This is a genomic window from Haliea atlantica (assembly GCF_054779855.1).
This window is the reverse complement of record NZ_BAAGXL010000005.1, coordinates 57,672-113,691: the sequence shown is the minus strand read 5'-3', so window position 1 is coordinate 113,691 and position 56,020 is coordinate 57,672. Positions and strand designations below refer to the sequence as shown.

The window sequence follows — 56,020 nt, the reverse complement described above, 5'->3', positions numbered from 1 at the left end:
GCTTTCCTGCAGCCGTTGCTGGTAGCGATTGCGACGATAGTACGCCACCAGGCGGGGAAAGCGCTCGGCTTCCAGTTCACCGGCAATCAGCGCCTCGATGAAGGCGATATCAATGCCCACCCGGTAGGCAATGCGGCTGGGGCGTATACGATGGGCGTGAAATTCCGCCACGATGTGCAGCTGTTGCTCGCGGCTGAAATGGCACTCCCGGGAGTATCCCCAGGGCGGTGAGGGTGTACGTGTATCAACAGCTTCGCTCATGCGGGCTTTTTAGCAGGTGCCGACCCGGCTGCCAAGCCCCGCTGGCCGGAATCGACCCCCACAGGGTAGTTAATCCCCGCATGCCTGAGGACTATACTCTACAGCCAGCCCAGACATAACAATACACGGGAGACCCGCGATGAATGCACCCGAAGCCCGGATCCGACAGGAAGACCTGCAACAGCGGCTGCAGGCCACACTCCATGCACAACGCGAGGACTTTCTCCGCGAGGGGGAGGTCAGCGCCGCCACCCGGCAGGACCGGATTGACCGCGGAATCGCCGCCCTGGTGCGACATCAGGAGCGCTTTGTCGAGGCTCTCGACAGTGACTTCAGCTGTCGCCCAAGGGAAGTCACCCTGCTTACCGATGTGGCCGCGGCGATCACTCCCCTGCGCCACGCCCGCAAGCACCTCGACCGCTGGATGCGCCCCGAGCGCCGCCCCACGATGTTTCCCCTGAACCTCCTGGGCGGCCGTTCGCGGATTGAGTACCAACCCCTGGGCGTGGTCGGGGTAATTTCCCCCTGGAACTTCCCGGTGTACCTGACCTTCGGCCCTCTCGCCGGCGTTCTGGCCGCCGGCAACCGGGCCATGATCAAGCCCTCGGAATATACCCCGGCCACCGCCGAGGTCATGGCGGAGCTGGTCGCAGAAGCCTGGGACGAGACCGAAGTCGCCATCTTCAGCGGCGGCCCGGAGGTGGGCCAGGCCTTTTCCGGCCTGCCCTTTGACCACCTGCTGTTCACCGGCGCGACCTCGGTGGGTCGCCATATCATGGCAGCCGCGGCACAGAACCTGGTGCCGGTGACCCTCGAGCTGGGCGGAAAGTCGCCGGTCATCATCTCCCGCAGTGCCGATATCGAGCAGAGCCTGGAGCGCATCATGCTCGGCAAGACGCTGAATGCCGGGCAGATTTGCCTGGCCCCGGACTACCTGATGGTCCCCGAAGAAAAGCTCGACGAGGTCATCGCCGCCGCGACCCGGTCGGTGAACGCGATGTACCCGCGCCTGCTGGACAACCCGGAGTACAGCTCCATCATCAACCAGCGGCACTTCGAGCGCCTGCAGGGCTATCTGCAGGAGGCGGCGGAGCGTGGCGTCACGACTATCCCGATCAACCCCGCCGGGGAGGACTTCGCTCAGCAGCAGGGAACCTGGAAGATCCCCCCGACACTGATTCCCCATCCACCGGAAGACCTGCAGCTGATGCAGGACGAGCTGTTCGGGCCACTGCTGCCGATTCGCACCTATCGCGACTTCGAGGAAACCCTGCGCTACGTGAATGCCCACGCTCGCCCACTGGCCGCCTATTATTTCGGCGAGGACCGGAACGAGGAGGCGGCGGTCCTCCGGCGCACCACCTCTGGCGGCGTCTGCATCAACGATGTCATCATGCACATCATGCAGGAGGAACTGCCCTTCGGCGGTGTGGGCGCCAGTGGCATGGGCGTCTACCACGGCGAAGCGGGCTTTCGTACCTTCAGCCACGCCAAGTCCATTTATCGCCAGGTGAAACTCAATGTCGGCAAACTCGGCGGCATGCTGCCGCCCTACGGCGACAAGACCGAGAAGACCATCCGCATGCAGATCGGAAAATAGCGCCGGTGGCCGCCGCCGACTGCTCGCGGCGGCCCTGCTTGCGCTATCATGGCTGACCATGAACAGCCTTGCGCAGACACCCATCGTGATCGCCCATCGGGGCGCCAGCGGCTACCTGCCGGAACATACCCTGGCAGCCAAGGCGCTGGCCCACGCCATGGGCGCCGACTATCTGGAACAGGATATCGTCCTGACCCGGGACGGCGTACCCATTGTCCTGCACGACATTCACCTGCAGACCACCACGGATGTCGCGGAACGCTTCCTCGAGCGAGCGCGGAAGGATGGTCAGTACTACGCGATTGATTTCAGCCTGGCGGAAATCCGGCAGCTGCGCGTCTTTGAGCGTCGCCAGCCCGATGGCGAGGCAACGGTATTTCCCGCTCGCTTTCCCCTGACGCCGGGGCTGTTCACGGTGCCCACGCTGGCAGAGGAAATCAGCCTGATCGCCGGCCTGGACCGCAGCCGCGGCAAGCAGACCGGTCTCTATATCGAGCTCAAGGCGCCGCGCTTTCACGCGGCCGAGGGACAGGATATCGCGCGGGCAGTGCTCGAGGTCCTCCAGGAAACCGGCTATGCCAAGCGTGCGTCACAGGTATTCCTGCAGTGCTTTGACGATGCCACCCTGCGCTACCTCAGGCACGAGCTGCACACGCCCCTGCCACTCATACAGCTGATCGCCGACAGCAGCTGGGGTGAGGACAGCGCGGTCGACTATGACTTCCTGCTCACACCGGAAGGGCTGGACGCGATTGCCCGCTACGCGGACGGTATCGGCCCCTGGCTGCGACAGATCTACCTGGGCAGCGATCCGCAGGGAGCGCCGCTGTTTTCGCCACTGGTTGGCGAAGCCCGCGCCAGGGGACTGCTGGTACACCCCTACACCTTTCGTCGCGACGACCTGCCCGAAGGCATCGACAGCTTTGAACAGCTGCTTGACCTCTTCGTCGGGCAGCAGCAGGTCGATGGCCTGTTTACCGACTTTCCCGATCTGGTGGTCGACTACCTGCGTCACCACCCACCCGCAAGGACGCCCCAATGAGTGTTACCGTCAACCGACGCACCAAGATCGTCGCCACCATCGGTCCCGGCACCGAAGCCGAGGACATGCTGGGCAAGCTGATGAGCGCAGGCGTGAATGTGTTTCGCCTCAACTTCAGCCACGGCTCTGCCAGCCACCACGCGGAAGTGGCCGATCGCATACGCCGGCAGGCTGCGGCCACCGGTTGCCAGGTGGGCATCCTCGCCGACCTGCAGGGTCCCAAGATACGTATCTCCAGCTTTCGCGACGGCGCGGTGGAATTGCGCGCCGGGCAACACTTTCGCCTCGACCTGGAGCTGGGAGACGACCAGGGCGATGCACAGGCCGTGGGCCTGGACTACCGCGAGCTTCCAGGCAGTGTGAAGCCCGGCGACACCCTGCTGCTGGACGACGGTCGCCTGCGCCTCGAGGTGGTCGAGGCCTCCACCACCGCCGTCACCTGCACGGTGACCCAGGGCGGCCGGCTGGGCTCGCGCAAGGGCATCAATCGCCTGGGAGGCGGCCTTGCCGCGCCGGCGCTGACGACCAAGGACAAGGCGGATATTGACCGGCTGGTAGAGGTACAGCCGGATTTTGTCGCCGTCTCTTTCGTTTCCACGGCGGAAGACATCCACCTGACCCGGGAGCTGCTCGGGCGTCACGGGCTGCAGCCCGCCATTATCGCCAAGATCGAACGGGCCGAGGTGGTGGCCCACCTGGACACCCTGAACGGCATCATGAAGGCCTCCTTCGGCATCATGGTCGCCCGAGGTGACCTGGGTGTCGAAGTCGGCGACGCCGAACTGATCGGCCTGCAGAAAGACCTGATATCCCGGGCGCGCAAGATGGACCGCGTGGTCATTACCGCCACCCAGATGATGGAGTCCATGATCAGCAATCCCATGCCCACGCGGGCCGAGGTCTTCGACGTGGCCAATGCGGTGCTCGACGGTACGGACGCCGTCATGCTGTCCGCGGAGACCGCGGTCGGCGAGTATCCGGTCGAGGTGGTGCGCGCCATGGCAGAGGCCGCCCTCGGAGCGGAACGGCACCCGGTGGCGCGAACGTCCCGCTACCGCGTCGATCGCCAGTTCGAATCGGCGCAGGAAGTGATTGCGATGTCCGCCATCTACGCCGCCAACCACTACCCGCGGGTGCGCGGTATCGCCTGCCTCACGGAATCCGGCACCACTCCCCTGCTGATGTCGCGACTGAGCTCGGGCCTGCCAATCTTCGCCCTCAGTCACAATCGCCACACGTTGCAGCGACTGAGCCTGTGCCGCGGCGTGGTTCCCCTCTTCTTTGACTGCCGACACACCGACGCGGAGGGCGCCGAACAGGAAGCCATTCAATTCCTGCTGGAACGCCAGCAACTGGCGAAGGGCGATGCCGTGTTGCTGACCCGGGGCTCGGTCATGGGGCAGCCGGGTTCCACCGACATCATGAAGATTCTGGCGGTCGCGTGAGCCCGCTGGCCACCGCGACACGGCGGGTCGCTGCCGACCTCGGTGGCACACACACGCGTCTGGCGATCCACGATGCCGCGCGCAACGAGTTTCGATACCAGCAGACCTTCCTTAACCGGGACTTCGCGGATTTCGAAGCGGTGCTCCAGCACTGGTTGCAGGATATCGACGAACCGACACCGGAAACCGCCTGTTTTGCCGTGGCCGCCCTGATACGCGGCGACCAGGTGCGCATGACCAATCGCGACTGGTCTTTTTCCTGCCGCGCGCTGGCTTCGCGCTTCGGTTTCCGCGCCCTCGCCGTATTGAATGATTTCGAGGCCCACGCCTACGCGCTGCCCTGGCTGGCGGCGTCCGAGGTCGTGACCCTGCAGGCTGGGGCAGGTGAAGTCACGCAGGGTCGCCTGGCGGTCCTGGGCCCGGGGACCGGTCTGGGCGGGGCCCTGCTGGAAGGTCGCGGTGCCACTGCGCGGGCCATCGCCTGCGAGCCCGGCCACATGAACCTGGCACCGGGCACCCCGGAACTGCTGGCACTCTGGCCCCAGCTGGTTGCCCGCTACGGCCGTGTGTATGTCGAGTTGCTGCTCTCCGGAAGCGGCCTGGCGCGATTGCACGAGGCGCGCAGTCAGCACGAGCATGGTGCGGCGGTACCTCTCGAGCCCGCCGACATCACCCGCCTGGCGCTGACGGGTGAAGACGCCGAGTGCGCTCGCACCGTGGCCGTCTTCTGCGCTCTACTGGGTGATCTCTGCGCGGACTTCATCCTCGCAACCGGAGCCTGGGGTGGACTCTACCTGGCTGGTGGCATACTTCCCCGCATCACGCCCCTGTTACAGGAAAGCCCCTTCCTCGAACGCTTGCGGGACCGCGGGCCACTGGCCGGCGCCCTGGGCGCCGTGCCGGTCAGGCTGATTCAACACTCCAGCCCCGGACTGCTCGGTGCCGCTCATGCGCCCCTGACCGGCATCGTCCCGAAGCCGTAAAATTCCCGAAATTAGTCCTTTGCAGCCTCATCTCCCTGTCGCGCAGCGGTGCTACACTCGAAAAAGCTGTGAAAACAGCCTGGTTATGCGCGTTGTCGAAGTTCCCCAAAGTTCCTCGGTACGTTGACCATAAATACAGTGAAACCCGGTGCCCCATGGGCATCAAACGATACATAGTGAGCAGGAAAGAGATATGTCGACAGAGACTGGCACCGTCAAGTGGTTCAACGAGACCAAGGGCTACGGCTTTATCGAGCGCGAAAACGGACCCGACGTCTTCGTGCACTTCAGCGCCATCAAGGGGGAGGGCTTCAAGACGCTGGCCGATGGCCAGAAAGTCGAGTTCACCGTCACCGACGGCCAGAAAGGCCCGCAGGCGGAGAACGTCACCCCGCTCTGAACCTTTCCGGGTACAAAAAAAGGAGCACCTGAGTGCTCCTTTTTTTGTCGTCGCTGAACCCGCCGGGCGCAACCGCCGGGTTCACACCACTGCCGGGTCAGCTTTCCTGCAGTTTTTTCTGCCGGTCGAGTTCGGAATCCATGTACTGGATCCACTGCCTGGCGTACTGCGCGGAACGCTTATCGCGACCGGCGGCCTGGAAGGCCTGTCGCGCATTGTCGTACTGCCCCACGTTGAAGTAGGCCATACCCAGGACCAGCCGCGCCGTGTCGGGACGCTTGATACCCCCGCGCTGCAGGCCCTTGTTGATCGCATCGATGGCCTTGTTGTACTGCTCGCCATCCAGGTAAATGTTGCCCAGACGCGCGTACAACTCACCGTCCTCGGACTTGGCCGCGGCCTTCTCCATGGCGGGGATGGCCCGATCGATCTCCTGCGCCTGGCGCCAGGCATTACCGAGCACTTCCCAGTTCTTCGAGGTATCCTCGATATCACCGGCGTCGAGCCCCTTGTCCATCACCTTGGCTGCCTTGTAGGGCACTTCACTGTTGAGGTAAAGGTAGGCCATGGTGACCTGCTCGGTCCCCTTGTCCAGCATGTCCTGCACGTAGGCGGTTTCCATGGCTGACAGCTGCAGGGAATCCCGCTTCTGTTCGCCATAGAGGTGGGACAGCTGCACCCAGTATTGCTTGTCCGGGTAGAAGGTCAACAGCTCTTCAAGCACCGCGACGGCCTTATCCACCTCGTTCTTCTCGAAGTAGAGGAAGCGCGCCAGGTTCAGCCACTGCTCCTTGGGGATCCGGTCCTTCTCGCGATACATCGAGATGGCCTTTTCCACGTTGCTCAGGGCCTTGTTGTAGTCGTTGAGCTGGTAGTAACCCTGGGCCAGCAGCACGTGTGCCGCGGCATTCGGGTTCTGGGTCATGTCGAACCAGCGCAGCAGCGCATCAACGCCCCGTTGCCATTGCTCCTGCACGAAGTAGAGCTGGGCAATGGTATAGCGCGTGTTGATCTCCATCGCCAGGGGAATGTCCGGCTGGCTGACCACGTTTTCGTAGGCCTCCAGCGCCTTCCTGTAGTCCTCGCGGGAGTAGTGGATGAACGCATACAGGTTGTAGACGTTCGCCAGCTCGTAGCTGTTCAGCTCGTTGCGACCACCCGAGGCGAGCATGTCGTCAAGGATACGCGAGGCGGTAGCGAGATCCTTCTCTTCCGCAGCGGTCTGGGCCTCCGCCAGCTTTTCATAAACCTGGTTACGCAGCGCAGGGGTACGCCGTGTCTCGCGCTGGTCACCCTGCTGTTCCTGGGCGACCGCCGCGGCCATGGGGCGCAGCCCGGCGTCAGTCTGGGCCTGGGAGACCACAACCTGCACGGCCACAACCGGCAGCGCCAGAAAGGCGGCACGCAACCAGACTGAGGGCTTGGACATCTTCATAGGATTACCCGCTTAGTCTTCCAGTTCGTAGGTAAACTTGTTCTGCACACCTGCCACTTCGATGGCGGTGCCATCCACGACCCGGGGCTTGTACTTGAATTTCTCCGCGGCCTTGACCGAGGCGGACTCAAACACGCCCGAGGGCTGGCAATCCACCGGACGGATATCCTTGGTGGAACCGCTGGTGGTCACCGTGTACTCCACGATGCAATAGCCGGTGATGCCACGGGTCTGGGCCCGGCGGGGGTAGATCGGCGCCACCTTGACGATGGGCAGGTATTCGCCGTCACCGGAGGACATGCCTGAGGAGCTGATCGAGACATTCACGTTGGCACGCGGGGCCACGTTGGCGATATCCATGTCCATGTCCATGTCCATGTCCATCGGCTCCATCTCCGGCGGCGGCTCCTCGGGATCCTCCACCTTCTCGGGCTTCTGTTCGCGGACATTGACTTCGATTTCCCGCTCGGGGACGACGATGTCGGCAATCTTGCGGGACTCGACATCCTCCTGCTCATACTCCCGATCAATCAGGCTCTGCATGATGTAGAACAGACCGACCGCGACCGGGATGGCGACCAGGGCGGCAATCAAAACCCTTAAAAAACGGTTGCCCATCTCGATTACACCTCGTCATCCGTTGATATACAGGGGGGAGCAGTCAGCAGCGGACGCACCTCGTCCACCAGCTGCTCGACCACATAGGCCGGGGTATCCCGATCCACCTGTACAACCAGGTTGGCCTGGGGCGATTCGTTCTTGGCCGCTTCGGTCAGACGATTGACCCGCTCCAGGGGCACCTTCTCCTTGTTGTAGTAAATGTCTCCCCGGGAGTCGACCGCAAAGATGATCGTGCCCCGCTCGCAGGCCTCGGTCATGGTCGCCTGGGGCTTCATCAGCTCCACGCCGGGTTCCTTCACAAAGGAAGACGTCACGATGAAGAAGATAAGCATGATGAACACGACGTCCAGCATGGGGGTCAGGTCAATCTGTCCCGCTTCATCGCCCTCGGCAGGCCGGGGTGCATTGTCTCGCATGCTCATGTTTACCGCCCCCCCGCACTGGCCCAGTTGACAGCACCGGCGCCGGCTTCGCGCGCGGCATCCGCCACGTCAACCACCGCATTGGCCCTGGCGCCCTTCTCAACCTTGATGGTTACTGCCTGGTCCGGATCGCTGGCCAGCAGGCGCTGGATATTGGCGCGCACCGCACGCGCATCCACCCGCCGATTCTCCATCCAGATCTGGTTGTCGGCATGGATATTGACAAGAATACTGGTGGCGTCGCTCGGATCGGACTTGGAGTCATCCGGACGGTTGACTTCAAGCCCCGCCTCCTTGAGGAACGACGCTACCACGATGAAGAAGATAAGCATGATAAAGACGACGTCCAGCATGGGCGTCAGGTCGATGTCTGCTCCACCTTCTTCCTTATGTTTAGCGAGTCTACGCATTGGCTGGGTACCTGTGGACGCCCGATCAATGATCGGACGTCAGTTGATCCTGAAGAAATTCCTGTTCCCGATTCGCGATTCGCGTGAGGTAGGTGTTGGCGAACAGCCCGGAGAGGGCCGCCACCATGCCAGCCATGGTGGGGATGGTGGCTCGTTCCACACCACCCGCCATGGACTTGGCGTCACCGCCCCCGGTAACCGCCATCACGTTGAACACCTCGATCATCCCGGTCACCGTTCCCAGCAGCCCCAGCAGGGGACACAGGGCCACCAAGGTGGTGATGACCGGCAGGTTGTTGTTGATAAGCTCGCGGCTCTCCGACAACAGCTTCGAACGGATCTGCTTGGCATTCCATGACTTGCGCTCCGAACGCTCTTCCCAGGTGTTAATGATCCGGAAGGCATCCTTGCGCCATGCAAGCTTGAAATACCACAAGCGCTCGAAGATCAGGGTCCACATCACGAAGACCAGGATGGCGATTAGCCAGAGCACATCCCCGCCTTTATCCATAAAGGCGAGAATGGTTTCTACAATACCTCCTGACATGGTCTAACCCCTGCTTACTTTTCGGAGTGCTCAGCAACGATGCCAGTGGCCTGCTCGTTGAGCACGTGAATGATGCGCTGGGCGCGGCCATTCACGACCGTGTGCAGCAGTACTGTCGGGATGGCAACCAGCAGACCCAGTACAGTGGTCACCAGAGCGCTGGAGATACCGCCCGCCATGGCCTTGGGATCACCCGCACCAAAGATGGTGATGGCCTGGAAGGTGATGATCATACCGGTCACCGTACCCAGAAGACCCATCAGCGGCGCGACGGCAGCGATGATCTTCAGCAGGGTAAGACCGGATTCCAGCTTGGGAGTTTCCCGCATAACGCCTTCGGCCATCTTCAGCTCGAGGGTCTCGGCGTCCATGTTCGGGTTGTCCTCGTGGATCTTGAGCACGCGACCCAGCGGGTTGTTGGTGCTGGCACTGGAGCTCTTCAGCTGCTTGCTGACCTTGGCGCCAACCGCAGAGAGAACGATCAGGCGGTAGATCGCGAGCAGGAAGGCGAACACACCAACCGCGGTGATCGCGTAGCCCACGTAGCCACCCTGGTGCCAGCGCTCTTCCAGGGTCGGGCTGTCAATGATAGCCGCCAGGAAAGAACCACCGGTGGGGCCGGTCGGGTCGATACCGAACTGGTGCATGCCTTCAGAGGCATTGGCCAGCTCTTCGGCCCAGGCCGTGTAGTTGCCCGCGGGCTGACGCGGCAGCACACTCAGGGTGTCATTGTTGTAGGCCAGGTAGTTGCCATCGGTGTCGATCACGTTGAAGGCGCCGACACGGACGACCTCACGGTTCTCGCGCTCGCCGGAGGCGGTGGCAACTTCGGTGTCAAACCTGACCACCTTGCCGGTCTCGGTGATCTCGCGCAGCATCTCGTACCAGACGCGCTCGATTTCCTCGATCTTGGGCAGCTTGTCCGAGGTGCTCATCTTGTCGATCAGCTCCCGCAGGAACTCACCGCGGTTCGGGTACTGGGCGGAGACCAGGGAGACTTCCAGGTTCTGGGAAAGGTCGCCGGCTGCCGCGGTCAGGTGGCCGAACAGTTCGGTCAGGGCACCCAGACGCTCTTTCAGCTGCTGCTGTTTCGCATCCACTTCCAGCTCGTTCTCCTCGAACTCGCTTTCGAGGCGTGCAGAACGGGCTTCCTGGCGGTCGCGCTCCTGGCGGGCCTGCTGCAGCATGTTCTGCTGTTCAGCCTTGGCAGCCTGGAAGCGGCGCTCACGCTCGCGGTTTTCCTGGGCTTCGCGGGCCTGGCCCTGCTTCACGAACTGCAGCAGCTCGTTCAGGGTAGCCGCGGCTTCCGCGCGCACATCCGCCTGTGAATCCTCGGCGGCGGCAGCTGCGTCGTCGGCTGCCTGGTCCTGCGCCTGGGCAGCACCCGTCACCGCCAGCGCGCCGCCCAGCATGAGGGCGGAGATAAACTTGTTAAGCACGTTCATTATTCAGCCTCCGGTGCAGCAACGGGCATGTTGAGGAGTTCGATGGTGGCCTGCTTCTTGGCGATGCGGACACCCTTGCGAATGGCATTGGCGTAGTCGCCGGCCGACAGGGGCTCCCAGCTGCGGGTTTCGTTGTTCCAGACACCGCTCTCTTCACCGTCGGTGGTCTGATAGACCAACGCGACGCGACCAATGCGCAGGAAGTCCACATCCCGGGTCACCCCGTTGACTTCGATGGTGTCACTGTAGGTTTCCATGCCGCGACCGTACTGGAGCTCGATATTGTAGGCTTCCAGCACCTGGCGGAACTTCTCCGCCACGGTCAGATCGGAGCGGTCGACGTTGGAACGCAGGAACTCAATACGCTCCATGCGCTCGTCCAGGTTGAAGGGAACGTCGAGCTGCACGAACTGCTCCAGCCCGTCGATCATGCGAATGACCAGCGGGGTCATCTGCCGCTGGATCACGGTGACATCGTTGATCGACTCCTCGATGTCCGCGATGCGGCGCTCCTGGTTGGCAATCTGCTTCTCCAGGCGGTTGTTGTACACCTTCAGGCCGTCCACCTGCTTCATGACCGCCTTGTAGTCGGCCAGCAGGTCGCGGGCTTCGTCCGCCAGGCGGTCAATCCGCTGCTGGGACTCCCGCGCTGCCTGGTTCTTTTCCTGCCCAACCTCCAGGATGGAGTCCAGGCTATTGGCCTGCACGGTCGCCGCAGCACCCAACAGGGTGCCGGAGGCTACCAGTGCAGCGATCAATACATTTTTCAATCGATGCGTAGTCATGGGAATTGCGCTTCCTATTTCTTCCATCAGGGATGATTCAGGGCTGAGACAGCGTGGCTCGGTACAACGTAGTTAGTGTGAACATCTCAGATCGGTAAACCGAGGTGAGGAATTTAATCTGAATACTGTGACATTTTCAATCAATCCACCAAGGAGGGTCTTGTATTTTTTTTAAGTGTGTAGTTACGTTACGTTTGCTGGTCATATACGGCCATAAAGTAACATAATCACCCAATGTCACCCCCCTGACACCGGTCGTGCTGAACGAAGGCAAAGCCCGGGCGGCCTTCGGCCGGCGGGTGCTCTTCGCGCATGGTCTCTTGCCAGGCGGGCCCCTCGAAGGCCGGAAACCAGGTATCGCCGGGAACCTCCGCGTGCACTTCGGTGACATAGAGCCGCGCCACCCGCGGCAGGGCTTCGGCGTAGATCTGGGCACCGCCGATGACCATGACCTCGTCGACGCCGGCCCGGGCCGCCAGAACGTCTGCCCGCTCGAGTGCCGCATCGAGGCTGGTAAACACGTCGGCACCCTCCGCCGCGAAGGTCGGGTCGCGACTCACCACCAGGCTGGGACGCCCCGGCAGCGGGCGACCGATCGACTGCCAGGTTCGCCGCCCCATTACCAGCGGCTTGCCCATGGTCAGCTGGCGGAAATGGCGCAGGTCTTCAGGCAAATGCCAGGGCAGGTCGTTGTCGCGTCCGATAACCCGGTTGCGGGACATGGCGACTATCAGCGCGAGGCGTGTCATACCGCCACCGGTGCCGGAATATTCGGCCAGGGGTCGTAGTCCACCAGGCGGAAGTCCTCGAAGCAGTAGTCGTAAATGCTATCCGGCCGGCGCAGGATCTCCAGCCGCGGCAGGCGCCGCGGGGCGCGGGACAGCTGCTCGCGAACCTGGCTCATGTGATTGCTGTAGATGTGCGAGTCACCCGTATTGATGATGATCTCACCGGGCTCCAGGTCACACTGCTGGGCCAGCATCAAGGTCAGGACCGCCAGGCTGGCGGTGTTGTAGGGCAAGCCCAGGAAGCTGTCGCTGGAGCGGATATAGAGCAGTGCCGACAGGCGCCCCTGCGCCACCCAGAACTGGTAGAGAAGATGGCAGGGAGGCAAGGCCATGCGCCCGGCCCGCGCATTCTCACGCGGGCTGACCGACTCGTCCGGCAGGTACTCCACATTCCAGCCGTGAAAGAGGATGCGCCGGCTGTCCGGATTGTTGCGCAGGCAGTCGACGACATAGTCGATCTGGTTGATGCTGCCGCCGTCGCGCGTGGGCCAGGCCGTCCACTGGGCGCCATATACCGGCCCCAGGTCGCCGCTCTCGGTGGCCCACTCATTCCAGATGCTGACCCCGCGTTCCTGTAGCCAGCGCACATTGGTGTTGCCACTCAGGAACCACAGCAGCTCGTTGATGATGCTTTTCAGATGCAGCTTTTTGGTGGTGAGCAGGGGAAAACCGTCGGCCAGGTCGTGGCGGAACTGGCGCCCGAAGACCGACAACGTGCCGGTGCCGGTGCGGTCCCCCTTGGCGACGCCGTGGTCGAGAATATCCTGCAACAGGTCGAGATACTGGCGCACGTCATGCCCCCCGGTGGCGAACGGAATAGTGGTAGGCGTAATAGAGCAGCCACGCGCCCAGCGCCACCATCGGCAGGCACAGCAGCTGGCCGCGGGTCAGCCAGCCGAAGGCCTGGTAGCCGATGTGCGCATCGGGCTCGCGGAAAAACTCGGCGACAAAACGCAGCACGCCGTAGCCCAGGCAGAACAGCCCCGCGACAGCCCAGCGCGGGCGCGGCTTGCGGGCAAACCACAACAAGATGAAGAACAGCAGCATGCCCTCGAGGGCAAACTGGTAAAGCTGCGAGGGGTGGCGCGGCAACTGCAGCGGGTCGGCGGGAAACAGCATCCCCCAGGGCATGTCCGTAGGCCGCCCCCAGAGCTCCTGACCGATAAAATTTCCCAGGCGCCCCAGGGCCAGGCCGACCGGAGTCAACAGCGCGGCCAGGTCGAGGACACCGCCGACCGGCAGGTCGCGACTGCGGGAAAACCACCAGACCGCAACAATCACGCCGATCAGGCCGCCGTGGAAGGACATGCCGCCCTCCCAGACCCGCAGCAGCCAGGTCGGATCCTGCAGCAGGCGCTCGCCGCCATAGAACAGCGTGTAGCCAATGCGCCCACCCAGCACCACACCCAGGGCGCTGAAGAAGATCAGGTCATCGACCTGCTCGCGGGAGACAGGAACGTCCGGGCGCGCCGCGCGGCGGCGCCCGAGCCACCAGGCAAAGGCGAGCCCGGCGACATAGGTCAGCCCGTACCAGTGGACCTGCGCGGGGCCGAGGGCAAAGGCCACCGGATCGATATCGGGGTAACGCAACATGGGCAAGGATTCACAAAATCAGCGCGGCGTGACAGGATGCCAGCCATGTGTCTGATTATCCTTGCCTGGCGCCCCCGGGACAACCTGCCCCTGGTCGTTGCTGCCAACCGCGACGAGTTTCATGCGCGCCCCAGTGTCCCTGCGCACTTCTGGCCGGATCAGCCATCGCTACTGGCCGGACGCGACCTCAGTGCCGGTGGCACCTGGATGGGCGTGACACGGGAAGGGCGCTTCGCCGCCCTGACCAATTTCCGCGACCCGGCGCGCAGCCAGCCGCGGGAGCGCAGCCGCGGGGAACTCGCGGTGGAGTTCCTCTGCAGTGACCTGGCCCCCAGTGAGTATCTGCGCCGACTGGGCCCCCGGGCCGATGCGTACGCGGGCTTCAACCTGCTGGCGGGCACCCCGGGTGAGCTGGCCTGTTACAGCAACTGTGCGGCACCGGAAAATGCACTGCAAATCCTGTCACCCGGCATTTACGGCTTGAGCAACGCACTGCTGGACACGCCCTGGCCCAAGGTGGTCGAGGGGCGCCGCGCACTGGGGCAGGTGCTCGCGGACGGCGCGCCACCCGACCACGCAAGCCTGCGGGCCGTTGTCAGTGACCGGCGACCGGCACCGGCATCCGCCCTGCACCCCCTAGGGCAGACCGAAACCATGGATCGCACCCTGTCCGCCCAGTTCATTCTCACACCGACCTACGGTACCCGCGCCACCACCACCCTGTGGTTGAGCGGGACGGATGATGGGGCCCTGACAGGCGACTGGTGCGAAGTAAGCTTCGATGCGGAGGGCCGCGAGAGCGGCCGCTGTGAATGGCGCTTTGCCGCCGCGGGCGGCACAGTCAGCTGACAGCCCCGTGCAGGAATTGCTGCAGGCCGTGCTCGCGCATCACCCGCTCGAGGTACTGGTACACGGCGGTCGCGTGGTCGAGGGTCATGACATCCTCCAGCACTTCACGGGCACGCTGGTAGCCAATATTGCGCACGGCTTTCTTGACCCGTGTCAGGCTGGTGGCGTTCATTGACAGGACATCGTAGCCCATGGCCAGCAACAGAATGGCCGCCAGGGGGTCGCCCGCCAGCTCCCCGCAGATGCTCACAGGCTTGCCCGCCTCCCGGCCGGCACTGGCAACGTCCTGCAGGGCCCTGAGTACGGCCGGGTGGAACGAATGGTAGAGGTCGGCGACACGGGCATTGTTGCGATCGACCGCCAGCAGATACTGAGTCAGGTCATTGCTGCCCACTGAGAGGAAGTCGGCGCGGCGGGCCAGCGCCCGGGCCTGATAGACCGCCGCCGGCACCTCGACCATCACACCGACCGGCGGCAGGGCCACCTCGACCCCCTCCTGCACGACCTCGCGATGACTGCGCCGAATCAGCTGGATGGCCTCATCCAGTTCCGCCACATGACTGATCATCGGTAGCATGATGCGCAGGTTGTTCAGGCCTTCATTGGCCTTGAGCATGGCCCGCACCTGGGCCAGGAAGATCTCGGGGTGATCCAGGGTAACCCGGATACCCCGCCAGCCGAGGAAGGGGTTGTCCTCCTGGATGGGAAAATACGGCAGTGCCTTGTCGCCACCGATATCGAGGGTGCGCATGGTCACCGGACGCGGCGCGAAGGCCTCGAGCTGCTCCCGATAGATCTGCCGCTGCTCCTCTTCACTGGGAAAGCGCTCGCGCAGCAGGAAGGGGACTTCCGTGCGATAGAGGCCAACTCCCTCCGCGCCCTGCTCCAGGGAGCGTGTCACATCGGCCATCAGGCCGGTATTCACCCACAGGGGAATACGGTGACCATCCGGCGTTTCGCAGGGCAGGTCGCGCAGGGATTCCAGGTCGCGCGACAGCGCCTGGTCCTGATCCACCAGCGCCTGGTAGCGGGCGCGCACTTCGGACAGCGGATTCAGGTGCACCGTGCCGTTGTAGCCGTCGACTATCAGTTCACGATCCTGGAGGCGGGTATAGGGAAGGTCCACCGCGCCCATGACCGTGGGCACGCCCATGGCGCGCGCCAGGATCGCCACGTGGGAATTGCCCGAACCGCGCACGGAAATCAGGCCGACCAGACGCTCCCGGGGCACTTCCCCCAGGGCCGATGCGGTCAGCTCCTCCCCGACCAGAACCGTGTGTTCGGGGTAGTCGCGGCCCTGCACGCGATCGGCGTCCTGCAGATAGCCCAGGACGCGGGTCCCGAGATCCTTGACGTCGACAGCGCGCTCGCGCAGGTAACTGTGCTCCATACGCTCGAAATGGCGAATATGGCGAATCATCACCGCCGCCAGCGCCCCCTGGGCCCAGTGCCCCGCCTTGATCATCGCGGCCACCTCGCCGCCAATCGCCGAGTCGTCCAGGATGCCCAGGTAAACATCAAACAAGGCGTGATCCTCGGGGCTCATTTCGCCCCGCAGGTTGTCAGACACCGCCTGGATGTCCGCGCGCACGGCATCAAGCGCGTTGCGGAACGCGCGCAGCTCGCGCCGGCGATCGTCCACCAGCCGGCGTGGCACGGTGAACAGGTCGGCCACCGGTGACACCACCACCGCCGTGCCAATGGCCACCCCCGGGGCACCGGGAATACCGCTGACGCGTGCCGGGGCGGCGGCGACGCCGGGAAGCTGCTCGGCGACCGAACCGGTCACTCGCGCGTGCGCGATCACACCCGCCAGCTGGGCGGACATGGTGACCAGGAAGGCCTCCTCCGATTCGTCGAAACGACGCCGTTCCCGCTGCTGTACCACCAACACGCCGAGAACTTCCCGCTGGTGGATGATGGGGACACCGAGGAAGGCGTGGAAGGATTCCTCCCCCAGATCCTGAAGCAGCTGGAAACGGGGATGACTCTCGGCATTTTCGAGGTTCACCGGCTCCTCGCGCTCCGCCACCAGACCCACCAGACCCTCACCGGGAGCGAGGCTGGCGAGCCCCACCTGGCCGGCATTGAGGCCCTCGGTCGCCCGAAAAACCAGGCGACCGGTAGTCTCGTCGATCAGATAGACACTGCAGACCTCGGTACCCATCGCATCGCGCACCCGGCGCACGATGATGCCAAGGGCATCGGCCAGCCCTTCGGCGGTGTTGACCTCCTGCACCACATTGCGCAGGGTTTCCAGCATCATGGTTACCAAGTATCGGCCTCCCGCAGCACCCGCCCGAGGGGCGGGGCGAGTTCTTTCAGAGCGCGGCGATAGACCTCGCGCTTGAAGGCCACGACCTGGTTGAGCGGGTACCAATAGCTGACCCACTCCCAGTGGTCGAATTCGGGCTTGTGATTGGCATCCAGGCACACGGCCTTGTCATCGGCCAGCATCTGCAGCAGGAACCACTTCTGCTTCTGGCCGATGCACAGGGGGTTCTGCCCCTTGCGAATAAAGCGACGCGGCAGGCGATAGCGCAGCCAGCCCCGGGTAACCGAGACAACGCGCACGGCGTCCGGGGTAAGGCCCACCTCCTCCTCCAGTTCCCGGTAAAGCGCCTGCTCCGGGGACTCCCCGCGGTTGATGCCACCCTGGGGGAATTGCCAGGCGTCCCGGCCCCCTACCCGGCGCGCCCACAACAGCTGGCCAGCATCATTCGCCAGAATGATGCCGACGTTGGGCCGAAATCCGTCGGGGTCGATCACCTGAGACTACCTTCTTTATTGGGCCGGCTATTGTTCCACACTTTAGGCTGCCTGAAAAATTGTCAGCACACCAGTTGCGGGCTATGCTGGCGCCGCGCACAAGGAGCCCCGCATGACCCTCGCCATCTTCGACCTCGACAACACCCTGATCGCCGGGGACAGCGACTACCTGTGGGGCTGCTTCGTGTGCGAACAGGGCCTGGTGGACAGCGCCTGGTTCGCCGCCGAAAACGAACGCTTCTACCGGGACTACCAGGCCGGGAATCTGGACATCCAGGCCTACCTGCGGTTTGCCCTGTCGCCGCTGAAAGGCCGCCCCGCGGATGAACTGGCGGCCCTGCACCGCCGCTTCATGGCAGAGAAGATCGAACCCATTCTGCTGCCACGCGCCCGGCAGCTGGTGGAGAGCCACCGCGAGCTGGGCCATCGCCTGCTGATCATTACGGCCACCAATGCCTTCATTACCCGCCCGATCGCCGCGGCTTTCGATATCCCCGACCTGCTGGCCTGCGAGGGTGAAATTGTCGACGGGCTGTATACCGGAGAGCCCGCGGGCATTCCCTCCTTCCACGAGGGCAAGGTGCTGCGCCTGAAAGCCTGGCTGGCAAATGAACAGCTGGCACCCGCCTCGACCTGGTTCTACAGCGACTCGCACAACGACCTGCCGCTGCTCCAGGGCGTGGACTGCCCGGTCGCCGTGGACCCGGACCCGACCCTGCGCCGCCATGCAGAGTCCGCCGGGTGGCCAGTCATCAGCCTGCGCGACTAAGCCGGGCGCAGCGGGCCGCTACTCAGTCGGCGGCGGGCAGGCGCCGGGCAAAAATGGCCTTGAGGTAGTCGGTCTCGGGGATCAGGGGATGGACCGGATGATCGGGCCCCTGACCGCACTGCTCCAGCACCCGCAGCTCGCAGCCGGCGCGCCGGGCAGCACCCTGCATGGCGGCCTGCAGGTCACCGCGGGACAAATGCATGGAACAGGAACCGGAAACCAGCACGCCACCGGGGCGCAACAGCTGCAGCGCCAGTTCGTTGATGCGCTGGTAGGCCTTGAAGCCCTTCTTCTGATCGCGCCGCCGCTGGATAAAGGCCGGCGGATCCAGAATCACCACATCAAACTGTTCCCCTTCCTGGCGCAGGTTCTGCATGGCGACATCCGCCGCCGCACGCAGCACGCCGACCCGTTCGGCACAGCCGTTGAGGCGGGCATTCTCCTCGACACCCTGCAGGGCAAGCGCGGAGCTGTCGACACACAGCACCTCGCGCGCACCGGCCGCTGCCGCCTGTATGCCCCAGCCGCCGATGTAGCTGTAGACATCCAGCACCCGCGCGCCCTTCACATAACTGGCGAGGCGCGCGCGGGCCAGGCGGTGATCGTAGAACCAGCCGGTTTTCTGCCCCGCCTTGACCGGGGCGAGAAAGGCCACGCCATTTTCCTCCAGCGGCGCCAGGTCGGGCACCTCGCCGTAGAGGGTGACGATACTTTCGTCCAGGCCCTGCTCCCGGCGCGCCCGGCTGTCACCGCGCAGCAGAATGCCGCGCGGCGCCAGCAGCTCGACCAGCACCTCCACCAGCAGCGGCACATGTCGCTCCATGATCGCGTTCTGTAGCTGCAGCACCAGGATATCGCGAAAGCGGTCCACGACCAGGCCCGGCAAGCCGTCACTGTCACCGTAAACCAGGCGGTAGCAAGGTGCGGAAAAATCTGCCTCGCGGGCAGCCAGGGCACGCCCCAGCAGCGCCTGCATACGCCGCCGATCCAGCGGCCGGTCGTTTCCGCGATCGTAAAGCCGGGCACAGATGAGCGCCTGGGGCTCCATGCAGGCGGCACCCAGCAGACGGCCGTCGGCGCCGCGCACACAGACCGTATCTCCCGCCTGCAGCGCGGTCAGCGGGCTGCGCGAAACATCCACCTCGTTGGAATAAACCCAGAGATGCCCGGCGCGCAGGCGGCGGTCGGCGCCGCCCTTCAGCCAGAGCTCGGGAAGCGCCGCGACAGCACTACCGGTGTCACTCACTGTCGCATTGTTCGAGATAGGCCTCGGCATCCAGCAGCTTTTGCAGCTCTGCCGTGTCGGCGGGTTGCAGCCGGAAGAACCAGCCCTCGTCATAGGGATTACCGTTGACCAGCTCCGGCGAGTCCTCGAGGGCGTCGTTGATGGCAATCACCTCGCCGGAGACCGGCGCGTAAATGTCTGATGCCGCCTTGACCGACTCCACCACGCCGGCCTCGTCTCCCGCGGCCAGTGTGGCACCCACCTCCGGCAGCTCGACAAAGACCACATCGCCCAGCGCTTCCTGGGCGTGGTCGGTGATGCCGACGGTAACCGTGCCGTCTTCTTCCAGGCGCGCCCATTCGTGGCTGCTGGCGTACTTCAGTTCACTGGGCGTCTGGCTCATGGGGATTCCTCGATACTGGGGATGATTGAACCCGCCATTCTAGCGGCGGGCAATGGAAAAACAATGCGGCCGAGCCTCAGAGGCCCATGGCCCGGTGCATCACCTGCTGTTTCAGGGGCGCGGCGCGCTGGAACAGCCGCATGCCGCTGTTGCGCAGCCAGCGCACTGGGGGCTCGGGGGCCTCGAACAGCCGCTTGAAGCCCTCCATGGCCGCCATCATCAGCAGGTTCTCGCCCTTGCGTTGCCGCTGGTAGCGCCGCAGCACCGCCAGGTCCCCCGGTGCCAGCCCGCGACGCTGCGCGCGCTGCAGCTCGGCGGCGAGTACCGCCACGTCCTGCAGTCCGAGGTTGAGCCCCTGGCCGGCAAGCGGATGAATGGTATGCGCGGCATCCGCCACCAACGCCAGCCCCGGCTGCACATAGTCCCGGGCGTGCCGCTGGCGCAGGGGAAAACCGACACGCGGCGAGCAGGCCACGATGCCCGCTGGACGCCCCTCGCAGGCGGCTTCCAGGGCGCGGCGGAAGGCCTCATCGTCCAGTGCCAGCAACTCGGCGGCCCGGGCCTCCCGCTGCGACCAGACAATCGAGCAGAAATGCCGCTCACCGCTGCCCGGCAGGGGCAACAGGGCCAACGGGCCGGTGTCGGAAAAGCGCTGCCAGGCCGTGTCGCCATGGGGGCCATCCAGCTCCACCGTCGCCACAATGGCGCGGTGCCCATAATCCCATTCCCGGGTGGGAAAGCCGGCCAGCTCCCTGAGAGGTGACAGGGCACCGTCGGCGGCCACCACCAGCGCCGCCTCGAGACGCCGCCCCGATGCCAGCTGCAGCTGCCAGCCCGGCCCCCCGGGGCGAATATCCGACACCGTCTCCGGCGCCAGCCAGGCCAGCTCACGCTGCCCGGCCAATGCCTCCAGCAGCGCACTGACCAATGCCCGGTTCTCGACAATGACGCCCAGCGCCTCCCCACCGGTCTCGCTGGCATCAAACTCCACGCAGGCCGTACCGTCACCGTCCCACACGGTCATGTGCCGGTAGGGGCAGCAGCGGTAGTCCGCCACTGCGGACCAGGCCCCCAGGTCCTGCAGAAACCGGCGCGAGCGCGGATTGAGCGCCACCACCCGGCGGTCGAAGTCGAGCAAACCACGCTCCGCGGGTAGCTCGGGGCGAGCAGCAGGCCCGGCCTCCACCAGCGCCACTGACCAGCCGCTGCCACGCAGGGCCAGGGCCAGGGCGGAGCCGGCGATACCCGCGCCTACCACCACAATATCGAAGTCGCCTCGACTCACGCCTGCATCCCCCCGGCACGCATGCCGGCAGCCTGCCGGACAAAAGCCTTCTTGAAGGGCGCAACCCAGTCCAGCCCGGAGAGCGCCAGATCACGCGCCATGCCCAGCACGGGATCACTCTGCATGAACAGAGCGGGGAGCAGGTCGCTGAACCCAATGGTCAGGCGCTGATCGCCCCGCTGACGGCGCGCATAGGTCTGCAGCACGGAGAGCTCCCCCGGCTCCTGGCCGCGGGAAACGGCCTCACCCAGAGTCTCCGCCAGGGCGGCACAGTCGCGCAGGGCAAGATTGAAGCCCTGCCCCGCGACCGGGTGCAGGGCGTGTGCGGCATTGCCCATGATCACCAGGCCGCGGCGCACCTGCTCTTCACTGCGCAGCAGGGCCAGCGGATAGCTCTGGCGCGGACTGGCCTGGAGAAAACGCCCCAGGCGATAGCCAAAGCGATCCCCCAGCGCACCGAGAAAAGCCTCGTCAGCGGCAGCGACCAGGGTGTCGGCGCGCTCTGGCGGCAGAGTCCAGACCAGGGCACTGCGATGGGCAACTCCCTCCGCCGGGCGCAGGGGCAGCAGGGCCATGGGCCCCTGGTCGGTAAAGCGTTCAAAAGCACAACCCGCGTGAGGCCGGTCAGTGGCGACGTTGCAGATCAAGGCATGCTGCCCGTAGGGTTTGCGCTCTACCGCGATGCCAAGGCGATCCCGGAGCCCCGACTCCGCACCGTCGGCCACCACCAGCAACTGACAGTCAAGGCTCGGCGGCACGCCCTCGCCTTCCAGCTGGAGCCGCATGCCACCGGCACTTGCCTGCGCCTCCACCACCCGAGCCGGATTGAGCAATTCGATACCCGGCCGACCCCGCAGCACATGCAGCAGCGCCTGTCCCAGCCAGGGGTTCTCCACTACATGCCCCAGCGCCGGCCAGTCGTGGTCGCTGGCGCGCAGCAGGCTGCTGCCAAAACGACCGCGGGAAGACACATGGATGGTCTCGATGGCGCAAGTGTGGCGGCGCAGGGTCTCCCACACACCACACTGCTCATACAGGCTGCGGGAGCGATAGCTCAATGCGGTGGAACGGGCATCGAAAGCGGGGTGGTAATCCGGCACCCGCCCCGCCGCGGGAGGCAGGCGAAAGCCCTCGACCAGGGTAATGCTGCGGGTGGCGGGCAGCTGCTCAGCCAGCAGCAGGGCCAGGCTGATGCCCACCATGCCGCCCCCGGCAATCACGATGTCACGTCTGTCCATAGGCATTCAGGCCGCCATCAGCGCTTCGATTTCGTCCGGCTCCCGGGGGACCCCCTCCGTCAGCAGACGGTAGCCGGACGCTGTAACCACCACGTCGTCTTCGATACGAATGCCAACACCACGCCAGCGTGCAGCCACGGGGGCATCCGGCGGAATGTAGATACCCGGCTCCACGGTCATCACCATGCCGTCTTCCAGCAAGCGCCATTCGCCTGCAACACGGTAGTCGCCGACGTCGTGCACGTCGAGGCCCAGCCAGTGGCCCGCGCGGTGCATGTAATAGTCGCGGTAAGCGCCGTCGGCGATCAGCCGTGACGGCTCGCCCTTGAGAATACCCAGCTCGACCAGACCGCGGGTAATCACCTCCACCGTAGCCTGGTGGGGATCATCCCAGTGATTGCCTGGGCGGATGGCAGCCAGTGCCGCTCGCTGCGCCTCCAGCACAACCTCGTAAATGGCACGCTGGCTGGGGGAGAAACGGCCGCTGACGGGGAAGGTACGGGTAACATCCGCTGCGTAATTCTGGTACTCGCATCCGGCATCGATCAGAACCAGGTCGCCGTCGCGCAGTGTGCGCCGATTATCGACGTAATGCAGCGTGCAGGCATTCGGGCCGCTGCCGACAATACTCGGGTAGGCGGGATGGCGCGCCCCCGCCAGGGCGAAGTGGTAGTGCAGTTCCGCTTCCAGCTGATATTCCGTCACCCCGGGTGCCGCCGCCCGCATGGCCCGGCAGTGGGCGGCGGCCGTGATCTCCCCGGCCCTCGCCATCAGCTTGAGCTCCGCGGCGCTTTTCTTCAGGCGCAGCTCGTGCACCAGGTGATCGAGGTCGGTAAAGTCGCCGGGCGGCACCGCACCGACCGCTGCCTGGCCGCGGATACGGTTGACCCAGCCCATCAGCCGGCGGTCAAAGCCCTCGCTGCGCCCCATGGAGTAGTAGACCCGCTCCCGGCCCTCGATCAGGCCCGGCAGGATGTCGTCGATATCGCTAACCGGGAAGGCGTCATCCGCGCCGTAGTGCTCGCAGGCACCCTCAGGTCCCTCCCGGTGGCCATGCCACAGGGCATGCGCCTCATCGCGCTCCCGACAGAACAGCACGAATTCACCGTGCTCACGCCCGGGAATCAGGACCAGCACCGACTCCGGCTCGGGAAATCCGCAGAGGTAGTGAAAGTCACTGTCCTGGCGGAAGGGGTACTCTGTATCCCGGCTGCGCATGCATTCGCGCGCCGAGGGCAGAATGGCAATGCTGTTGGGCTCCATCAGGGCCATGAGCCGGCGGCGACGGCGAGCAAATTCGGCGCGAGAGATCCTGCTCATGACGGACCTCAGTGCAACTCGCCCGGGCGCTGCCGGGCCGCCCGTTGCCGCTCTTCATCCCGGCCCCGGCTATCCATGTAGACATTCAGTGCCGCGAAGCGCAGGTACTCGACCACCTCTGCGTAGTTCTCCTCGGCATCCTCCTCGTCCACGTCGGGCGCATCCTCATCGACCTGGGTCATCAGCGCCATGTCCCGCAGCACCTCGGTGCTGTCCCCGGGCAGGGTTTCCCCACCGGTCCCCGCCCGCGCTGTCACCCGGGCGTAGCCGGTCAGGAAGCCACGGCACCAGTCGGCCAGTGCCAGCAGGCGCTGACCCAGCTCGACCCCCTCGTCGGGCAACAGGGGCAGGAAGTCGAAGGTATCGTCCTCCATCGCCTCCTGACTCGCCGCGTAGAGTCGCAGCACCTGGTCGGCAAGCTCACCGTGCAGTTCGAGGCCCAGAGCCTGGTTGAGGTCATCGAGCGCCGCCTCGGCGCCCCGCTGATCGCCCGCGGCCAGCAGCCCCGACAGACAGCCGTGCAGCTCGGAGGGCGAACAGGACTCGCCCTGCTCAAGCAGCAGATTGGCAATATCGTCGAAATAGAACAGACCGGTTTCACCCGGCAGACTGTCAAACATGCACGCGCCCCTGGCCAGCGACACAAGCTGCAACACGGCAACTCCGAAGTGTTGCCAACAAGTGCAGGCAGGCCCTTGAAATACAATGAAAAAACCCGCGTTGACCTGCGTCCGCGGCTACCCGTATAGTAAACACTCTCGTCAACCAGCCCAAGTATACCGCCATGGCAGACTCCGCGCTTCAGGCACTCGAAGCCAGGATCGATGAACTGGTCACCCTGTGCCAGAATCTCGATCGGGAAAACCGGCGCCTGAAAGCGGAAAACAGTGACTGGCGCCACGAGCGTGAGGACCTGTTGCAGAAAAACGAACTGGCCAGGTCCAAGTTGGAAGCGATGATCGCCCGTCTGCGGGCAATGGAGTAAGCGCGTGAGTCCTGCACAGACCGTTTTGGTCCATATTCTCGACAAGGAGTACCAGGTCGCCTGCCCGGAGGGGCAGCAGGAGGACCTGATCGTCTCCGCACGCTACCTCGACCGCCAGATGCGCAGCATCCGGGACACCGGCAAGGTCATCGGCCTGGAACGCATCGCCGTCATGGCGGCACTCAACATCAGCCACGAGCTGCTCCAGGCAACCCAGCAGGCGGCGCAGCACAACGCCAGCCTGGATGCACAGGCGGTCGCCAACCTGCAGCAAAAGCTGGACACGGCCCTGTCAAGGCTGCGCCAGCTGGAAATCAATTAGGTCCGGCCGGGCCAGAGGCATCGACATTTGTGTATAATGATTTCGGATTCCTGGCATAAGCGCCCGGCAGACAGTCCTCGAGCCGATACTTCTGTACCCGGATGCTCCTCGATGCCGTTGTTGCGCAAGTCCGGCATGTACCGGGAAGCCTGATACGGCACTGGACCATCCACCTTGAACCATCGGGTTCAAGGGCCACGCTGCCAACGCTATGCCGGGTTTCCTTCCTTCCAGACAAGCTCCCCCCGCATGCCCGAAACCCCGATTCCTGAAACACCGACCCGAGGCGCACTCAGACTGCAGCTCCGCCAGAAGCGGCTGAGCCTGCCGGATACCCTTCGGGAGAGCGCTGCCCGGAACCTGGAATCGCGACTGGCAAACCTCGAATGCTGGCAGTCCGCCAGAGTCATCGCCGGCTACTGGCCCAATGATGGGGAGATTGACCCCCTGCCCCTGCTGGAAGCTGTACGCGAGGCCGGCCGTCAGGTCTGCCTGCCGGTGCTGGCCGGAGGCAACACACTCCATTTTCGCGAGTGGCTGGCTGATGCCGTGCTGGTCAAAAACCGCTTTGGCATTCCCGAGCCGCCAGCCACGGCACGCGCACTGGCTGTCGCGGAGCTGGATATCGTGCTGATGCCCCTGGTGGGCTGGAGCCGCGACGGAACACGCCTGGGCATGGGTGGAGGATTCTACGACCGAAGCCTGGCGGGCACACACGCAGCCGTCAGGATTGGTCTGGGCTTTGACCGCCAGGAAGTGGAGGCGTTACCCAGGGCCCACTGGGACGTACCCTTGGATTACGTCGTGACGGAAACGGGTCTGTATTGCTGCAACCCTGCGCACCATCAAGCCGGCGGGCAGGCCTGAGCTCAATCAGCGGGCAACACACCCGCCTGCAATTGTGACGCGGGGGCCGCGACGGACTGACTCGCGGAAGTGGGGAGCATCAGGGTCACCACCACCCCAATGGCAAAGACCGCGACAAGAACCAGGACGAAATCCGGCTTGCTCTTCACTGTTCACCTGCTCTCTTGCTGTACCCACACAGCACCGGGACAGAGTGTCTCGGGCCACCTTGCACCGGCGCGGCAACCACCAGGTTGTCCACCGCCTCGGCTTGTGACTTTTTTTGTGACTTTTTTCACAAACGCCTCGAGTGTAGCCCACCAAAGGCCCCCTGCAAAGCCCAAACCCCCGAAAACAGGCGATTTTTCTGTCAAGCCCCAGGGGACTCCGGCCCCAGGTACAACTGGTAGGCCCGATTGTTGTGCTCGTCCCAGAAGGGGTAGCCGATCTCCTGCAGGGCCGACTCGAAGGCGCGCTTCTCACCCCGGGGCACCTGTACCCCCAGCAGAATGCGCCCGTAGGCGGCACCGTGGTTGCGGTAGTGGAAGAGCGATATATTCCAGCGCTGCCCCAGGGCGGAGAGGAACTTGAGCAGTGCACCAGGGCGCTCGGGAAACTCCACTCGATACACCAGTTCATCTCGCAGGTCTGCCGGGGCCCGGCCGCCCACCATGTGGCGGATATGCAGCTTGGCCATCTCGTTGTCGGTCAGGTTCTCGGCGACATAGCCCTGGGCTTCCAGGTCGGCGAGCAGGTCGGGCAGGTCACTGCCCCCAGGCACTACCGACAGCCCGACAAAGACCCGGGCGTTGCTGGCATCCGCGTAGCGGTAATTGAACTCGGTGATATTGCGGCGCCCCAGGGCGCTGCAGAAGGCCTTGAAACTGCCCGGCCGCTCGGGGATGGTGACACTGATCACCGCCTCCCGATGCTCGCCGATTTCCGTGCGCTCGGAGATATAACGCAGGCGGTCGAAGTTGGTATTCGCGCCGCTGACAATCGCCATCAGCTCCTGGCCCTGGACACCGGTCTGCTCCACATACTTTTTCAGGCCGGCCAGGGCCAGGGCACCGGCGGGCTCCGCGATACCGCGGGTGTCCTCGAAGATGTCCTTGATCGCCGCGCAGATTTCATCGGTGCTGGCAGTGATCACCTCGTCCACCGTGTTGCGGATCACGCGGAAAGTTTCCTTGCCGATCTGCGCGACAGCGCAACCGTCCGCGAACAGCCCCACTTCCGGGAGAACAGCGCGACGCCCCCGCTCCATCGCCAGCTTCAGGCAGGCGGCATCCTCCGGCTCGACGCCGACGATACGCGTATTCGGCCAGACGTACTTGACGTAGGCCGCCACGCCGGCCAGCAGGCCGCCACCGCCCACCGGCACGAACAGAACATCCAGGGGCGCCTGGTGCTGGCGTACAATTTCCATCCCCACGGTGCCCTGCCCGGCAATCACGTCCGGGTCGTCGAAAGGGTGCACGTAAATCATCCCCTTCTCCTCGACCAGCTTCTGGGCGTGGCGGGAGGCCTCGTCAAAGGCGTCGCCGTGCAGGACCACCTTGGCGCCGCGGTTGCGCACCGCCTCCACCTTGATCTGCGGCGTGGTGCGCGGCATGACAATGGTGGCCTTCACCCCCATGCGCTGGGCCGCCATGGCCAGGCCCTGGGCGTGATTGCCGGCGGAGGCAGCCACCACCCCGCGGGCACGCTCTTCCTCGCTGAGCTTCTGCATCTTGTTGTAGGCGCCGCGCAGCTTGAAAGAGAACACCGGCTGCAGGTCCTCGCGCTTGAACCAGACGCGATTGCCCAGCCGCTTCGACATGAGGGGCGCCTCGTCCACCGGCGTTTCCCGGGCGACGTCGTAGACACGGGCATCCAGTATGCGCTTGATATAGGACTGTGGCATGGGCTTGGCTTACTGACAGGAGAATGACCCACCATGGTAATCCACGGGCGGGCGCGTTGCAGCCCCGATTGCGGTCGCCGAACGGTTTTTACTGAAGCGCACCCACCCGCGGTCGTATAATGGATGGCACTCAGCAGGCAGGGAGAACAGCGCAATGACACAAGACGAACTGAAACGGGCCGTGGCCGAAGCGGCACTGGCCCACATACGCCCCCGGCTGGAGGACGACAGCGTACTCGGTATCGGCACCGGCTCCACCGCCAACTATTTCATTGACGCCCTGGCAGACCTGCGCGGACAGATCAACGCCACGGTGGCCAGCTCCGAGGCCTCGGCGCAGCGCCTGAAGCAGCACGGCATACCGGTATTCGACCTCAACGCCGTCGATCGCGTGGATTTCTATATCGATGGCGCCGACGAGGCCAACCCATACCTGCAGCTGATCAAAGGGGGTGGCGCCGCCCTCACCCGCGAGAAAATCGTCGCCGCCGTGGCGCGGGAATTTATCTGTATTGCCGACGGGTCCAAGCTGGTCGACACCCTGGGCGCCTTCCCGCTGCCGGTGGAGGTGATCCCCATGGCCCGCAGCCATGTCGCCCGGGAGCTGGTCAAGCTCGGTGGCGACCCGGTCTACCGCGAGGGCGTGGTCACCGACAACGGCAACGTCATCCTCGACGTGCACAACTTCATGATCCCGGCGCCGCTGGAGATGGAGAAGCGCATCAACAACATCACCGGCGTGGTCACCAACGGCCTGTTCGCCCTGCGCCCGGCGGATGTCCTCCTGCTCGGCAGGGAATCCGGCGTAGAGACCCTGCACGCCCGCTGACCTACGACAACTGGCCTCACACGCACTGCGAGACGCGAAGCTCACCGCGGGTGTGGCGAGGCCGGATGCCTGTTGCGGACTTGGAGGGCAGCGGTGGTGCGCTCCCAAGTCCGCCAGTAGCGCAATCACTTTCGGCTACCGGTGCCACAACCGCCGCGCTATCCACCCTGAAGGTTTTCCCCGCCTGCATCGGCGACCAGGGCCACGACTCTCTGCTCTCGCCGGCATCTGCCGCAGGTCATCGGCACCAGTGCTGCCCGTAATGGAGCAAGAGGTATCCGGTCTCGCTGCACCCGCAGCGGCCGCCAGGCCGCACGGGGACAGGTCAGGCGTCGAAGATCTTGCCGGGGTTCATGATGCCTGAGGAGTCGAAGACCCGCTTGATCTGGCGCATGATCTCGATCTCCAGCGGGGAGCGGCTGTAGTGGAGGTAGTCCTTCTTCAGCAGCCCCACGCCGTGCTCGGCGGAGACGCTGCCACCGTGGCGCTGGACGATCTCGAAGACCCAGCGGCTGACTTCTCCGCAGCGGGCCTTGAACTCGTCCATGGGCAGTGCGTCGGGCTTGAGCACGTTCAGGTGCACATTGCCGTCGCCGATGTGGCCGAACCAGACGATTTCGAAGTCCGGGTAGGCCTCGGTCACCACCGCCTCCACTTCGGCGAGGAATTCGGGTACCCGGGAAATGGTGGTGGCGATGTCGTTCTTGTAGGGGGTCCAGCGGGAGATGGTCTCCGAGATATCCTCGCGCAGGCGCCAGAGGGATTGGGCCTGGGCAACGCTCTGGCTGACCACACCATCCAGCACCCAGCCCTGCTCGACGCAGTGCTCGAAGAGGCTCATGGCCTGCTCCATTTCCGCCTCGCTGTGCTGCTCGAATTCCAGCAATGCGTAGTAGGGTGTCGCGGTTTCGAAGGGCCGCTGCAGGTCCTGGTGTTCCACCACCTTCTGCAGCGCCAGCTCGGAGAAGAACTCGAAGGCTTCCAGGTCCAGGCTACCCTGGAAGGCCTGCAGGACCGACATCACTGCGCCCATATCGGTGACTCCCAGCACCATGACCGCGAGATCCCGCGGGGCGCGGCTGAGCTGCATGGTCGCCTCCACCACGATGCCCAGGGTACCCTCGGCACCGATCACCAGCTGGCGCAGGTCGTAGCCGGCATTGTTCTTGATCAGGCCACGATTGAGATCCAGCAGCTCGCCGGTGCCGGTGACCAGCTTCAGTCCGGCCACCCAGTCGCGGGTCATGCCGTGGCGAATCACCTTGATACCACCGGCGTTGGTGGAAATATTGCCACCGATCTGACTCGAACCGCTGGAGGCAAAATCCACGGGGTAAAACAGGCCGCGATCCTCGGCGAACTGCTGCAGGCTGGCGGTGACCACCCCGGCACCGCAACGCACGGTGCGGTCCACCGGATTGAAATCACTGAGGGCGTTGAGGCGGTCCAGTGCCACCACCACCTCGCCGGCACAGGCCACGGCACCGGCGCTCAGACCGGTGCGCCCCCCGGAGGGGACCAGTGCCAGCTGGTGCGCCAGGGCAGCCTTGACCACCGCCTGCACTTCCTCGACCGAGCCGGGCAGCACCACCGCTGCGGGCGCGGGGTCGTGAAAGCGGGTCCAGTCGCGGCCATAGACCTTCAGGGATTCAGGGTCGGTGAGAACACGCTCGGCACCGACGCAGGCAATCAGGTCATCGAGGGCGGCAGCGGGGAAATCACTCACGGGTGGGCTCCGGGGCAGTTTAACGGGAGGGGCGCGCAAATTCGGCGCTGTATGGTAGCATACGCACCCCCTGAATCCCGCCCCACACCCTGACTTCGGGAGCATCCGCCCATGGCGTCGACCTCGCTGGACAAGAGCAAAATCCGTTTCCTGTTGCTGGAGGGCATCCACCCCTCGGCCATCGAAACCCTGCGCCGAGCCGGCTACGAGAACATCGAGGTCCACCAGAAAGCGCTGCCCAGCGAGGAACTCAAGGAGCGCATCGCCCACGCGCACTTTGTCGGCATCCGCTCCCGCACGCAGCTGACCGAAGAGGTATTCGAGTCGGCGCGCAAGCTGGTGGCCGTGGGCTGCTTCTGCATCGGCACCAACCAGGTCAACCTGGAGGCAGCCACCCGCCGCGGCATCGCGGTTTTCAACGCCCCCTTCAGCAACACCCGCAGCGTGGCAGAGCTGGTGATTGCCCAGTCCATCCTGCTCCTGCGCCGGGTCGCCGAGAAAAACGCGGCAGCACACCGCGGCGAGTGGCAGAAATCCGCCACCGGCTCCTTCGAGGCCCGCGGCAAGCGCCTGGGCATCATCGGTTACGGCAACATCGGCATGCAGCTTGGCGTGATCGCCGAAGGGCTGGGCATGCAGGTGCTGTTCTACGATGTCATCAGCAAGCTGCCCTTGGGCAATGCCCGGCAGATGCCCGATCTGGAGAGCCTGCTGGCCAACTCGGACGTGGTCAGCCTGCACGTCCCGGATCACCGTAGCACCCGCAACATGATCGGCGCGGCGCAGCTGTCGCAGATGCCCAAGGGGGCGATTCTGATCAACGCCTCCCGGGGCACCGTGGTGGACATCGACGCCCTGGCCGCGGCCCTGGACAGCCAACACCTCGCCGGGGCAGCCATCGACGTGTTCCCGGTGGAGCCGCGCTCCAATGAGGACGAGTTCATCTCACCGCTGCGGGCCTTCGACAACGTCTTCCTGACCCCGCACATTGGCGGCAGCACCGTGGAGGCCCAGGCCAATATCGGCACCGAGGTTGCGGAGAAGCTGGCACGCTACAGCGACAACGGCACCACCACCTCCTCGGTCAACTTCCCCGAGGTGGCCCTGCCGGAACACGAGGGCAGCCACCGCCTGTTGCACATCCACCACAATGTGCCCGGCATCATGAGCGCCATCAACGCGGTGTTTTCCGAGAACAACGTGAACGTCACCGCACAGTTTCTGCAAACCAACGAGGCCATCGGCTATGTGGTGGTGGATGTGGATGCCGAATACTCCGACGTCGCATTGGCCAAGATCGCAGGCATAGACGGTACGATTCGCAGTCGCGTACTATTCTGACTCAGGGGCGGCGCGACTTCCGGCGCCGCCAGAGATCGGCAACCCGGTACCGGTAAGGGCGTGACGGCCTTGGCGAACCCCAAAGACCGCTTTCTGGCGGAACTGATGTCGGAGCAGGGCCCCGGTCTGGAGCGCTACCTGGCGCGCAAGCTGGACAGCCTCGACGATGCAGCGGAAATCGCCCAGGAAACCTTCCTGCGGCTGCATCGCATGCAGTCTCCGGAAACCCTCGACAACGCCCGGGCCTACCTGTTCCAGACCGCCACCAACCTGGCCACCGACCAGCTTCGACGACGCAGCCTCCACCATCGCTACCTGAGCCGGGAAAGCAGCTCGCAGCAGTCCGGGGACGCTGCGGATGACGCCCGCAGCGACACACTCTCCCCCGAGCACGTGCTCGCCGCACGCCAGAAACTCCAGTCGATCATGCGCGCTGTCGAGGAACTGCCCCTGCCCGTGCGACAGGCCTTTCTGCTGCACCGGCGCAGCGGCCTGTCCTACGAGGCGATAGCGCGGGAAATGGGCGTGTCGGTGTCCAGCGTCGAGAAGTACATCCTGCAGGCGCTGCGACACTGCCGGAAGCGCCTGGCGCGCCTCTACCCGGACGACTGAAAATGCCCGGAATATTTACTGAGGGAATCTCGCCGATACTCGTTACACTAAGACACGATGTGCCCGGCCCGGAAACGGCCCACTGGCAGGGCAACACTGATCGCCGGGCTTGCAGGTAAACGAGGGGCATGGGGCACTCCGGAACAGGTCTGACAGACGACAGGGCGCGAGAGCAGTTCGACCAGGACTGCGACGATGCCCTGGCCTGGATTGCCCGGTTTCGCAGTGGCAGTGCCGGCGAGGATGATCACCGTGCCTTTGCCCTGTGGCTGGCCGCGGACGATCAGCATCGCAAGGCCCTCGACCTCATGCTCGACCTCTGGGATGACCTGGGCAGTGTACAGCACCTGCCTTTTAATGAGCCCATTGAGGAGCCAGCCAAGCCCTCCCGCCGCCGCTGGCTGGCCGGTGCGGGCGCCATGGCGGCCAGCGCGCTACTGGCAATCCTGCTGTGGCCGGCAGCGGAGGCCCCCTCCGATACCCTGAACTTTCGCACTGCGCTGGGGGAGCGCCGGGAGGTCGCACTGCCGGACGGTTCCCGGGTTGTACTGAACACCGACTCCCGGCTTCGGGTGCAGTACCACCGCGATTCGCGCACCCTGGCACTGCAACAGGGGGAAGCCTACTTCAGCGTGGTGACAGACCGCGAGCGCCCCTTTACCGTCACCGCCGGGGCCTTCGACATCACCGCGGTGGGCACCGCCTTCAACATTCGTCGCCAAGGCGATGATAGCAGCGATATCACCGTCACCGAGGGGGTCGTGCGAGTCAGCGACCGCAGGGCGGGTTCGACCCAGGCGCCCGCGCTGGTGGCGGCCGACGAAGCCCTGCATGTGTCCAGCGCAGGGCTGGCCCCGAAACGGGGCGTCGACAGTCGCACACACACCGCCTGGCAGCGCGGCGAACTGATCGCCGACGCCATGCCGGTCGCCGACGTCCTGCGGGAGTTGTCCCGCTACCACGAACAGCGCATCGTCGCCGGCACCCCGGAGGTCGCCGCGCTCACGGTTTCCGGGGTTTTCCAGCTCGATCACCCGGACACAGTGGTCAGGGCACTCGAGCGCAGCCTGGGCCTGCGTGCAGAAGCTATCAGTTCGCGCACACTGCGGTTGATGAAAGCAGATCAGTAAGCTATAACCGGGCTACGCTGCGGCTACTGGCTGCGGTTTCCTTACGCAAGTTCAGCAGGTAGCCTTTGCCAAGCAGGCGAGAAGACATCGCGGCCGCTCCTGACAGCGGCATTGGCCGCTTGCTTCGGTCGGCGGGCTATTGTGCCCTGTTGCTTGCCCTGGTCTGCCTCGCATCCCTGGCCCTTGCCTCAGAGCCCCTTCGCTACCCCTTCCAGATCGAACCCGGCCCGCTGCCGGCGGCCCTCCTCGCCTTCAGCCGGCAGAGTGATACCCCCATCGTATTCTCCGACCGAAGCGTGCGCCATCTCTCCGCGCCGGCCGTGATCGGTGACCTGACCGCGGCGGAAGCCCTCGATCAGCTGCTGCGCCATAGCGGGCTGAGCTGGGAGGCGGTGGATGAACGCATTATTGCCGTCTTCCGCACACGCTGCATCGACCACGAGGACGACCCGGACTGCCCGGGCTTTCGGGAAACCGGAGCCCGCTACATGGCCTATGAGCCCGGCATCGAGGAGACCTACGTCTATGGCTCGCGCCTCACCGGCTCGCGCATTCGCCGGGACCCCGGACGCTACGATGCGCCGGTGGACATCTTCGCCCGGGCGGATATCGAGCGCAGCGGCGCGCAGACCCTCAGTGACCTGCTGCGCTTTCTACCCGCCGCCGTGGGCAACTCCACCAGCACGGCCATCAGCAACGGCGGTGACGGGACCGCCACGGTCACCCTGCGCGGTCTGCCCGCCAGCAACACCCTGATTCTGATCAATGGTCGACGGGTCGCCAATGCCGGGCTGGCGGGTGAGTCGGTCAATCTCAACAGCATCTCGGCAGCAGCGGTCGAACGGGTAGAGGTTCTCAAGGATGGCGCTTCCGCCATCTATGGCTCGGATGCCATTGCCGGCGTGGTCAATGTCATCATGAAGCGGGACTTTTACGGCTGGCTCGCAGAGGCCTACCACGGCCAGAGCAGCCGGGGCGACCTGCAGACCCGGACCCAGACCCTGCAATACGGCGGCACCATTCCGCGCGGAACCGTATTTGTCAGCGCGTCGCATTTTGAACAGGAGCCGCTGTTCAGCCGCGACCGCCGGGTATCGCGCAATGCCGACACCCGCGATCTCGGCGGCAGCGACCAGCGCTCCAGCGCAACGCCGAATGCGCGGATCGCCCTGCCGGATGGCAGCACGCTGATTGCCACGCCCGATGGCTATCGTCCCGTCGGCCCGGACGACCTGTACAACTACCAGCAGGACACCACCGCGGTGGTTCCCCTGCGGCGCGAGAGCCTTTACGCCAGTCTGATCCACGACATCACCGACCAGGTCAGCGCTGAGCTGGAACTCCACTGGCTGAAAAACAGCGCGCGCGCCACCCTGGCGCCGACACCGATCTTCACCGGCTTCGAGCAGACGTCGCTGGTGGTTGCCGCCGACAATCCCTTCAACAGTTTCGGCATACCGCTGAATGATGTGCGCCGAAGGCTGGTGGAATTCCCCGCCCGCGAGCAGCACAACGAGTCCGAGATATTCCGGGCCAGCGCCATCATGGAGGGGGTCTACGCCGACTGGCACTGGGATGTGGCGCTGACCCGCAGCGAGAACCGGGCGCGGGAGTCGCTATCCAACCTGGTCGATGCGGAGCGCCTGCAGCGCGGTATCGGCCCCGCCGCCGACTGTCTCGGCCCGGCAATCGATGGCTGCCAACCCGTTAACCTGCTGGGACCCGCCGGCAGCCTGGGCCCGGCCCAGGTGGATTACCTGCGCGTCGACGGCAGCATCAGTGGCTACAGCAGCCTGAGCAGTGCCGCCATCAACCTGAGCAATGCGCTGCTCAATCTCCCCGCGGGCCGCGGTGACCTCGCAGTCGGCCTGGAGTTTCGCCACGAGGCCACCGCCAAGCGCCCCGACGCCCGTCTCGCCGACACTGCAATACTTGGGGCGGGCAACCTGCAGGCCACCCGGGGTGAGCGCAAGGTCCTCGAGCTGTACGCCGAGACCCGCCTGCCCCTGTGGCGAGAGGGCAAGTCCCGGATTGATCTGGAGGCGGCACTGCGCCAGTCCAGCTACAGCGATTTCGGCGCGGCCACCAATCCCCAGCTCGGACTGCGCTATCAGATCACCCCATCCCTGGTATTACGCAGCGGCTACGCCCGGGGCTTCCGGGCCCCCAGCCTGAAAGAGCTTCACGAAGGCCCCAGCGAGACCCAGGCCTTCATCACTGACCCCTGCATCAACCCGGCCAATGTCGGCACCCTGCCCGGATGCAGCACGCAGGCCGACCCCACGCGCAACCAGTTCCTGGTGGTCAAGGGCGGCAATCCCGACCTCGACGCCGAACACGCCGACACCTGGAGTGCCGGGATCCGCTGGAACCCCGCGAGCGTGCCGGGGCTCCGCCTGAAAGCCGATTATTTCCTGATTGAACAGGAAGATGTGGTCGCCTCCAGCGCACAGTTCCTCGTCAACCGCAACGCGCGGGACGGCAGCTTTGCCGAGCGCATCAGCCGCGATGAGCGGGGCAACCTGGTGCTGGTCCAGGCGGAAAACCTCAACGTGGGCCGGCGGCGCGTGCAGGGGGTCGATCTGGGCCTGACCTGGACCCTGCCGCGGCAAACCTGGGGGCAACTGCAGCTCCAGGGCAAGGGCGCCTGGATCGGGGAATACCTCACGCAGTTCGACCCCAGCGAGCGGGGCCGCGACCTCGCCGGCACCTTCCAGGACGAGGCAGCCGAGGGCCTGGGTGGCATACCCCGCTGGAAATCCCAACTGGGCCTGCTCTGGCACTGGCGCAACTGGGAGGCCAGCTACCAGCTGCACCATGTCAGCAGCCTGCGGGAAACCCTCCCGGATACCAACCGTCGACGCCGGATTGATGCCTGGACCATCCACGACCTGCAGCTGAGCCTGCTGCTGCCAGTGCGAGAGGGGCTGCGCGTCACCCTGGGCGTGGACAACGTCCTCGACGAAGCGGCGCCATTGGCCGCCTCGGCGTTCAACGATAATATCGACGCCAGAACCCACGAGCTGCGGGGCCGCTTCTGGTACGCCCGCCTCAGCCAGCGATTCTGATTGGAGCCTCCCATGCGACCCCATCCCCTCGTTTATACCTTCCTGGCCCTCTCGCTCTCCGCCTCCATGGCCCTCGCCGAGGATTTTCCCGGTGTCCGTCAACTGATGAGCGACGAGCAGTTTCGGGAGGCCGGACTGCACAAGCTCAGCACAGAAGAGCGGGAGGCGCTGGACCGCTGGCTGCTGCACTACACCGTGGGAGATGCCCAGGAGCTGCGCCGCAGCAACGAGGCCGTGCAGGAAGCTGAAGAGGCCGTGACCATCGAGGCCGCGATCAAGTCGCCTTTCCGGGGCTGGGACGGCAATACCGTATTTCAGCTGGACAACGGCCAGGTATGGCGCCAGCGCCTGCGCGGGCGGTATTTTCACCGCGGTGACGACAACGCCGTGGTGATTCGCAAGAACCTCTTCGGCTTCTGGGAAATGACCGTGACCAGCAGCGGCAAAACCGTGGGTGTCACCCGGGTCAACTGATCCGCGACATCGCGCGGGGACAGTGCCCTGTCGGCCTGATTTTCGGCACTTTTTCAGGTTCCACAAAGATTCCGTGAATTTGTCACAAAACCCTCGGGAACTTTGCGGACGCCCCCTCCGAATTCGTTTAACGTTGGTAACCAGTGGCATCAGCCACCGGAACAACAACACGTTGAAACGACGTACAGGGGTAAAGCTATGTTGATCAAAAATCGTCTCACCATGGCGGTCTCTGCCGCCCTGGGCCTGAGCGCCGGGGCGGTACTGCCCGGGGTCGCCAATGCCCAACAGGAGATGCTGGTCGAGGAAGTCGTGGTAACCGGCTCTCGCATCCAGAAAGCCAACCTGGTCTCCGCCAGCCCGGTGACCCAGGTCGATGCCGAGGAATTCAAGTTCCAGGGCACCACCCGCGTTGAAGACCTGATGAAGAACCTCCCCCAGGTCTACTCCAACCAGAACTCCAGCCAGTCCAACGGCGCCACCGGCACCGCCACCCTGAACCTGCGCAACCTGGGTGACGAGCGTACCCTGGTGCTGGTCAACGGCCGTCGCCTGCCGGCTGGCTCGCCCCTCCAGGGCGGTACCGGCGCGGACATCAACCAGATCCCCGCGGCCCTGATCCAGCGGGTTGAAGTCCTGACCGGTGGCGCCTCAGCGACCTACGGTTCAGACGCGGTCGCCGGCGTGGTCAACTTCGTGATGAAGGATGACTTCGAAGGCGTCGAGTTCGACTACCAGTTCAGCCAGTACCAGCACGACAACAACAACAGCGGCATCCAGGATATCGTTTCCGGTGCCGGCTTCCCCGTACCCGACGGCAGCAAGACCGATGGCGACATCGAGAACTGGTCGCTGGTCATGGGCGGCAACTTTGACAACGGCCGCGGCAACATCACCGCCTATGCCGGCTACCGGGAAATCGATTCTGTCCTGCAGAGCGAGCGCGACTACTCCGCCTGCGCGCTGGGCGTGACCGTTGCTTCCTGCGGCGGCTCCGGCACCAGCCCCCAGGGTACCTTCCTCACCGAGGCGGGCACCTACTACGTCGACGGCAACCAGTTCGTGCCCGGCAACAAGGTCTTCAACTACGGCCCGCTGAACTACTATCAGCGCCCCGACGAGCGTTACACCGGTGGTGTCTTCGGCCGCTACCAGATCAATGAGCATGTCGAGACCTACACCGAACTGAGCTTCATGGACAACCGCACCAACGCGCAGATCGCGCCCTCCGGTGCTTTCGGTGTGTCCTTTGACCTCCGCTCCACCAACCCCTTCCTGTCCGACCAGCAGCGCGACATCCTGTTCAGCGACCCCGCGAACCTGAACGATGATGGCACAGCGCCGATCACCCTGCTGCGCCGCAACGTGGAAGGCGGCCCGCGTAACCAGGACCTGCGGCACACCACCTTCCGCGGCGTCTTCGGCATCCGCGGCGACATCAACAGCACCTGGCGCTATGACATCTACGGGCTGTACTCCGAAGTCTCCATGGAGAACACCTACAACAACGACTTCTCCAACGCCAAGATCGTCAAGGCACTGGATGCGGTCGAAGTGACCGATCCCGATACCGGTGAGAGCAGCATTGTCTGTCAGTCGGTTGTCGACGGTACCGACACCAACTGTGCGCCCTGGAACGTCTGGCAAACCGGCGGTGTCAGCGACGCCTCCGTGCAGTACATGGAACTGCCCCTGTACGCACGCGGTACCACCGACCAGAAGGTCTTCTCCGGTTACCTCGCCGGCAGCCTGGGCGACTACGGCATCCAGCTGCCCTCCGCCAACAGCGGCGTGGAGCTGGTAGTCGGCGCCGAATACCGCAAGGAAAGCCTGGACTTCAACCCCGACGAAGGCTTCCGCCTGGGTCTGGGCGCGGGTCAGGGCGGCGCCACCAACCCGGTCAGCGGTGAATACGATGTCAACGAATTCTTCACCGAGATCAGCCTGCCGCTGATCGAGGGCGCCGCCATGGCGGAAGAAGTGGTCCTCGACATGGGCTACCGCTACTCCGACTACTCCACCGGTGTGACCACCGACACCTACGGTGTGCGCGGTGGCTGGGCGGTCAACAGCGACGTCAAGTTCCGCGGTAGCTACCAGCGTGCGGTGCGCGCGGCCAATATCCGCGAGCTGTTCCTGCCCCAGGGCTTCAACCTGTTCGACATGACCCAGGATCCCTGTACCACCAGCCCCGACGGCAACCCGCCCACCGCTACTGTGGAGCAGTGCCAGCTGTCCGGTCTGCCTCCGGAGCTCTACAACGACTTCGTGGACTCCTTTGCCGGCCAGTACAACTACCTGCAGGGCGGCAACACCGAGCTGCAGCCGGAAGAGTCGGACACCTACTCGCTGGGCTTTATCTGGTCGCCCTCCTTCGTGGAGGACCTGACCCTGAGCGTCGACTGGTACTCCATTGAAATCGAGCAGGGCATCGACGAGCCGAACCCCGAAACCGTCCTCGACGAGTGTCTGGCGGGTGACCTGAGCCAGTGCGAAAAGGTCAACCGCGGCCCGCTGGGTGACCTGTGGCTGGGCTCGGATGTCAACTCGAGCGGCCACGTGGTTGCAACGCTGGCCAACCTGGCGCTGGAAGAAGTGGAAGGCTGGGACATCATTGTCGACTACGCCCTGCAGCTGGGCGACATGGGTACCCTGACCTTCAACAACACCATGTCCATCATCGACAAGTGGGACCAGCAGGAGTTCGCCGAAGCCGAAGTGGTTGACTGCGCCGGCATGTGGGGCTCTTCCTGTGGCTATCCGACCCCGGATTTCCGCAACAACCTGCGCGCCACCTGGCTGACCCCCTGGAACGTGACCACCAGCCTGCTCTGGCGTCACATTGGCGGCACCGATGATCTCGCGGAGAACACCGATATCGACAGCTACAACTACTTCGATATCGCTGCCATCTGGGATGTCATGGAAAACGCCTCCATCCGTGTCGGTGTCAACAACGTGCTGGATGATGATCCGCCCATCGTCGGTGACGGTGCCGGTCCTTCCAACAACGGTAACGGCAACACCTTCCCGGGCATGTACGACGCCCTGGGCCGCTACATGTACGTTGGCGCCACCCTCAGCTTCTGATGACCCATGCCCCCGGCTCTCTGGTCGGGGGCAGGCATCAGGCCCTGCACAAACCCGGCCACGGCCGGGTTTTTCTTTCCCGACGGTCTGGCACGCTGTGCTTGACCGCCCGCTCTCCGGAGCAGACACTCAAACGCTTTAGCGGAGGTATTCCCCGATGAAATGCACAAGCACCCTGCTGCTGGCTGCCCTGCTCGGCCTCACCGCTGGCTGCGCAGGCACCGCCAATAACAGCGGCAGCCCGGCCAACCAGGTCGCCGCGTCAGGCGACGAGAATGTTCGCTGCAAGACCGTCATCAAGACCGGTACCCGCCTGGGCACCAAGGTTTGCAAGACCGAGGCCCAGTGGGACGCGGATGCGCGGTCCAGCCGCGAGGCCACGGAAGACATTCAGCGTACGTCGACCCAGGGCTCCTCGCCCCCCGGCGCCTGATTAAGTCTCGTAGGCCCTAACCGCCGTCAGTAACTGGGACACACGAAGGCGCTCTTCGGCGTTCAACTCCGGGCGCCAGATATCAAAGAGCAGGACGATGCGCGGCGCCTGGCTGTCATTCCAGGCTTCGTGCTCCATGCTGTCGTCGAAAATCAGCAACTCCCCCTCGCGCCAGGGGCGCTGCTGGTTGCCCACCCGCAGGGCACCGCAATCCTCTGGAACCACCAGGGGCAGGTGACAGATGAGGCGGGTGTTGACGGCGCCGTGGTGTGGCTCTATGCGTGTTTCCGGGGCGAGGCGTGAAAACAGGACTGACGGCATCTGCCCGGGAACCTCGCAGAGGGGCAGCCTGGACAGGGCTCTCACCGTCTCGGGGCAGCGCTGCTGCACGTCAGCGACCGGCTCACCCTCCCGCCACAGGTAGCATGCCCCCCAGTCGGGGCTGTTCAGGTTGGCGCTGCGATTCAGCGCCGGAATATCGGCACTGCTCTCCAGGTAGGGCTGAAAACAGCCCCCGGCCTGCTCCAGGGCCAGCACCTCCCGGCGAATCGCAGCCGTGGCAGCTTCCAGCTCGGCCACCCAGGCGAACTCCGAACGCTCGTAGAAACTGCGCTGGGGCAGGCCGGGAAAATAGTAACGCGTCGGCTGCTGCAGCTGTACCGGCTGCTCGCCGAAAGCAATCGCCAGGGATTCGGCAAAACGCGGCGCCGCGTCGGCCTGATAGCCCTGTTCCTCAAGAGCCTCCAACACATGGCGCTGGTAGCGGACAGAAGCCTGCTCACAGGCCACGCTGGCCCGCCGGAGAGCCGACTGCACATCCGCCGGCAGGGAGCCGGCGCCCGCAGCGACCTGCAGCGCCGCCTGATAGAAGGCCACGGCGCCGCGCCCCTGACCCAGGCGCGCCAGGTGGTCCGCCTTGAACAGCAAGGCTCTCAGATTGCGTGGCTCGAGCGCCAGCGCCCGGTCCACGGCCACTAGAGCCGCCTCCGGCTTTTCCAGGTGCACCCGGGAAAAGGCCAGTGCCAGCCAGGCACTGGCACTACTTGTGCTGCCCGCCACGGCACTCTCCAGAAAGCGCTCTGCCTCGGCGGGCCTGCCTTCACGCAGTGCGGCGAGCCCTTGCTGCAAGGAGTTATTCTGCATATTCACCCTTATTCCATGCCCGGGTGGAGTCGCGGCGCTACAGGCGCTAAGCTGCAGTAACCGGCCCGGAGACTGCCCCGATGGTAGCAGACCACCTGGAGCCCGTCCCTAGGAGTGCACATGGATACACTGTCCGCCTTTGTCACCCTGGTCTTTGTCATGGACCCACTGGGCAACGTGCCAATCTTTCTGTCAGTCCTCAAGGACGTCGAAGGCCGCCGCCGGCACTGGATCATCTTCCGCGAACTGCTCATCGCCCTCTTCGTCCTGCTGCTTTTCCTCTATGCCGGAACCTCCCTGCTGGACGCGTTGAAGCTCAAGGAGGAATCCATCAGCATCGCCGGCGCCATCATCCTCTTCCTGATCGCCCTGCGCATGATCTTTCCATCACCCTACGGCCTGATGGGCGACACACCCGACGGGGAGCCCTTTATCGTACCCCTGGCGATTCCCGCCGTGGCCGGCCCCTCGGCGCTGGCCATCACCATGCTGCTGGTCAATACCGACCCGACACGCATGCTGGACTGGACCGTCGCCGTCATCGGCGCCTGGGCTGTCGTCGCGGTGCTGCTGATGGCCTCCTCCCTGCTCTCCCGTGCCCTGGGACATCGCGGGCTGATCGCCATGGAGCGCCTGATGGGAATGATCCTGGTGATTATCGCGGTGCAGATGTTCTTTGACGGCGTCCAGCGCTTCCTGCACCTGCCGACGGGCTAGCGCCAGCCGCAATAGCGGTCCACGACACGGAGGTAGCGCTCGCGCAGGGCCACCGCCTCGTTCGCCAGGTGGTGCCCGGCCCCGGGGAGCAGTTCGATGCGCAGGCCCGGAAACAGCTGGCCGTACTGGGGCAGGTTGTAGCGCCAGTCCACGGTCTGGTCGGCATCGCCCTGCACCAGCAGGGCCGAGCCCACGCCGAGGTCCTCCCGGGGCAGCCCGGCCAGCCAGCGGCGCAGGGCACCCACCCAGGCGACGGGAATCCGCTGGGACTGCAGCGGGTCGCGGCGCACGAAGTCCAGGAATTCACGGTCCGAGGAGTTCTCGGCAAAGCGCCGGGGAACACTGTCCAGGAAGCGATGCACCAGGGTGTGGGCGAGGCAGACACGCCACCACTGCGCCGGTCGCAACAGCGGCGCCAGCAGCACCGTATTGCGGAAAGGCCAGGCTTCATCCGAACGGCGGGCGAACTCCACCAGTGCGGCGCCACCGGTACTCTGGGCAATCACGCTCCAGGGCAGGGACGGAAAACCTGCACCGGCCAGCACATCTGACACCGCAGCACCGTAACTGGCGAAATTGTCGATGCTCGCCGGAGCGCCACTGGACAGGCCGTGGCCCGGGAGATCAAAGATCAACACATTGGCGCCCCGGGCGAGACCGTGGGCGACGAGGTGGCCGTACAGGCCTGTGTGGTCAAAATACCCGTGCAGGAGCAGCAGGTTGTGCCGGGCCCCAGGCTGTTCCCAGGCCTGCACGGCCAGGCGATAGGGACCGCTCTGCAGGGTGCCTATCCGGTGCCCGACACCGGGCAGGCGCCCGGCAAAATCCAGGTGATAGTAGTCGAGATAAACCGCCAGGGTCGGGTCAACCACCGGCTCCGCGACAGATGCCCCCCCGGGGAAGTCCGGCAGCCCCTGCGCCAGGGCCGCCAGGCTTTCGACACTGGGCGGCAGCATGGCCTCGCCCCGCTCAGTGTACCTTGGGGTTCAGCTCGCCGGCATCGTAGGCTTCCTGCATGCTGATCAGGGAGCGCACCTTGATCTTGTCGGCGTGACCGGCCGTGCCGAAGGCCTCGTAGCGCGCAATGCAGATATCGCGCATGGCTTTCACGGTTTCCGCCAGGAATTTGCGCGGGTCGAACTCCGCCGGGTTCTGCGCCAGGAAGCGACGCACCGCGCCCGTGGAAGCGAGCCGCAGATCGGTGTCGATATTCACCTTGCGCACGCCGTGGCGGATGCCTTCCTGGATCTGCTCTACCGGCACGCCGTAGGTTTCAGGGATCTCGCCACCGAACTCGTTGATGATGGCCAGCCACTCCTGGGGCACCGAGGAGGAGCCGTGCATCACCAGGTGCGTATCGGGAATCCGCGCGTGGATCTCCTTGATGCGGTCGATGGCCAGGATGTCACCGGTGGGGGGGCGACTGAACTTGTAGGCACCGTGACTGGTGCCACAGGCAATCGCCAGGGCGTCGACGCCAGTGTCCTTGACGAACTGGGCCGCTTCCTCGGGGTCGGTGAGCAGCTGGTCGTGGCTGAGGGTCCCCTCGGCGCCCACGCCATCCTCTTCCCCCGCCTGCCCGGTTTCCAGGGAGCCCAGGCAACCCAGTTCACCCTCGACGGAAACCCCGCAGGCATGGGCCATCTCGACCACCTGGCGGGTGACACCGGCGTTGTAGTCGTAGTCCATGGGGGTCTTGCCATCGGTGCCCAGGGAGCCGTCCATCATCACCGAGCTGAAGCCCAGCTGGATGGAGCGCTGGCAGACCGCCGGCGACACGCCGTGGTCCTGGTGCATGACCACCGGAACCTGCGGAAACTCCTCGATAGCGGCGGCTATCATGGCGCGCAGAAAGGGCGCGCCGGCGTACTTCCGGGCACCGGCGCTGGCCTGCATGATCACCGGGGAGTTGGTGGCGGCCGCCGCCTCCATGATGGCGCGGGTCTGCTCCAGGTTGTTGACGTTGAAAGCGGGCACGCCGTAACCGTACTCGGCGGCGTGGTCGAGAAGCTGGCGCAAACTGATCAAAGCCATGATTTCAATTCCTCTGTATGTCGCTGCGCGCCTTCAATCGGCAGCGCGCTGTTGCAAAATGGCGACCGCTGGTAGCGTCTTGCCCTCGACGTATTCGAGGAAGGCGCCACCACCGGTGGAAATATAGGACACCTGGTCGGCAATGCCGAACTGGTCGATGGCGGCCAGGGTGTCGCCGCCCCCGGCCAGGGAGAAGGCGGAGCTCCCGGCAATGGCTCGTGCCAGCGCTTCGGTGCCAGCGGCAAAGGCCGGAAACTCGAATACGCCCACCGGGCCATTCCAGAGTATGGTGCCCGCATTGGCAATCACCTCGGCGATCGCGGCGGCAGCTTTCGGGCCGATATCCAGGATCATGTCGTCCTCGGCGACCGCGTCCACCGACTTCAATTCCGCCTCGGCGTCGGCCGCAAAAGCCTTGGCCGTCACCACATCCTGCGGCAGGGGAATGGTGGTTTTTGCCATCAACGCGCTGGCCGCCGGCACCAGATCATGTTCGCAGAGCGATTTGCCTACCGGTTTGCCGGCGGCCGCGAGGAAGGTATTGGCGATACCGCCGCCAACCACCAGCTGGTCCACTTTCTCGGACAGAGTCTCCAGGACTTCCAGCTTGGTGGAGACCTTGGAACCGCCGACAATCGCCACCATGGGGCGCGCGGGCTTGGACAGCGCCTGCTCCAGGGCATCCAGCTCCGCCGCCAGCAAGGGGCCCGCGCAGGCAACCGGCGCGAAGCGGGCAACCCCATGGGTAGACGCCTGGGCCCGGTGGGCGGTGCCAAAAGCGTCCATGACGAAGACATCGCAGAGCGCGGCGTAGGCTTTGGCCAGCGCTTCGTCATCTTTCTTCTCGCCCGGATTGAAGCGCACGTTCTCCAGCAAGGCCACCTGGCCATCGGCCAGGTCGACCCCGTCACGCCAGTTGTCGACCAGGGGTACCGGGCAACCCAGCAGGCCAGCCAGGTGCTCGGCGACAGGCGCCAGGGAGTACTGCGCCTCGAAGTGGCCCTCTTCGGGGCGTCCCAGGTGGGACATCAGCATCACTTGGGCACCCGCCTCCATGGCCTGGCGCACCGTCGGGAGTACCGCCCGTATGCGCGCATCGCTGGTCACCCGGCCATCCTTGATCGGTACATTGAGATCCTCGCGGATCAGTACCCGTTTGCCGGCCAGGTCCAGGTTGGCCATCAGCTTCATCGCTACTCCTTGTCGTTCTTCAGATTGCCCCAGTAATTCGCCACATCGAGCATGCGATTGGCAAAACCCCACTCATTATCGAACCAGGTCAGCACCTTGACCAGCCGATCACCACTGACCCGTGTCTGGCTGGCATCGACGATACTGGAACGCGGATCGTGGTTGAAGTCACAGGATGCCAGGGGTTCACAGCTGAAGCCCAGCACACCCTTGTAGCGCTCTCCCGCGGCCCGGCGCAGTACGTCATTCACCGCGGTTTCTGTCGCATCCCGGGCCACCAGAACGGTCAGGTCCATGGCCGAAACGTTCAGGGTCGGCACGCGCAGGGCCTGGGCGGTGAAGCGCCCGGCCAGATCGGGCAGGATCCGGCCGATTCCCCGGTCCAGGGCGGTGTCCACGGGAATGATCGACTGCCAGGCCGCGCGCGTCTTGCGCAGGTCTGTATGGTGGTAGGCATCCAGCACTGGCTGGTCATTCATGGCCGAGTGGATGGTGGTGATGGTGCCGCTCACCACGCCAAAGGCACGCTGCAGGGCATCGATCACCGGCACAATGCCGTTGGTGGTGCAGGACGCCGCGGAGGCTACGCCATGCTCGCGCCGCAGCTCGTGGTGATTGACACCGTAGACCACGGTGGCGTCGATATCCGCCTGGGCCGGCTGGGAAAACAGTACCCGCCGCGCGCCCTGGCGCCGGTGCAGCTCCGCCGTGGCCCGGTCGGAAAAGGCGCCGGTACACTCGAGGACCATATCCACGCCCAGCTTGCCCCAGGGCAGCTGGCCCACATCGGGCTGGCTGATCAGGGCGATGTCATCACCGTCCACGCGCAGGCCGCCGACATCTCCCTCCAGGGGCAGCGGAAAGCGGCCGTGGGTGCTGTCGTAACGCGTCAGGTGCAGCGCGGTGCGCGCGTCGGCCAGCTCGTTGATGGCGACCACCTGCAGGCGGTCGCGCAGACCGCCCTCATAGAGTGCCCGCAGCACACTGCGCCCGATACGTCCGTAGCCATTGATGGCAATGCGCAGCACGACCTTACTCCTGCAGCAGCTCCTCCGCCACGGCGACCACGCTGTCGACAGTGAAGCCGAAGTAGGCCATGAGATCCGCGGCGGGCGCGGATTCGCCAAAGGTCGTCATCCCGACGATGCGGCCGTCCAGGCCGACGAACTTGTGCCAGTAGTCGACATGACCGGCTTCCACGGCCACCCGTGCCAGTACATCGCTGGGCAGCACCTGTTCGCGATAGAGCGCTTCCTGTTCCATGAAACGCTCGGCACAGGGCATGGACACCACCCGCACCTGGCGCCCATCGGCAGCGAGCTTCTCCGCGGCCTCCATGGCCAGCTGTACCTCAGAACCGGTGGCAATCAGGATCAGCTCCGGGTGCTCCTGGCTGTCGCGCAGGATGTAGGCGCCGCGCTCGATGGCTTCAAGCTGTGCCTCGTCCCGGGCCTGGTGCTGCAGGGACTGACGGGAGAATACCAGGGCCGTCGGCCCGCCACTGCGCAGCAGGGCCTCGCGCCAGGCCACGGCCGATTCCACGGCGTCACAGGGGCGCCAGGTCAGCAGGTTGGGGGTGGCACGCAGGGCAGTCAGCTGCTCCACCGGCTGGTGGGTGGGGCCGTCTTCGCCCAGACCGATCGAATCGTGGGTGTAGACAAAGATGGAGCGGGTTTTCATCAGCGCCGCCATGCGCACGGCATTGCGGGCGTATTCCATGAACATCAGGAAAGTCGCCCCATAGGGCACCAGGCCACCGTGCAGGGCCACGCCGTTCATGATCGCGGACATGCCGAACTCGCGCACCCCGTAGTAAACATAATTGCCGGAGGCATCGTCGCCGGTGACGCCCCGGGCGCCATCCCACAGCGTCAGGTTGGAACCGGCCAGATCGGCGGAGCCCCCCAACAGCTCGGGCAGCACCGGGCCGTAGGCGTTCAGGCAGTTCTGGGAGGCCTTGCGGGAGGCAATGCTCTCGCCCTTGCTCTGACATTGTTCAATATAGTCCTTGGCATAGCGCTCGAAATCCGCCGGCAGCTCGCCAGCCAGACGCCGGCGCAGCTCGGCGGCCAGCTCGGGAAACTCCGCCGCGTAGGCCTGCATGGCCTCTTCCCAGGCCTGCTCCCGCCGGGCACCCGTTTCACGCGCATCCCAGCCGGCGTAGATCTCGTCGGGAATCAGGAAGGGCTCGTGGGGCCAGCCGATGGCTTCGCGGGTCGCGGCAATCTCTTCATCGCCCAGAGGCGCGCCGTGGCAGCTCTCGGTCCCCTGCTTGTTGGGCGCACCCTTGCCGATCACCGTCTTGCAGCAGATCAGGGTCGGGTGCTCGCTGTCTTCGCGAGCCGCCTCGATCGCCTGGCGCACCGCCTCCGGGTCGTGGCCATCGACATCGGGGATAACCTGCCAGCCGTAGGCGCGGAAGCGCCCGGGGGTGTCGTCGGTGAACCAGCCCTCGACCTCGCCGTCGATGGAAATGCCGTTGTCGTCATAGAAGACGATCAGCTTACCCAGACCCAGGGTGCCGGCCAGGGAGCTGACCTCGTGGGAGATGCCCTCCATCAGGCAGCCATCGCCGGTAAAGGCATAGGTGTAGTGGTCCACCACCGCGTGCCCGGGACGGTTGAACTGGGCCGCCAGGACTTTCTCGGCCAGGGCCATGCCCACCGCGTTGCTGATGCCCTGCCCGAGGGGGCCAGTCGTGGTCTCCACACCGGGAGCGTAGCCGTATTCCGGGTGGCCCGGAGTGAGGCTGTGCAACTGCCGGAAATTCTGGATCTCGCTCATCGGCAGCTCGTAGCCGGTGAGATGCAACAGGGAGTAGATCAGCATGGACCCGTGGCCATTGGATAATACAAAACGGTCGCGATTGGGCCAGTGGGGGTTGGCGGGATTGTGCTGAAGGAAGTCGTTCCAGAGCACCTCGGCGATGTCGGCCATGCCCATGGGCGCGCCCGGGTGGCCACTCTTGGCACGCTGGACGGCATCCATGCTCAGGGCGCGGATGGCATTGGCAAGGTCGGTACGGGAGGGCATCGGTGTCTCCAGAATCACGGGTCGTTGGGGGAGTGCTGTCAAAAAGGGCGGCTATTTTCGCGTATGCGGGGCTGAACGGCAAATAAACTGGCGATATTTTCACCGCTCGGCTGGCCCCACCGACAACCGCGCGATCTATATCAAAATATTTTGATATAGCTCCGGAGCCTGCTACACTGCGCAGCCTATGAAAGCCACTCCCGCCATTGCCGTCAGCGGGGCGTCGGATATCGACTCCCCCGTGGATCAGCTCGCGAGCCTGTGCAAGGCGAGCGCCGAGCCCTTGCGCCTGCACATCCTGCGCGTGCTGGAGCGCGACTCCTTCACGGTAACCGAACTGTGCCAGTTGTTCGCCATTCGTCAGCCGGCACTCAGCCACCACCTCAAGGTGCTCTCCGGGGCCGGACTGGTGACCAGTCGTCGCGAAGGCAACAGTCTGTTCTACCGGCGCAGTCAGCCGGGCAGGGTCGATGGCCTCGAGGCGTTGCAGCAGCAGCTTTTTGACAGTCTGGACGCCCTGCCGCTGGAGCCCGCTCTGGGTGAACACCTGCGCGAGGTCCAGGCCTGCCGGGAGGCGACGTCCCGGGCTTTTTTCCACGACAATGCGGACAAGTTTCGCGAACAGCAGGACCTCATTGCCAGTCACTGGCAGTATGGCGACGCCGTGGCCCAGGTATTGCGCGAGGCGCGCTTTCCCCGACGCCAGCGCGTGCTCGAGGTGGGCCCCGGGGACGGCGCTTTCCTGCCCCACCTCGCCGACCAGTTCCGGGAGGTGATCGCCCTGGACAACGCAGAGGCCATGCTGGAACGAGCCCGCAAACGCGCCACCGAGGCGGGCCTGGACAATATCCGCTTCCTGCACGGCGACACCCGCCATCCCGGGCTCGCCGAGCTGCAGGTGGACGGGGTGGTCATCAACATGGTGCTGCACCACTGCGCGCGCCCCGACCAGATCATCGCGGACACGGCCAACTGCCTGCGCAGCGGCGGGCTGCTGATGGTGACCGAACTTTGTGAACACGACCAGGCCTGGGCCCGGGACGCCTGCGGCGATCTCTGGCTGGGCTTTTCCCCCGAAGCACTGACCCACTGGGCCACCCTCGCCGGCCTGGAAGAACACGCCAGCGTCTACCTGGCACAACGCAATGGCTTCCGGCTGCAGGTGCGCCTGTTCGGCCGGCCCTGATACCGAGACAAGGACATTTTTCATGAGCGAATACGCCCTCTTCACATCAGAGTCGGTTTCCGAGGGGCACCCGGACAAGATGGCCGACCAGATCTCCGACGCCATTCTCGACAAGATTCTCGGCGACGACCTCGACGCCAGGGTGGCGGTGGAGACCCTGGTCAAGACCGGTATGGTGGTGATTGCCGGCGAAGTCACCACCAAGACCTGGGTGGACCTGGAAGACGTGGTCCGCAAGGTCGTTCTCGACATCGGCTACAACAGTTCTAAGGTCGGCTTTGACGGTGCCTCCTGCGCGGTGCTGAACGCCATCGGCAAGCAGAGCCCGGACATTGCCCGCGGCGTGGACGAAAGTGCGGAGAAGGAGCAGGGTGCCGGTGACCAGGGCCTGATGTTCGGCTACGCCACCAACGAGACCGCCACCCTCATGCCCGCGCCCATCTATTTCTCCCACCGCCTGGTCGAGCGCCAGGCGGAACTGCGGCGCAACGGCACCCTGCCCTGGCTGCGGCCCGACGCCAAGAGCCAGGTCACCCTGCGCTACGAAAACGGCCGCCCGGTAGGCGTCGACGCCGTGGTGCTGTCCACCCAGCACGACGAGCACATCAGCCAGGCCGACATTCACCTGGCGGTCATGGACCTGATGATCAAGGAAGTCCTGCCTCCCGAGTGGCTGGGTCCCGAAACCCGCTACCACATCAACCCCACCGGCCAGTTCATCATCGGCGGCCCGGTCGGGGACTGTGGCCTGACCGGCCGCAAGATCATCGTCGACACCTACGGCGGTATGGCCCGCCATGGCGGCGGTGCCTTCTCCGGCAAGGACCCGTCCAAGGTCGACCGCTCCGCCGCCTACGCCGGCCGCTACGTGGCCAAGAACATCGTCGCCGCCGGCCTCGCCGATCGCTGCGAGATCCAGATCTCCTACGCCATCGGTGTGGCGGAGCCGACCTCGATCGCCATCAACACCTTCGGCACCGGCGAAGTTTCGGATGCCCGCATCGTCGAGCTGGTGCGGGAGCACTTCGACCTGCGCCCGAAGGGCATTGTCGAGATGCTCGACCTGAAGCGGCCGATCTACCGTAAAACCGCGGCCTACGGGCACTTCGGGCGCGAGGACGCTGACTTCACCTGGGAGAAAACAGACAAGGCGGAACTGCTGCGCTCGGCGGTCTGAGGCGATCCCAGAACGCTGGGCCGACTGCGGGTGCGGGTGCCTCGTAAGAGCCGGCTCGTTACCGTTGCCGCCCCGGTCGGGACACGCTGTGAATACGTCCCTGTACGCTCGTCGCCGGCCGTCCATGGCCGGCGACGGTCCCGACCGGGGCGGCAACGGCAACGAGCCTGATTTTGAGGTAACCGGAAGCCCGGCGCTTTGTTTGAACCGCCGCGACGACTGGGACCGGTTGCGCGCACGGAGCGCTACCGCTGCAGAAGCTGCGGAGGGCCGGGGCGCTGGTTGCCGCGCTGAAGGACCCTCGCTGGCCATGGACGGCCAGCGAGGAGCGTACAGGGATGTACTTGCAGCGTGTCCTGAAGCGCGGCAACCAGTGACCCGGCCCGGTGTGCTTACGAAGCCCGTGGCTGCGCAGAACGAGCGGAACAGATCACCAAACTGAATGACGACAAACAAACACGACTGACGAGGAACCGACCATGACCCAGGCAGAAACCATCACCACCCAGGGCGACTACAAGGTCGCCGACATCAGCCTCGCCGACTGGGGTCGCCGGGAGCTGGAAATCGCCGAAACCGAAATGCCCGCACTGATGTCACTGCGCGAAAAGTACAGCGACAGCAAGCCGCTGGCAGGCGCCAAGATCCTCGGCTGCATCCACATGACCATCCAGACCGGCGTCCTGATCGAGACCCTGGTCGCCCTGGGCGCCGAAGTGCGCTGGTCGTCCTGCAACATCTTCTCCACCCAGGACCACGCCGCCGCCGCCATCGCCGCCGCCGGTGTACCGGTGTTTGCCTGGAAGGGTGAAACCGAGGAAGAGTACGAGTGGTGCCTGGAGCAGACCATCCTCAAGGACGGCCAGCCCTGGGATGCCAACATGGTGCTCGACGATGGCGGCGACCTGACCGCCATGCTGCACGAGAAGTATCCCCAGGTGCTGGACCGCGTCCACGGCATTACCGAGGAGACCACCACCGGTGTGCATCGCCTGCAGGAAATGCTGCGCAAGGGCACCCTGAAAGTGCCGGCGGTCAACGTCAACGACTCGGTGACCAAGTCCAAGAACGACAACAAGTACGGTTGCCGCCACAGCCTGAACGACGCCATCAAGCGCGCCACCGACCACCTGCTCGCGGGCAAGAAGGCCCTGGTCATCGGTTACGGCGACGTCGGCAAGGGCTCGGCCCAGTCCCTGCGCCAGGAAGGCATGATCGTGCGGATCTCCGAGGTGGACCCGATCTGTGCCATGCAGGCCTGCATGGATGGCTACGAAGTCGTCTCTCCCTACCTCGACGGTATCAACACCGGCAGTGCCGAGGGCATCAACCGCGAACTGCTGGGCGCGATCGACCTGCTGGTCACCACCACCGGCAACTACAACGTCTGCGACGAGCACATGCTGCGCGCACTGAAATCGACCGCAGTGGTCTGCAACATCGGCCACTTCGACAATGAGATAGACACCGCCTTCATGCGTCGCAACTGGGTCTGGGAAGAGGTCAAGCCCCAGGTGCACAAGGTCTACCGGGACGACAGCCGCAGCGACTACCTGATCCTGCTTTCCGAGGGGCGCCTGGTGAATCTGGGCAACGCCACCGGCCACCCCTCGCGGATCATGGACGGCTCTTTCGCCAACCAGGTACTGGCGCAGATCTACCTCTACGAGCGCCGTTTCGCCGACCTGGAGCCGGAACTCCGCGAAGGCGCGCTGCGCGTGGAAGTGCTGCCCAAGAAACTGGACGAGGAAGTCGCCGCGCACATGGTCGCAGGCTTCGGCGGTGTGCTGACACGCCTGACCCAGCCCCAGGCAGACTACATCGGCGTGGCGGTAAGCGGTCCCTTCAAACCCGAAAGCTACAAGTACTGAGGGGCATTCATGACCGCCATCAGTTTCGAGTACTTTCCACCGAAAACCCCGGAGGGCCGCAGCAAGCTCCTGGAGTCCACGACGCCTGCCCTGCAGGCCCTGGGTCCGGCATTTTTCTCGGTCACCTACGGCGCCGGTGGCTCCACCCGGGACAACACCTTTGGTGTGGTCCAGGCCCTGCGCAAGCAGGGCCTGGATGTGGCGCCGCACCTGAGCTTCGGCGCCGATGACGCAGAGAGCATGGCCGCCCTGCTGGAACGCTATCGCGAACTGGGCGTCACCCGCCTGGTCGCCCTGCGCGGGGACATTCCCTCGGGCATGGGTGGCTCCGGTCAGCTGGTCTACGCCAGCGAGCTGGTGGCCTTCGTACGCGAGCGCACTGGCGATCACTTCCATATCGAAGTGGCGGCCTACCCGGAGATCCATCCCCAGGCGGAGAGCTACCAGAAGGACCTGCACTATCTGAAAGCCAAGCTGGATGCCGGCGCCAACAGTGCCATCACCCAGTATTTTTACAATGTCGAGGCCTATTTCTATTTCCTCGACCAGTGCGCCGCCATCGGTATCGACAAGCCGATTCACGCGGGCATCATGCCGATCACCAATTTCAACAACCTGGCGCGCTTTTCCCGCAACTGCGGCGCGGAGATCCCGCGCTGGATCTGCAAACGCATCGAAGGCTACGGCGACGACCAGGAGAGCATTCGCAAGTTCGGCATCGAAGTGGTGACCCAGCTCTGCCAGACCCTGGTGGATAACGGTGCCCCGGGCATCCACTTCTACACCATGAACCAGGTGGAGCCGACCCGGGAAATCTACCGCAACCTGGGCCTCTGATGCGCATTCCGCGAGTCTACAGCGAACAGAGTCTGGCACCCGGGGCGGATATCGCCCTGGAGGCCGGGCCCAGCCAGCACCTGTCTCGCGCACTGCGCCTGGGGGAAGGGGCCGCGGTACAGGTCTTCGACGGCCGGGGCAGCGAGTACCGCGCCAGCATCCGCGCCGTGGACCGCAAGTGCGTCCATCTGCACCTGGAAGCCCCGGTGGAGAACCACCTGGAATCCCCCCTGGACATCCACCTGGGCATCGGCATCTCCCGGGGAGAACGCTTCGACTGGGTGGTGCAAAAGGCCACCGAGCTGGGGGTGAGCGCCATCAGCCCGCTGTACACCGAGCGCGTGGAAGTGAAGCTGAAGGGCGAGCGGGAGCTGCGCAAGCAGCGGCACTGGCAACAGGTGGCGATCGCCGCCTGCGAACAGTGCGGCCGCAACAAGCTCCCGGTATTACACGAACCGCGACTCCTGGGCGACTGGCTGCGGGACGCCGCGGGCGAGCGACGCTTCGTGCTGCACCATCGCAGCGACACCGGTCTCTCCGATGCCAGCGCTCCCGCCAGCGTCAGCTTGCTGGTCGGGCCCGAAGGGGGGCTGACGGAGGCGGAAATCGCCCTGGCAGTCGGCGAAGGGTTCGAGGCACTGGCCCTCGGCCCGCGGGTACTGCGCACGGAAACAGCACCCGTCGCCGCTCTCGCCATCCTGCAGGCGCGCTGGGGCGACATGGGCATGCAGCCCGCCGGCTGAGGGAGGCTCCGACATCAGCGCCGGCGCTCAGTCCAGGCCCTGCTCCCGCAACCAGCCCATAAGAATCACTTCCGCCGCGTGGCTGTCCACCGGCGCAGCCCGGTAGTCGCCACGGTGGCCGCGCTCGCGCTGCGTCTGCTTGGCTTCAAAACTGCTGAGGCGCTCATCGGCCATGGCGACCGGCAGGCCGAACCGGCCGTGCAGGCGCCGGGCAAACTTGCGCGCCCGCTCCGCCAGGGGACTGACGCTATCGTCCATGTTCAGCGGGTCACCCACGATCAACAGGTCCGGCTGCCACTCCCCGAGCAACTTCTCGATATGCTGCCAGTCGGGAATCCCGTCCCGTGCCCGCAGCACGGTCAAGGCCTGGGCCGTGCCCAGGACCCGGTTGCCCACCGCCACGCCGATCTGGCGCAGACCGTAGTCAAAGGCCAGGAGGGTGACTGCTTTCGCGGCGACCGTCGTCGAAGGTTCAGGCATGCCCCGCCTGCGCCGAAATCAGGTTCATGTCGATGCCCAACCGCCCGGCGGCCGCAGACAGGCGCTGCTGCCAGGGCGTATGGAACAGGGTGTGACTGTCCGCCGGTACGGTGAGCCAGGCATTGTGCGAGAGCTCCTCCTCCAGCTGCCCGGCGGACCAGCCCGCGTACCCCAGGGCAATCAGGTAATCTTCGGGGCCCTCGTCCTCGGCGATGGCCCGCAGGATATCCCGGGAGGTGCTCAAGGTGATGTCGGGGGTAACCCGCAGGCTGGAATCCCACTCGGCAGCGCCGGCGCGGTGCAGGACAAAGCCGTGATCGATCTGCACCGGGCCGCCGGCAAACACGAGCTCCTGGGAAAAGTCGCGCCGCGGCGAAATGTCGAGGTGTTCGAAGATTTCCCCCACGTTCAGTTCCAGTGGCTGATTGATGATGATACCCATGGCGCCGCTTTCGCCGTGCTCGCAGAGGTAGGTGATGCTGTGCGCAAATATGCCCTCGTTCAGGCCGGGCATGGCAAGCAGGAAATGATCCCGCAGGCTGCTGCCACTCTGACTCGCGATGGGTGGAAGGGGTGCACTCATGTCAGTCACAATACCGCAGCATTCAGCCTGAGCTTAGCCGGTTTTCCTGGAAATGCCATGTGCGCACGATCTCCAGACGGTCGGTAGTAGCCTTGAGCGCCGGGGGAAAGGGCGCAAAGGGGGCCGCCATGCGCACGATCTTCAGCGCGGCCTCATCCAGCACCGCGTGGCCGGAGGAGCTGAGGACGCGGCTCTCCAGCAGCTGCCCCAGGTGGTCCACTACCACCAGCAGGCGCAGGCTGCCGTAGATGCCGTAGCGAATTGAAGCCTCGGGATAGTACTGGTTGCCCACGTTCTCGACCCGTCGCTCCCAGTCGTGCAGGTAGGCTGCATCGACCGCGGCGCGAGCGCTGGCTGCAGTGATCCGGCGTGTCCTCGGCGCCCTCGAGGCCTCCGCCTGAAACGACTCCTCGGGAGCATCGTTGAGGGACGCTTCCCGGGCCGGCAGCGGGGAGGCAATGCCCTGTCGTCCCTGGTCGAGGCGCGCCGCCGCACTGACGGTATCCCGGGCCTCCGGGGGCGGTAGGTCACTGCTGCGGGTCGTGATTACCTGACGGTTGTGCTGCTGCCGGGCATCCTGCTCGGCGCGTTGGGCCACCTGGCCGGCCGGCAGCGGCAGCGCCTGCCC

General features: G+C 64.9%; 55 protein-coding genes and 1 other RNA gene (2 of these 56 only partly in view). 25 read left to right on the top strand and 31 right to left on the bottom strand.

Translation table 11 applies throughout. From position 1 onward, the window contains the following. A protein-coding gene (locus ACYVGS_RS05770; RefSeq protein WP_460587711.1) for a hypothetical protein crosses the window boundary here: on the bottom strand, positions 1–261 show its 5' portion. 78 nt of this gene lie to the left of the window's left edge; 261 of the gene's 339 nt are visible here — the first part of the coding sequence; it begins with the start codon at positions 259–261; its stop codon lies off the left edge, out of view. A 139-nt stretch (positions 262–400) separates the two neighbouring features. Here ACYVGS_RS05770 and ACYVGS_RS05765 point away from each other — a divergent pair, with 139 nt between their 5' ends. The 5 genes from ACYVGS_RS05765 to ACYVGS_RS05745 all read left to right on the top strand — a co-directional run bounded on the left by ACYVGS_RS05765 (position 401) and on the right by ACYVGS_RS05745 (position 5,731). After that, the gene (locus tag ACYVGS_RS05765) at positions 401–1,861 is read left to right on the top strand and encodes a coniferyl aldehyde dehydrogenase (protein WP_460587710.1); all 1,461 of its coding nucleotides are present in this window, start codon (positions 401–403) and stop codon (positions 1,859–1,861) included. Continuing rightward, complete coding sequence (gene glpQ / locus ACYVGS_RS05760) at positions 1,782–2,903, top strand: glycerophosphodiester phosphodiesterase (protein WP_460587709.1); 1,122 nt, start codon at positions 1,782–1,784, stop codon at positions 2,901–2,903. Before ACYVGS_RS05765 ends, glpQ begins: the two co-directional genes overlap by 80 nt. After that, positions 2,900–4,348: a pyruvate kinase gene (gene pyk, locus ACYVGS_RS05755; RefSeq protein WP_460587708.1), complete on the top strand. Its 1,449-nt coding sequence runs from the start codon at positions 2,900–2,902 to the stop codon at positions 4,346–4,348. Before glpQ ends, pyk begins: the two co-directional genes overlap by 4 nt. Then, on the top strand, positions 4,345–5,331 hold the full coding sequence (gene glk, locus ACYVGS_RS05750) for a glucokinase (protein ID WP_460587707.1): 987 nt from the start codon (positions 4,345–4,347) through the stop codon (positions 5,329–5,331). Before pyk ends, glk begins: the two co-directional genes overlap by 4 nt. A 193-nt stretch (positions 5,332–5,524) precedes the next feature. Next, positions 5,525–5,731 carry a cold-shock protein gene (locus tag ACYVGS_RS05745; protein ID WP_460587706.1) on the top strand — a complete coding sequence of 69 codons (207 nt, stop codon included), beginning with the start codon at positions 5,525–5,527 and terminating at the stop codon, positions 5,729–5,731. Between the two features lie 97 nt (positions 5,732–5,828). On the opposite strand, the gene ACYVGS_RS05740 is transcribed toward ACYVGS_RS05745, so the two are convergent. The 10 genes from ACYVGS_RS05740 to lgt all read right to left on the bottom strand — a co-directional run bounded on the left by ACYVGS_RS05740 (position 5,829) and on the right by lgt (position 13,777). After that, positions 5,829–7,166, bottom strand: coding sequence for a tetratricopeptide repeat protein (locus ACYVGS_RS05740; RefSeq protein WP_460587705.1), 1,338 nt, complete (start codon positions 7,164–7,166; stop codon positions 5,829–5,831). 12 nt (positions 7,167–7,178) lie between these two features. After that, positions 7,179–7,784, bottom strand: coding sequence for an energy transducer TonB (locus tag ACYVGS_RS05735; RefSeq protein WP_460587704.1), 606 nt, complete (start codon positions 7,782–7,784; stop codon positions 7,179–7,181). Positions 7,785–7,789: 5 nt separating this feature from the next. Then, positions 7,790–8,209, bottom strand: coding sequence for an ExbD/TolR family protein (locus ACYVGS_RS05730; RefSeq protein WP_460587703.1), 420 nt, complete (start codon positions 8,207–8,209; stop codon positions 7,790–7,792). A 2-nt stretch (positions 8,210–8,211) separates the two neighbouring features. Next, complete coding sequence (locus ACYVGS_RS05725; protein ID WP_460587702.1) at positions 8,212–8,619, bottom strand: ExbD/TolR family protein; 408 nt, start codon at positions 8,617–8,619, stop codon at positions 8,212–8,214. Positions 8,620–8,644: 25 nt separating this feature from the next. After that, positions 8,645–9,166, bottom strand: coding sequence for a MotA/TolQ/ExbB proton channel family protein (locus tag ACYVGS_RS05720; protein WP_460587701.1), 522 nt, complete (start codon positions 9,164–9,166; stop codon positions 8,645–8,647). Positions 9,167–9,180: 14 nt separating this feature from the next. Beyond that, complete coding sequence (locus ACYVGS_RS05715; RefSeq protein WP_460587700.1) at positions 9,181–10,611, bottom strand: MotA/TolQ/ExbB proton channel family protein; 1,431 nt, start codon at positions 10,609–10,611, stop codon at positions 9,181–9,183. Next, a complete protein-coding gene (locus ACYVGS_RS05710; RefSeq protein ID WP_460587699.1) occupies positions 10,611–11,396 on the bottom strand; it encodes a DUF3450 domain-containing protein in 786 nt (261 codons plus the stop codon). Before ACYVGS_RS05710 ends, ACYVGS_RS05715 begins: the two co-directional genes overlap by 1 nt. Before the next feature lie 227 nt (positions 11,397–11,623). Further along, positions 11,624–12,145, bottom strand: coding sequence for a dihydrofolate reductase (locus ACYVGS_RS05705; protein WP_460587698.1), 522 nt, complete (start codon positions 12,143–12,145; stop codon positions 11,624–11,626). Continuing rightward, on the bottom strand, positions 12,142–12,975 hold the full coding sequence (locus tag ACYVGS_RS05700) for a thymidylate synthase (protein ID WP_460587697.1): 834 nt from the start codon (positions 12,973–12,975) through the stop codon (positions 12,142–12,144). Before ACYVGS_RS05700 ends, ACYVGS_RS05705 begins: the two co-directional genes overlap by 4 nt. A 1-nt stretch (position 12,976) precedes the next feature. Further along, complete coding sequence (gene lgt, locus ACYVGS_RS05695) at positions 12,977–13,777, bottom strand: prolipoprotein diacylglyceryl transferase (protein ID WP_460587696.1); 801 nt, start codon at positions 13,775–13,777, stop codon at positions 12,977–12,979. 45 nt (positions 13,778–13,822) lie between these two features. Here lgt and ACYVGS_RS05690 point away from each other — a divergent pair, with 45 nt between their 5' ends. Beyond that, complete coding sequence (locus ACYVGS_RS05690; RefSeq protein WP_460587695.1) at positions 13,823–14,626, top strand: NRDE family protein; 804 nt, start codon at positions 13,823–13,825, stop codon at positions 14,624–14,626. On the opposite strand, the gene ptsP is transcribed toward ACYVGS_RS05690, so the two are convergent. Next, on the bottom strand, positions 14,619–16,889 hold the full coding sequence (gene ptsP / locus ACYVGS_RS05685; protein ID WP_460587889.1) for a phosphoenolpyruvate--protein phosphotransferase: 2,271 nt from the start codon (positions 16,887–16,889) through the stop codon (positions 14,619–14,621). The genes ACYVGS_RS05690 and ptsP overlap by 8 nt on opposite strands. Before the next feature lie 5 nt (positions 16,890–16,894). After that, positions 16,895–17,395 (bottom strand): RNA pyrophosphohydrolase, encoded by a 501-nt coding sequence (locus ACYVGS_RS05680; RefSeq protein ID WP_460587694.1) that lies wholly within the window; start codon positions 17,393–17,395, stop codon positions 16,895–16,897. Positions 17,396–17,507: 112 nt separating this feature from the next. Here ACYVGS_RS05680 and ACYVGS_RS05675 point away from each other — a divergent pair, with 112 nt between their 5' ends. Beyond that, positions 17,508–18,164 carry an HAD family hydrolase gene (locus tag ACYVGS_RS05675; RefSeq protein WP_460587693.1) on the top strand — a complete coding sequence of 219 codons (657 nt, stop codon included), beginning with the start codon at positions 17,508–17,510 and terminating at the stop codon, positions 18,162–18,164. Between the two features lie 22 nt (positions 18,165–18,186). On the opposite strand, the gene ACYVGS_RS05670 is transcribed toward ACYVGS_RS05675, so the two are convergent. The 6 genes from ACYVGS_RS05670 to ACYVGS_RS05645 form a co-directional block, all read right to left on the bottom strand. Continuing rightward, positions 18,187–19,410, bottom strand: a complete 1,224-nt coding sequence (locus ACYVGS_RS05670; RefSeq protein WP_460587692.1) for a class I SAM-dependent rRNA methyltransferase — start codon at positions 19,408–19,410, stop codon at positions 18,187–18,189. Beyond that, a complete protein-coding gene (gene gcvH, locus ACYVGS_RS05665; protein ID WP_460587691.1) occupies positions 19,403–19,792 on the bottom strand; it encodes a glycine cleavage system protein H in 390 nt (129 codons plus the stop codon). The genes ACYVGS_RS05670 and gcvH overlap by 8 nt, the downstream gene beginning before the upstream one ends. 76 nt (positions 19,793–19,868) lie before the next feature. After that, positions 19,869–21,077, bottom strand: coding sequence for a UbiH/UbiF/VisC/COQ6 family ubiquinone biosynthesis hydroxylase (locus tag ACYVGS_RS05660; protein WP_460587690.1), 1,209 nt, complete (start codon positions 21,075–21,077; stop codon positions 19,869–19,871). Beyond that, complete coding sequence (ubiH, locus tag ACYVGS_RS05655) at positions 21,074–22,315, bottom strand: 2-octaprenyl-6-methoxyphenyl hydroxylase (protein WP_460587689.1); 1,242 nt, start codon at positions 22,313–22,315, stop codon at positions 21,074–21,076. The genes ACYVGS_RS05660 and ubiH overlap by 4 nt, the downstream gene beginning before the upstream one ends. 6 nt (positions 22,316–22,321) lie before the next feature. Continuing rightward, positions 22,322–23,635 carry a Xaa-Pro aminopeptidase gene (pepP, locus tag ACYVGS_RS05650; RefSeq protein ID WP_460587688.1) on the bottom strand — a complete coding sequence of 438 codons (1,314 nt, stop codon included), beginning with the start codon at positions 23,633–23,635 and terminating at the stop codon, positions 22,322–22,324. Positions 23,636–23,643: 8 nt separating this feature from the next. After that, on the bottom strand, positions 23,644–24,255 hold the full coding sequence (locus ACYVGS_RS05645; RefSeq protein ID WP_460587687.1) for a UPF0149 family protein: 612 nt from the start codon (positions 24,253–24,255) through the stop codon (positions 23,644–23,646). Between the two features lie 164 nt (positions 24,256–24,419). On the opposite strand from ACYVGS_RS05645, the gene ACYVGS_RS05640 reads away from it, so the two are divergent. The 4 genes from ACYVGS_RS05640 to ACYVGS_RS05625 all read left to right on the top strand — a co-directional run bounded on the left by ACYVGS_RS05640 (position 24,420) and on the right by ACYVGS_RS05625 (position 25,809). Continuing rightward, a complete protein-coding gene (locus tag ACYVGS_RS05640; RefSeq protein WP_460587686.1) occupies positions 24,420–24,620 on the top strand; it encodes a TIGR02449 family protein in 201 nt (66 codons plus the stop codon). A gap of 4 nt (positions 24,621–24,624) precedes the next feature. Continuing rightward, a complete protein-coding gene (locus ACYVGS_RS05635; protein WP_460587685.1) occupies positions 24,625–24,942 on the top strand; it encodes a cell division protein ZapA in 318 nt (105 codons plus the stop codon). 44 nt (positions 24,943–24,986) lie between these two features. Beyond that, positions 24,987–25,167: non-coding RNA, 6S RNA (gene ssrS / locus ACYVGS_RS05630), on the top strand. A 24-nt stretch (positions 25,168–25,191) separates the two neighbouring features. Further along, positions 25,192–25,809 carry a 5-formyltetrahydrofolate cyclo-ligase gene (locus ACYVGS_RS05625; protein WP_460587684.1) on the top strand — a complete coding sequence of 206 codons (618 nt, stop codon included), beginning with the start codon at positions 25,192–25,194 and terminating at the stop codon, positions 25,807–25,809. A 2-nt stretch (positions 25,810–25,811) separates the two neighbouring features. Here the strand turns inward: ACYVGS_RS05625 and ACYVGS_RS05620 are convergent, their stop codons facing one another. Together ACYVGS_RS05620 and ilvA are read right to left on the bottom strand one after the other, a co-directional pair. Then, complete coding sequence (locus ACYVGS_RS05620; protein WP_460587682.1) at positions 25,812–25,958, bottom strand: hypothetical protein; 147 nt, start codon at positions 25,956–25,958, stop codon at positions 25,812–25,814. A gap of 200 nt (positions 25,959–26,158) precedes the next feature. After that, positions 26,159–27,694, bottom strand: coding sequence for a threonine ammonia-lyase (gene ilvA / locus ACYVGS_RS05615; RefSeq protein WP_460587681.1), 1,536 nt, complete (start codon positions 27,692–27,694; stop codon positions 26,159–26,161). A gap of 154 nt (positions 27,695–27,848) precedes the next feature. On the opposite strand from ilvA, the gene rpiA reads away from it, so the two are divergent. After that, complete coding sequence (gene rpiA, locus ACYVGS_RS05610; protein WP_460587680.1) at positions 27,849–28,523, top strand: ribose-5-phosphate isomerase A; 675 nt, start codon at positions 27,849–27,851, stop codon at positions 28,521–28,523. A gap of 325 nt (positions 28,524–28,848) precedes the next feature. Here the strand turns inward: rpiA and ACYVGS_RS05605 are convergent, their stop codons facing one another. After that, positions 28,849–30,249, bottom strand: a complete 1,401-nt coding sequence (locus ACYVGS_RS05605; RefSeq protein WP_460587678.1) for an FAD-binding oxidoreductase — start codon at positions 30,247–30,249, stop codon at positions 28,849–28,851. A 111-nt stretch (positions 30,250–30,360) separates the two neighbouring features. On the opposite strand from ACYVGS_RS05605, the gene serA reads away from it, so the two are divergent. The 7 genes from serA (at position 30,361) to ACYVGS_RS05570 (ending at position 40,397) form a co-directional block, all read left to right on the top strand. Continuing rightward, positions 30,361–31,590 carry a phosphoglycerate dehydrogenase gene (serA, locus tag ACYVGS_RS05600; RefSeq protein WP_460587677.1) on the top strand — a complete coding sequence of 410 codons (1,230 nt, stop codon included), beginning with the start codon at positions 30,361–30,363 and terminating at the stop codon, positions 31,588–31,590. 69 nt (positions 31,591–31,659) lie between these two features. Beyond that, positions 31,660–32,202, top strand: a complete 543-nt coding sequence (locus tag ACYVGS_RS05595; RefSeq protein ID WP_460587676.1) for an RNA polymerase sigma factor — start codon at positions 31,660–31,662, stop codon at positions 32,200–32,202. Between the two features lie 128 nt (positions 32,203–32,330). Further along, positions 32,331–33,332: a FecR family protein gene (locus ACYVGS_RS05590; protein WP_460587675.1), complete on the top strand. Its 1,002-nt coding sequence runs from the start codon at positions 32,331–32,333 to the stop codon at positions 33,330–33,332. Between the two features lie 65 nt (positions 33,333–33,397). Beyond that, entirely contained in the window at positions 33,398–36,400 is a 3,003-nt protein-coding gene (locus tag ACYVGS_RS05585; RefSeq protein ID WP_460587674.1) for a TonB-dependent receptor, read from the top strand. Between the two features lie 12 nt (positions 36,401–36,412). Beyond that, positions 36,413–36,874, top strand: a complete 462-nt coding sequence (locus ACYVGS_RS05580; RefSeq protein ID WP_460587673.1) for a hypothetical protein — start codon at positions 36,413–36,415, stop codon at positions 36,872–36,874. 198 nt (positions 36,875–37,072) lie between these two features. Next, entirely contained in the window at positions 37,073–39,964 is a 2,892-nt protein-coding gene (locus ACYVGS_RS05575; RefSeq protein ID WP_460587672.1) for a TonB-dependent receptor plug domain-containing protein, read from the top strand. A 157-nt stretch (positions 39,965–40,121) separates the two neighbouring features. Further along, positions 40,122–40,397 carry a hypothetical protein gene (locus ACYVGS_RS05570; protein ID WP_460587671.1) on the top strand — a complete coding sequence of 92 codons (276 nt, stop codon included), beginning with the start codon at positions 40,122–40,124 and terminating at the stop codon, positions 40,395–40,397. On the opposite strand, the gene ACYVGS_RS05565 is transcribed toward ACYVGS_RS05570, so the two are convergent. Beyond that, positions 40,398–41,540: an aspartyl/asparaginyl beta-hydroxylase domain-containing protein gene (locus tag ACYVGS_RS05565; RefSeq protein WP_460587670.1), complete on the bottom strand. Its 1,143-nt coding sequence runs from the start codon at positions 41,538–41,540 to the stop codon at positions 40,398–40,400. 120 nt (positions 41,541–41,660) lie between these two features. Here ACYVGS_RS05565 and ACYVGS_RS05560 point away from each other — a divergent pair, with 120 nt between their 5' ends. Next, complete coding sequence (locus ACYVGS_RS05560; protein WP_460587669.1) at positions 41,661–42,257, top strand: sulfite exporter TauE/SafE family protein; 597 nt, start codon at positions 41,661–41,663, stop codon at positions 42,255–42,257. Here ACYVGS_RS05560 and ACYVGS_RS05555 read toward each other — a convergent pair. From ACYVGS_RS05555 to tkt, 5 genes are read right to left on the bottom strand one after another with little or no spacing between them, the layout of a single operon-like run. Then, entirely contained in the window at positions 42,254–43,213 is a 960-nt protein-coding gene (locus ACYVGS_RS05555; protein WP_460587668.1) for an alpha/beta hydrolase, read from the bottom strand. The two genes, ACYVGS_RS05560 and ACYVGS_RS05555, sit on opposite strands and share 4 nt — an antisense overlap. Positions 43,214–43,226: 13 nt before the next feature. Beyond that, positions 43,227–44,291, bottom strand: a complete 1,065-nt coding sequence (fba, locus tag ACYVGS_RS05550) for a class II fructose-bisphosphate aldolase (protein ID WP_460587667.1) — start codon at positions 44,289–44,291, stop codon at positions 43,227–43,229. A 33-nt stretch (positions 44,292–44,324) separates the two neighbouring features. Further along, positions 44,325–45,473 carry a phosphoglycerate kinase gene (locus ACYVGS_RS05545; protein ID WP_460587888.1) on the bottom strand — a complete coding sequence of 383 codons (1,149 nt, stop codon included), beginning with the start codon at positions 45,471–45,473 and terminating at the stop codon, positions 44,325–44,327. An 11-nt stretch (positions 45,474–45,484) separates the two neighbouring features. Beyond that, positions 45,485–46,510 carry a glyceraldehyde 3-phosphate dehydrogenase NAD-binding domain-containing protein gene (locus ACYVGS_RS05540; protein ID WP_460587666.1) on the bottom strand — a complete coding sequence of 342 codons (1,026 nt, stop codon included), beginning with the start codon at positions 46,508–46,510 and terminating at the stop codon, positions 45,485–45,487. 4 nt (positions 46,511–46,514) lie between these two features. Further along, positions 46,515–48,515: a transketolase family protein gene (gene tkt / locus ACYVGS_RS05535; RefSeq protein WP_460587665.1), complete on the bottom strand. Its 2,001-nt coding sequence runs from the start codon at positions 48,513–48,515 to the stop codon at positions 46,515–46,517. A gap of 187 nt (positions 48,516–48,702) precedes the next feature. Here tkt and ACYVGS_RS05530 point away from each other — a divergent pair, with 187 nt between their 5' ends. The 5 genes from ACYVGS_RS05530 to ACYVGS_RS05510 all read left to right on the top strand — a co-directional run bounded on the left by ACYVGS_RS05530 (position 48,703) and on the right by ACYVGS_RS05510 (position 54,329). Beyond that, entirely contained in the window at positions 48,703–49,701 is a 999-nt protein-coding gene (locus ACYVGS_RS05530) for an ArsR/SmtB family transcription factor (RefSeq protein ID WP_460587664.1), read from the top strand. Between the two features lie 22 nt (positions 49,702–49,723). Continuing rightward, the gene (gene metK / locus ACYVGS_RS05525) at positions 49,724–50,878 is read left to right on the top strand and encodes a methionine adenosyltransferase (protein ID WP_460587663.1); all 1,155 of its coding nucleotides are present in this window, start codon (positions 49,724–49,726) and stop codon (positions 50,876–50,878) included. A 479-nt stretch (positions 50,879–51,357) separates the two neighbouring features. Continuing rightward, positions 51,358–52,749: an adenosylhomocysteinase gene (ahcY, locus tag ACYVGS_RS05520; protein ID WP_460587662.1), complete on the top strand. Its 1,392-nt coding sequence runs from the start codon at positions 51,358–51,360 to the stop codon at positions 52,747–52,749. A gap of 9 nt (positions 52,750–52,758) precedes the next feature. After that, the gene (gene metF, locus ACYVGS_RS05515; RefSeq protein ID WP_460587661.1) at positions 52,759–53,586 is read left to right on the top strand and encodes a methylenetetrahydrofolate reductase; all 828 of its coding nucleotides are present in this window, start codon (positions 52,759–52,761) and stop codon (positions 53,584–53,586) included. After that, on the top strand, positions 53,586–54,329 hold the full coding sequence (locus tag ACYVGS_RS05510) for an RsmE family RNA methyltransferase (protein ID WP_460587660.1): 744 nt from the start codon (positions 53,586–53,588) through the stop codon (positions 54,327–54,329). The genes metF and ACYVGS_RS05510 overlap by 1 nt, the downstream gene beginning before the upstream one ends. A gap of 27 nt (positions 54,330–54,356) precedes the next feature. Here ACYVGS_RS05510 and ruvX read toward each other — a convergent pair whose 3' ends face one another. The 3 genes in view from ruvX to ACYVGS_RS05495 are tightly spaced (at most 22 nt apart) and all read right to left on the bottom strand, a layout consistent with a single transcriptional unit that may run on beyond the window. Beyond that, a complete protein-coding gene (gene ruvX, locus ACYVGS_RS05505; protein WP_460587659.1) occupies positions 54,357–54,809 on the bottom strand; it encodes a RuvX/YqgF family protein in 453 nt (150 codons plus the stop codon). Next, positions 54,802–55,392: a YqgE/AlgH family protein gene (locus tag ACYVGS_RS05500; protein WP_460587658.1), complete on the bottom strand. Its 591-nt coding sequence runs from the start codon at positions 55,390–55,392 to the stop codon at positions 54,802–54,804. The genes ruvX and ACYVGS_RS05500 overlap by 8 nt, the downstream gene beginning before the upstream one ends. A gap of 22 nt (positions 55,393–55,414) precedes the next feature. Continuing rightward, on the bottom strand, positions 55,415–56,020 hold the 3' portion of the coding sequence (locus ACYVGS_RS05495) for an energy transducer TonB (RefSeq protein ID WP_460587657.1). Its footprint extends 249 nt past the window's final position; the window shows 606 of its 855 coding nt (coding positions 250–855); the start codon falls outside the window, past its right edge; it ends in the stop codon at positions 55,415–55,417.

What these genes read in the sequence shown, in the direction of transcription:
- ACYVGS_RS05765 (WP_460587710.1), top strand. Translation starts at nt 401, where the DNA reads ATGAATGCACCCGAAGCCCGGATCCGACAGGAAGACCTGCAACAGCGG.
- glpQ (WP_460587709.1), top strand. Translation starts at nt 1,782, where the DNA reads ATGTCGGCAAACTCGGCGGCATGCTGCCGCCCTACGGCGACAAGACCG.
- pyk (WP_460587708.1), top strand. Translation starts at nt 2,900, where the DNA reads ATGAGTGTTACCGTCAACCGACGCACCAAGATCGTCGCCACCATCGGT.
- ACYVGS_RS05745 (WP_460587706.1), top strand. Translation starts at nt 5,525, where the DNA reads ATGTCGACAGAGACTGGCACCGTCAAGTGGTTCAACGAGACCAAGGGC.
- ACYVGS_RS05740 (WP_460587705.1), bottom strand. Translation starts at nt 7,166, where the DNA reads ATGAAGATGTCCAAGCCCTCAGTCTGGTTGCGTGCCGCCTTTCTGGCG.
- ACYVGS_RS05735 (WP_460587704.1), bottom strand. Translation starts at nt 7,784, where the DNA reads ATGGGCAACCGTTTTTTAAGGGTTTTGATTGCCGCCCTGGTCGCCATC.
- ACYVGS_RS05730 (WP_460587703.1), bottom strand. Translation starts at nt 8,209, where the DNA reads ATGAGCATGCGAGACAATGCACCCCGGCCTGCCGAGGGCGATGAAGCG.
- ACYVGS_RS05725 (WP_460587702.1), bottom strand. Translation starts at nt 8,619, where the DNA reads ATGCGTAGACTCGCTAAACATAAGGAAGAAGGTGGAGCAGACATCGAC.
- ACYVGS_RS05720 (WP_460587701.1), bottom strand. Translation starts at nt 9,166, where the DNA reads ATGTCAGGAGGTATTGTAGAAACCATTCTCGCCTTTATGGATAAAGGC.
- ACYVGS_RS05715 (WP_460587700.1), bottom strand. Translation starts at nt 10,611, where the DNA reads ATGAACGTGCTTAACAAGTTTATCTCCGCCCTCATGCTGGGCGGCGCG.
- ACYVGS_RS05710 (WP_460587699.1), bottom strand. Translation starts at nt 11,396, where the DNA reads ATGACTACGCATCGATTGAAAAATGTATTGATCGCTGCACTGGTAGCC.
- ACYVGS_RS05705 (WP_460587698.1), bottom strand. Translation starts at nt 12,145, where the DNA reads ATGACACGCCTCGCGCTGATAGTCGCCATGTCCCGCAACCGGGTTATC.
- lgt (WP_460587696.1), bottom strand. Translation starts at nt 13,777, where the DNA reads ATGTTGCGTTACCCCGATATCGATCCGGTGGCCTTTGCCCTCGGCCCC.
- ACYVGS_RS05690 (WP_460587695.1), top strand. Translation starts at nt 13,823, where the DNA reads ATGTGTCTGATTATCCTTGCCTGGCGCCCCCGGGACAACCTGCCCCTG.
- ptsP (WP_460587889.1), bottom strand. Translation starts at nt 16,889, where the DNA reads ATGCTGGAAACCCTGCGCAATGTGGTGCAGGAGGTCAACACCGCCGAA.
- ACYVGS_RS05675 (WP_460587693.1), top strand. Translation starts at nt 17,508, where the DNA reads ATGACCCTCGCCATCTTCGACCTCGACAACACCCTGATCGCCGGGGAC.
- gcvH (WP_460587691.1), bottom strand. Translation starts at nt 19,792, where the DNA reads ATGAGCCAGACGCCCAGTGAACTGAAGTACGCCAGCAGCCACGAATGG.
- ubiH (WP_460587689.1), bottom strand. Translation starts at nt 22,315, where the DNA reads ATGGACAGACGTGACATCGTGATTGCCGGGGGCGGCATGGTGGGCATC.
- pepP (WP_460587688.1), bottom strand. Translation starts at nt 23,635, where the DNA reads ATGAGCAGGATCTCTCGCGCCGAATTTGCTCGCCGTCGCCGCCGGCTC.
- ACYVGS_RS05645 (WP_460587687.1), bottom strand. Translation starts at nt 24,255, where the DNA reads ATGTTTGACAGTCTGCCGGGTGAAACCGGTCTGTTCTATTTCGACGAT.
- ACYVGS_RS05640 (WP_460587686.1), top strand. Translation starts at nt 24,420, where the DNA reads ATGGCAGACTCCGCGCTTCAGGCACTCGAAGCCAGGATCGATGAACTG.
- ACYVGS_RS05625 (WP_460587684.1), top strand. Translation starts at nt 25,192, where the DNA reads ATGCCCGAAACCCCGATTCCTGAAACACCGACCCGAGGCGCACTCAGA.
- ilvA (WP_460587681.1), bottom strand. Translation starts at nt 27,694, where the DNA reads ATGCCACAGTCCTATATCAAGCGCATACTGGATGCCCGTGTCTACGAC.
- rpiA (WP_460587680.1), top strand. Translation starts at nt 27,849, where the DNA reads ATGACACAAGACGAACTGAAACGGGCCGTGGCCGAAGCGGCACTGGCC.
- serA (WP_460587677.1), top strand. Translation starts at nt 30,361, where the DNA reads ATGGCGTCGACCTCGCTGGACAAGAGCAAAATCCGTTTCCTGTTGCTG.
- ACYVGS_RS05590 (WP_460587675.1), top strand. Translation starts at nt 32,331, where the DNA reads ATGGGGCACTCCGGAACAGGTCTGACAGACGACAGGGCGCGAGAGCAG.
- ACYVGS_RS05580 (WP_460587673.1), top strand. Translation starts at nt 36,413, where the DNA reads ATGCGACCCCATCCCCTCGTTTATACCTTCCTGGCCCTCTCGCTCTCC.
- ACYVGS_RS05575 (WP_460587672.1), top strand. Translation starts at nt 37,073, where the DNA reads ATGTTGATCAAAAATCGTCTCACCATGGCGGTCTCTGCCGCCCTGGGC.
- ACYVGS_RS05570 (WP_460587671.1), top strand. Translation starts at nt 40,122, where the DNA reads ATGAAATGCACAAGCACCCTGCTGCTGGCTGCCCTGCTCGGCCTCACC.
- ACYVGS_RS05565 (WP_460587670.1), bottom strand. Translation starts at nt 41,540, where the DNA reads ATGCAGAATAACTCCTTGCAGCAAGGGCTCGCCGCACTGCGTGAAGGC.
- ACYVGS_RS05560 (WP_460587669.1), top strand. Translation starts at nt 41,661, where the DNA reads ATGGATACACTGTCCGCCTTTGTCACCCTGGTCTTTGTCATGGACCCA.
- ACYVGS_RS05555 (WP_460587668.1), bottom strand. Translation starts at nt 43,213, where the DNA reads ATGCTGCCGCCCAGTGTCGAAAGCCTGGCGGCCCTGGCGCAGGGGCTG.
- fba (WP_460587667.1), bottom strand. Translation starts at nt 44,291, where the DNA reads ATGGCTTTGATCAGTTTGCGCCAGCTTCTCGACCACGCCGCCGAGTAC.
- ACYVGS_RS05545 (WP_460587888.1), bottom strand. Translation starts at nt 45,473, where the DNA reads ATGGCCAACCTGGACCTGGCCGGCAAACGGGTACTGATCCGCGAGGAT.
- tkt (WP_460587665.1), bottom strand. Translation starts at nt 48,515, where the DNA reads ATGCCCTCCCGTACCGACCTTGCCAATGCCATCCGCGCCCTGAGCATG.
- ACYVGS_RS05530 (WP_460587664.1), top strand. Translation starts at nt 48,703, where the DNA reads ATGAAAGCCACTCCCGCCATTGCCGTCAGCGGGGCGTCGGATATCGAC.
- metK (WP_460587663.1), top strand. Translation starts at nt 49,724, where the DNA reads ATGAGCGAATACGCCCTCTTCACATCAGAGTCGGTTTCCGAGGGGCAC.
- ahcY (WP_460587662.1), top strand. Translation starts at nt 51,358, where the DNA reads ATGACCCAGGCAGAAACCATCACCACCCAGGGCGACTACAAGGTCGCC.
- metF (WP_460587661.1), top strand. Translation starts at nt 52,759, where the DNA reads ATGACCGCCATCAGTTTCGAGTACTTTCCACCGAAAACCCCGGAGGGC.
- ACYVGS_RS05510 (WP_460587660.1), top strand. Translation starts at nt 53,586, where the DNA reads ATGCGCATTCCGCGAGTCTACAGCGAACAGAGTCTGGCACCCGGGGCG.
- ruvX (WP_460587659.1), bottom strand. Translation starts at nt 54,809, where the DNA reads ATGCCTGAACCTTCGACGACGGTCGCCGCGAAAGCAGTCACCCTCCTG.
- ACYVGS_RS05500 (WP_460587658.1), bottom strand. Translation starts at nt 55,392, where the DNA reads ATGAGTGCACCCCTTCCACCCATCGCGAGTCAGAGTGGCAGCAGCCTG.